The sequence below is a fragment of the Mycobacterium sp. genome (genome assembly GCF_035274705.1).
GTDB lineage: Bacteria > Actinomycetota > Actinomycetes > Mycobacteriales > Mycobacteriaceae > Mycobacterium.
On record NZ_DATENY010000098.1, the window covers coordinates 1 to 45,467 of the forward strand.

A 45,467-nucleotide genomic window follows, 5' to 3' on the forward strand; every position below is an offset into this window, starting at 1 on the left:
TCGGCAGCGACACCGTCGCCGATGGGCCACCGATACCGAATCCCAGCGGCGTGACCGGCGCCGGGCAGACATTCAAGAACCGGGAGGGTACCCAGTTCGTCATCGACACAGTTGCGGTCTTCGACAATCCTGCCGCGGCCGCCGACACCATCCCGCACATGAAAGACGCTATCGCGCAGAAAATCTCGGGTTCGCCGCAGCCGGTCGACATCGGTACGGGCGGGTTTATGGTCGCCGGCCCGTCGACCGATAACACAAAGGCACTGACCGAAATTGTGTTCACGCAGGGCCGAGCAATGGTCGATCTCGAGTTCGCCAGCGCCCCCAACGATCCTGTTCCGCCGGAAATTGCGACGGGAATCGCCAGCAAGCAGGACACTGCCGTCAAGAACGGCTTGCCCGGCTAGCGAAGGAGCCCCGATGCGGGCCGAAGCAGGACGAGGCCATCGCGGCCGGATTGCCTGACTGAGTGTTATCTGGCGGTCAGACGGTCCGGTGAGGTCAGGCCGTACTGGTGTCAATGTCCATGTTGACCACGCCTGCGGCGATGAGAATGCCGTAGGTGACGATCGCGGCGATGCCCAAGATCGCGCTCCACATCGCCCACTTCCGTGCGCTATCCGATGCTGCTTGCGCGCCGGCGTAATTGCCTTGAGCCCACAGACCAGAAACTTGAGACGCTTTCACGATCGACACAATGCCGAGTGGAAGGCAGCAGAACAGTGTCGTCAGGATCGCGAAAACCAGGTGAGTACTCGGTTGCTTTCCGGGACGCGGTTGTTGAGCCATTAGTGTCTTTCTTTGAGGCTGGTTCGCTGGGTGAAGTGCTGGTTGCCGTACCTCAGAAACTTCCGCGGAGAGGCGACACGGACGAAATTTCGTCTACGCCGTGTGAACCCCTGCGGAATTCCGGCGCGCTTTGATCGCGTGGCGCGAGCCACGTTTGCCGACGGCTTCGAATATGTTGGTGTGGTGGGCAATTTATCGCAATTTGCGGCACAAATTGCCTCATGACGCTGCGCCGCAGGGAATCCGCAATGCGGAAACCTTGCATCGCGTTATAGAACGGCGGCCGGACTCAACCTAGTCGCCTGACATGACCTGCGTGACGGTCAGTTGTGTATTGGTTCGCCCATCATCCCGTGGGGCACAAATCCTTGATGGCAAAGTTCACGGCCGCGTCGGCTTGAGCGTGGCTGAGATTAGCGGCGGCGGACAAGCATATCCATCTGTATGGCCGTCAGCAATCGACGCTTGCTCGTCGCCCAGAATTCCGGCTGCATGGTTTCGTTGCAGGCGTTGCTTTTTGCGTTTTCTTCTCCCTCAATTTCCAGACCGTGTTCCTGGAAGAGCTTTTGCCCCAACGCCGTCCGAAATGTGTGGCTTCGCACTGGGCGTAATATGACACCGAGCAGGAAGTAATATGACACCGCGCTCGTCCAGGCAGGCTCGTCGATTCGCCGTTCTTTTGCTGCTCAGAGTGCCTCTTCCGCCGTAAGCTCATGGCGATGCTGGAGAACTCTGAGATCCGGTTCCTTCCCCTTGGCACCCGTCGCGTGGCGTACGAGATGCGTGGGGATGGTCCACCGCTCGTCGCTCCGGCGTGGTGGGTGAGCCACCTCGAACTTGACTGGCAGAGCGAAGGCTTTCGGCGGTTCTGGCAAGGCGTCGCGGATGGGTACACCCTGATCCGCTACGACCGGCTCGGCGTCGGCATGTCGGACCGCACGGTGCGACAGTCGGATCTGACCATCGACGGGGAAGTCGCGACACTGCGTGCGCTCCTCGACGAGCTTGAGCTCGAGCGTGTGTCGCTCCTCGGCGGCTCGTGTGGGGGCTGCACAGCAATTGCATTTGCCGCAGCATTTCCGGAGCGCGTGGAGCGCCTGGTGCTGTACGGGACGTACCCCGATGGCGCGGCGATTACGGCTCCGGGTGTGGGGGATGCGTTTCTCGCAGCGGTGCGCGCGCATTGGGGAATTGGCTCGCGCCTGCTCAGCAACATCTTCCTCAGCGGTGCCGGCTCTGCGGAGCACGAGCGCTTTGCGCGGTTCCAGCGGGAGGCGACGACCGCCGAGACCGCTGCCGCGTTGCTGGGTCTCGTCTATCGCCTTGACGTACGCGCAGACCTTCCCCTCGTCCGCCGACCGGCGCTGGTCGTGCATCGTCGCGACGACCGCGCCGTGCCGTACCAGCTCGGGCGTGAGGTCGCAGCCGCGATTCCCGGCGCGACATTTATCCCGCTGAAGGGGAGCGCGCACTTCCCTTGGCACGGTGATGTCGATTCCGTCATCCGCGCGTGTCGCCAAGCGCTTGCACCGGGGCAGTCGTCGCTGCAAGACGGAAGCGAGCCGGAGCGGGTTCTGCTGTCCGGTCGTGAGAGGGAGATCCTTGCCTGCGTCGCACGGGGACTGAGCGATCGCGAGATCGCCGAGCAGCTTGTGCTGAGCTCGCATACCGTCCATCGCCACGTCGCGAACATCCGCCGCAAGCTGGGTCGCACCTCGCGGGCGGCCGCCGTCGCGGAGGCCGCGCGTCTCGGACTCCTGTGAGGTAGCCGGAAGGGGCCATCTGCGAAAGATGGCCGTTCCGAGCGATGCGCGCACGATGCGGCCGCCCGTACGTTCGCGGCATGACAGACACAGCCAGCGCCGAACTCCAAATGAGCCCGCCGTCTGCGGCGTGGCTGCGGATTATGGCCGTGGTCTACGACCCGTTTTGCTGGCTGGGCGAGATCGCGGGGATGAAGAGCCGGCGACGCGCGCTCCTGAGCAACGCCCGCGGGCGGGTTGTCGAGATCGGCGCCGGGACTGGGCTGAACGTTGCGCTATATCCCGACGGGCTCGACGGGCTCGTGCTCACCGAGCCCGTTGCGGCGATGCGCCGAAGACTCGCGCGGCGCCTGCAGCGGCATGAGCGCGTCGCGCGGATTGTCGACGCGCCCGCCGATTGTCTACCGCTGGCCGATTCGTCAGTGGACACCGTCGTCTCGACGCTCGTCCTGTGCACCGTCGATGACCCCGAAGGTGCGCTCCGCGAGATCGCGCGTGTGCTCCGCCCGGATGGGCAGTTGCTGTTCATCGAACACGTGCGCGCGAGCTCGCGGTTCCTTGCGGCGTGCCAGGACAAGCTAGACGGACCGTGGCGCCGCTTCGCAGGCGGCTGCCGCTGTAACCGCGCGACCGTGGAGCTGATGCGCGCCTGCGGCTTCGATGTCGCAGCCGACGACATGGTGTGGCGCGGGATGCCGGCGATCGTCCATCCGCTCATTGTCGGGCGGGCGACTCGGTGATCTGGACGGTCGTCGATTCAGGTCGTGCCCGGCTGTCAATCGCCGAGCGCCGCAACAGCCATGTCGTAGATCGGTTTTGGCGCCTTCGACGGTGAGCCTGCGTCGAATGGCGGCTGAGGATCGTATTCGATAGCAAGCTGAATGGTCTCGGCTACTTCGGGTCCGGCGATCTTCGCGGCCAGGGTCAGTGCAAGGTCTATGCCGGCGGAGACACCGGCGCCGGTCACGATTCGCCCGGCGGTGACCACGCGCTGTTCGGTGGGTTGGGCGCCGTAGGAGGCGAGTTCGTCGTAGGCACTCCAATGGGTGGTGGCGGGAAGTCCGTTAAGCAGCCCCGCGGCGCCGAGCAGTAGTGCGCCGGTGCATACCGAGGTTGTCCACGCGGTGTGCGGGTGGGCCTGGCGGATCCAGTCCACGATCGGATGCCCGTCTGCGGCGTACTGGCCCGCGACCGGACCGCCGGGCACAAGCAGCACATCCGGACGCGGCACGTCGGCGAATGTGCTGTCAACGCGCAGGTGCACAAGGTCGTTATGGTCGTCGAGCACGCCCGTGTGCTCGGCGCAGATCACCACCTCTGCGTCGGGCAGATAGGTGAGTACCTCATAGGGGCCGATTGCGTCCAGGGCGGTGAATCCTTGGAAAAGGCCGATGGCGATGATCATGAGGTGGTCCCTTTGCGTCGGCGTTGCGTTCGCACCAGAGCCATTGGGCGCCAAGGCAAACCGTGGCTTCCGTCAGATGCTCGGTGCCCAACTCGAGTAGCGTCTTGTCGAATTCTTGTTCGCCCAGTAGCGAGAAGCCGAGCCAGTCTGCCCGATCCCACTGCGCGAGCTTAGCCTTCGATGGGTGCCAGCAACCCCTGTTCCCGCTGCCCAGCGAAAAGTTCCATGCAGTAGTCCCGGTATGCGACGGTACGGCGCGTGAGCGCCACGCAGCGTCACAGTCAGTAGTGCTACGTCCGGGACGTGGCGAGTGGCCTCTAATTCCTCACTGAACCAATCCGAAGGCGTCTAAGCTGCTTCACAAGGGGAAGCCATGACCGTACCGCTGCTGCCGGGCTGGTATCCCGACCCTTCGGGTGCGCCGGGAAAACGCTATTTCGATGGTCGCGATTGGACCGTGTATCTAGCCGATCCGCGCGGCACTACGCACGCTCCGATTGCTCCGTGGCCGTCCCGGCGCAGGATTCCGACATGGTGCTGGATAGCGGTCGTCGTAGTGCTGATGGTGATCGTCGCGGTTATCGGGAATCGCTTGGCCAGCAGTGGAAACCAACAGGTTGCTTCGCCCTCCACAACGTCCCCGGCATTGGCTGCGCCATCTTCGACGCAGCCTCCATCGGTGGGGCCGCCGCACTCGAAGCTGGTTCGTATATCGCTGCCCCGTGGGTCGACACCAACCGGTGCCAACACTGTTCGTGGACTCGAGATGTGGCACGTTCCCCTGCGGGTTCCCGAAACGGTGGCGAACCTGCGCCCTCAGCTACCCATCAATGCTCCCTACGATCGACTCGCTTGGTGCGCCGAGAGCATCGTCCTAGGTGCCGACATCACTCGTTGGTCCTGGGGCACCGCCCAAGACCTTCTCCGGATCGAGGTAGGACCCTTTTACCCGACAATCGGAGTTCGTGGCTCGGGCAGCCAGGTCACCATCACCCGGCAGCCGGATCTCCATGGCGTCGGATGCCGCTGACCGCTACTGCCAAACCGTGTCGCAGTCATCGCCCGAGATCCCATTGCCCGAAATCGGCCGCGAGCACTTCGTCCACATCCACGTGAACGCCTCCCAGCGCCACACCCGGTTCTGAAGGGCCGACGACCACAGACTGATACAGCACGGCTGCGGGTTCGCGCTCGCCATGAGACCACGCTTTTGTCTGCCATGCCCACGAGTGTCCTGCCGTGGTTGAGCGCCCGATCACCCCGTCTGCCAGAGCCCATCCGCACACCCGGGAACTACCGTATACGCCGGTGCGGCCCACACCCAGCACCGAGTTGATACCTCGAAACCACGCGACCGCAAGGCTTTTCCACGTGTTGAGGTCGATATCCTCATCGACACTGAAGAAGATCGGCGCCGAATCTGGACCGCCGGCCGCGGCATGCAACCGCAGAGCTGTCTGAGCGTCCGTCACGCCGCCGTCGTAGCCACGGGTGTAGTCCGACGGCGTCGGCCAACCCGGTTTGCCGTACTGATAACAGCTGACGATCTGAAGACCCGCCGCGCGTAGCGCGTCCGCATACTCGCGGGTCACGGGCTTGAAGTCGAAAGTTGCACCCGGCCGCAACTCGGATACGTAGACCAGTGCGCCGGCATAGCCTGCTGCCGCGATCTGATCCGCCGGCACCAGACGTTCCGCGAAATCGATCAGCTGAACGCCGGCGGCGGACGCGTTCGGCGCGGAAAAACCAACCGCCCCGAGGCCCGCTAGAGCCGGAGCGGATAGCGCATACCTCAGGACGTCGCGTCGTGAAACAGCGTTGCGTTGGCGCCTGTCACGCCGGGCCGATGACATGGCAGACAGTGTCACACCTCAACAACGTCCCGGGGGGAAGCGGGTGAAGCGCGTCAAACGGTGGCGGAGCCTGGGCCGGCGATTGTGGGGGCGGTGCGGCAGGAGCAGGCGCCTGCGGCGGTGGCGCGGCGGGTGCAGGCGGTGCGGCAGGAACAGGTGCTTGCGGTGGCGTCGGTGCGGCAGGGCGGGAGTCTGCCAACACGCGACCCGCGGCGAAAGTCGCCGCCTGGTCGATCATCCCGGTGTCCGCGTACTGCATGTGCGCGTTGAAATCCCTTCCGCCCGAACAAACGAAGTCGTCGGGAACACACAAGTCCATGGTCTTGGCCGCATACGCCGGGCCGACGACGATCTGGGGCTGATTGATCGCTCCCATGAACCGGGCGTTTGGTTTGCCGAACAGGGCCACTGCGGCGACGTGGTTGGCGACGTCGGGCGGCATCGGGTTCGGTACGCCCTCAGGTGCTCCGTCCGGTATGACATTCGCGGTGACAAAGCCCATCACGGCTGCGCCTTGAGAAAATCCCCCGAGCACCATCTTGGTGTTGGGACAGCTCGCCGCCGTTGCTTCGATGTGCGTGCTCGCGTCCCGTACGCCGGTCAGAGCCGTGGGGAAGTCGATCGTGGCGGGGTAGTCCACGGGATATACCCCGATCGATTTTGCGCCGAGCCTTGCGCGCACGGAGTCCACGAACGCCTGTCCTGTTGGACCCACGCCGGGGTCCTCAGTGGTGCCGCGTGCGAACACCACCTCGACGTCGGGGCACGGCTGCGCGGACGCGGGCGGAACGGCTGCGCTCAGCGCCGCCAAACTTGCTCCAGCACTGACGAAAACAGCGATATGGCGTCCCCTCACCGCGCAATGCTGACATAAGCGCGCGACAAGGGCGATTCGAAAATCAAACAGCCGATGAACGCCGCGTGACCGGAAAGCGTGCTACCACCTTGCACGCGCGGGCCGCGCGCGCACGACCTGCGGCCACCAAAACCACGGGCCGAGCAGTGCCGCGATCGACGGCGTCATGAATGCCCGAATCACCAGTGTGTCGAACAAGAGCCCCATCCCGATCGTCGTGCCCATTTGGGCGACCACGACCATGGCGCTGACCGACATCGACATCATGGTGAACGCGAACACCAGGCCTGCCGCGGTGACGACGGATCCGCTGCCGCCCATGGCGCGGATGATCCCGGTGTTGATCCCGGCCGGTATCTCTTCCTTCATCCGCGCCACCAACAGCAGGTTGTAGTCCGCGCCGACTGCCAACAGGATGATGACCGCCATCGCCATCACCATGAACTGCAGGTCCAAGCCCACCAGGTGCTGCCAGAACAGGACCGACAACCCGAAGGATGCGCCGAGCGACAGAACCACGGTGCCGACGATGACGCCCGCGGCGACGACACTGCGCGTGATGAGCAGCATGATGATGAAGATCAGTGTCAGCGCTGCGATGCCGGCGATCAGTAAGTCGTATTTGTTGCCTTCCTGCATGTCCTTGAAGGTGGAGGCAGTGCCGCCGATGTAAACCCTTGATCCCTCCAATGGCGTGCCTTTGATGGCTTCAAAAGCGGCGGTCTTGATGGCGTCGATGCGCTCAATGCCATCCGCGCTGAGCGGATCCTCTTCGTGGGAAATGATGAACCGGACCGCGTGGCCGTCGGGGGAGATGAAGTTGTCCATGCCGCGCTTGAAGTCCTTGTTGTCGAAGATCTCCGGAGGCAAGTAGAAGGTGTCATCGTTGTGGGAATCGTTGAATGCATCACCCATGGCGGACCGGTTGTCGTCCATCGCGGCCTGCTGATCCTGCTGGCTCGCCTGGCTCGAGTGCATGGAGAGCATCATCGTCTGCATCTTCTTCATCGTCTCGATCTGCGGCGGCATCACGGCTATCAGCTGCGGCATCAGGGAGTCGAGACGTTCCAGGTCCGGAAGCAGCGCCTGGATGTCATCGGTCATGGTGTCGATGCCGTCGAGCGTGTCGAAGACCGACCGCATCGACCAGCAGACCGGGATGTCGTAGCAGTGCGGCTCCCAGTAGAGGTAATTTCGGAGCGGGCGGAAGAAATCGTCGAAATCGGCGATGTGATCGCGTAATTCGTTGATGTCGATGGTCATGTCTCGCGTCTTGGCCACCATCGAATGTGTGACGGCGCTCATCTCTCCCATCAACGAGTTCATCTTTGTCATCGTGTCGATGGTCTTCTGCATGTCGTTGGCCTGCACCAACATATTGTCCATGGTTTGTTGCGAGTACGAGCGGTTCATCTCCTGAAAGGTGCCGCTCATACTGAGCTGAGCCGGAATCGTGCTGAACTTCAGGGGTTTACCCTCGGGACGCGTAATCGACTGCACCCTCCCGATGCCGGGCACCCTCGTCACGGCCTTGGCGATCCGATCGATTACAAGGAAGTCCGCCGAATTGCGAAGGTCTTTATCCGTTTCGACGAGCAGCATTTCCGGGTTCATCCGGGCGACCGGGAAATGTCGTTCTGCGGCCGCGAATCCCTCGTTCGCCGGCAGGTCCGCGGGTAGGTACTTGCGGTCGTTGTAGCTCGGCTGGTAGCCCGGCAGGGTAAGCAGGCCGATCAAGGCGAGAAGGATCGTCACGACCAGGATCAATCCCGGCCATCGGACGACGGCCGCACCCAGTCGTCGCCAAAAACGAATCCGCATGGCGCGCTTGGGCTCTAGCAATCCGAAGCGGCTCGCGACCGTGATGATCGCGGGCCCCAGGGTCAGCGCCACAATCACCGCGACGACCATTCCGACCGCGAGCGGGATGCCCAGCGTCTGGAAGTACGGCAGCCGGGTGAACGAAAGGCAGAATGTCGCGCCGGCGATCGTCATGCCCGAGCCCAGCACGACGTGGGCCGTGCCGTGGAACATCGTGTAGTAGGCCGACTCGCGGTCCTCGCCGACAGTGCGGGCCTCTTGGTAGCGCCCGATCAGGAAGATCGCGTAGTCGGTCGTTGCGGCGATCGCGAGGGTTACCAGGAGCTGTGTCGCGAACGTCGACAACCCGATCAGGTCGTGGTAGCCGAGGAAGGCCACCACACCACGGGTCACCGACAAGCTCAACACCAGGATCGTCAGGACGAGCAGGACTGTGACGATCGACCGATAGAAGAACAGCAGCATCGTGATGATGACGGCGACCGTCACGAGCTCGATGATTCTGATGCTGGCGTTGCCGGCGTTCTGTTGGTCCGCCTGCATTGCCGGCCCGCCGGTCACGTAGACCTTGACTCCCGGCGGCGGAGACAATCCCGCAATGAGTTTCTGCACCGCGGTGACTGACTCATTGCCGAGAGCTTCGCCCATATTTCCGGCGAGATACACCTGTACGTAGGTGGCCTTCCCGTCTTCGCTCTGCGCTCCGGCGCTCGTCAGCGGGTCACCCCAGAAGTCCTGAATGTGCTGGACGTGCTTGGTGTCGGCCCTGAGCTTTTTGACCATGTCGTCGTAGAACCGGTGCGCGTCCGCGCCGAGCGGCGCGTCGCCCTCCAAGACGATCATGGCTGAGCTGTCGGAGTCGAACTCCTTGAAGACCTTGCCGACGCGCATCATCGCCGCCACCGACGGCGCCTCTTTGGGCGACATCGACACGGCCTGCATCTCGCCAACTTTTTCGAGCGTCGGCACGGTCACGCTCAGCACCGCGATGAGCGCTATCCAGCCGACGATGATCGGGACCGCCAACCGGCGGATCCACCTGGCCAGGCCGGTTCTCCGTTGCTGCTCGGCGGGTGTGACGGGGTCGATAGTCGGGGCGCTCACGAGCTCCTCATCGGTGTATTTGGCTCAGTCATACCAGAATCGGGCCGCACAGTGGGCCGCTCGTTATGCCAGCATCGGGTCGATCGCGGCGCGCGGGACCAGTATCTGGGTGGCCCCGGCGGCCTCGGGCAGCAGCTGGCCCTGGCTGAAGAAGAAGATCACCCCGTCGTTGGTGATCGCGAACTCCTGGTAGTTCATCGGGTCGAGGCCGGCAGTCGGCGCTATCGACACCTGCTGGTTGGTCTGCTTCTGCACGTCGCCCTGCACGATCGGGAAGACAGCTTTCAACGGATCTGCGGTTGGCTGCCACAGCGTGTCGTAGGTGATCGGCTTGCGATAGGTCTGGTCCCAGTTGAACGCCTTGTACGACGTTTGCGGATGCGCGGCGCCGATGTTCTGGTAGGTCTTGAGCACCACGGCCTGCGTGCCACGCGGCGGTATCGCCGATCCGTAATTCGTCGACGTGATGTCGAGCTCATAGGGCAGTTCGCGGGGCGCGGGCGACTTGGCCACGTTCAGGAATGCATCGCGCGTCTGGGTGATGTACTCCGAAACCGACTTCTGGTCGGGGTAGTCGGTCGGGAAGCTGATATTGAGGTTGTACCCGGTGTCGGCCTGCTGAATCTGGCATACCGAGCCCATCTGGACGCCCTTGAGGTCGGCGCAGTAATTCTTGGGCGCGGCCGCAGCCACTCCGGAAGAGCCGAACAGAACGACAGCGGTGATCGCGACGGCCACCTTGAGGTTTGGCATGGCGGTTTTCCTCTCAGAGCAAACTGCGGCGCCACCGCCGCGACCGAAGAGATTACCTGTCGTGAAACCCGTCGCTGTGAGACAACCCGTGCAAAACCACTCCATCACGGACAGAACGGTGGGATCGGGCAGAAATTGAGGGCGGGCGCGGGAGGAGGTCTCGGTGGTGGATTTTCTCCGTCCCAAATCAAGCTGGAAACATTGCCCATTCCCGGCCAGACAAAGTAGTAGGTGTGGCAGACATTCCAGTCCCAGTTCAACGGGTCAGTAATGTGATTGCCGGTCGTGGGCACCGGCTCCTCACCCGGGCACCAGTGATGTGGTGGGCCCCAATCGCTGTCGTCTGCGAGGAACGGGCCAAGTTGAAGCGGGGCAGGACCGGGGTGGGCCTGGCCCGTGCCCGCTCCCACCCACAAACAGCCAGGCACCAACATTGTTGTAGCTAACCCAACGATTACTCGTCTCATGAATTTGACGGTAAGGCCGACCAAAAGGTGTGTTCTGGAAAACGCAACAATTCGATCGCGGGGCATGTTGGCGCTTTCGTCGCGGTCGAATCATGAAATGTGAGATCCACGCGGCGCAAACACCGCCGTAAAAATTGATCCACAAGCTGCGGCCCGCAACGTTTGGGGAGGGCGAGCTATGGATGTGTTCGCAGCGATCAGGGGCGTCGTGGTACCGGTCGCCGTCGCATGCTGGCCATCCACACCGGGATCGCTGCTGTGCCTTGATGATCCGTGGAACAAGCAACTTCATCGCCCAGATAATTACGCGTCGTGGCGTATCGATTTATCCGTGAAACGGCATCAACAGCGCGGCGCAGGTGTCAGACTTCCCCTGCCATGAAGCGGCCAGAGAGGAAGTACACATGGTGAGCGCCGATCGCGCCGATTCCCGAACCTTCGTCGTGACCGGCGCGGCATCTGGTATCGGACTGGCCACCGCCCAGCGCCTGCTTGCCGAAGGAGGCACCGTCGTCGGCGCCGACCTCGCCTGCGCACCCGACCTCGGCTCGCGGTTCACTTTCGTGGCAGCCGATATCACCGACGAAGCCGCGGTCGGCGAAGTGATGGCCGCCGTGCCCGACCGCCTCGACGGACTCGTCCACGCCGCAGGCGTTGCCGGTGGCGGCCCGGTCCATCTGCTCGACCGTGCCGAATGGGATCGCGTGATCGGGATCAACCTCACCGGCACCTTCCTGGTGGCCAAGGCGGCCCTGGCCAGGATGATCGAGCAGCCAAGAGTCGCTGGTGAGCGTGGCTCGATCGTGACCGTGGCCAGCATCGAAGGCCTGGAAGGGACGGCCGGCGGCAGCTCATACAACGCAGCCAAGGGTGGCGTCGTGCTGCTCACCAAGAACATCGCGCTCGACTACGGCCCGAGCGGCATCCGCGCGAACGCCGTCTGCCCCGGCTTCATCGCGACACCAATGCTCGACAGCGTGTTCGGCCTCCCTGGCATGGAGACACCGATGGCCTCGATCACCGAGGAGCATGCCCTGCAACGGCTGGGCCGACCCGAAGAGATCGCGGCCATGGCGGCCTTCCTCGTCTCGCCCGAGGCGTCCTTCGTCAGCGGGCAAGCCATCGCCGTCGACGGCGGCTACACCGCAGGCCGCGATCACGGCGTGGTCCAGCTCTTCGGCTTCCCCAAGTGACATCGAAACCCGCAGTAGGAGAACGCCCATGACGTCCACAGTCGAAGCGAGCGGTCAGGTCGTCGCGCTGGCCCGCGGCATGCGCGATCTCGTCCAACAGGAGGCCGCTGAAGCCGAGCGGATGCGCACCCTGAACGACGCAATCGTCGATGAGATGTGGGCCAGCGGTCTGATGTCGGCCTTCAATCCCGTCCCGGCCGGGGGTGTTGAACCGTCGTTCACCGACATGATCGAGACATGGATCGAAATGGCTTGGCAGGATGGCTCTTTCGGCTGGGTCGGGATCGCAAACCTGCCGTCATCGTTCGCAGCCGCGGCATATCTGTCCGACGAGGGCTTCGCGGAAGTCTTCACCGCACACGACAACCGCGTGACGATGGGAGGCCAGTTCTTCCCCAACGGGCAGGGGACCGTCGTGGACGGCGGTTACCGGTTGAGCGGGTCGTGGAATTTCGGCTCTGGCATCGGTCATTCGCAATACGTCGCTGCCGGGTTCCTGCCGATCGACAACGGCGAGATGCGCTGGATCAGCGAAGGCATCCCCGATATGCAGGTGGCAATCGTTGCACGCGAGGACATCTCGTTCAACGACGGCTGGTATGTCCAAGGGCTCAAAGGAACCGGATCCTACGACTACAGCGCGGACGACGTATTCGTTCCGCACACCCGAACCTTTCCGCTCTTCGTCCGCGAGCCGCGGCGCGGCACGTCACCAGCCACCCGCATGGGGCTGATGCCCGTGACTGCGGCAGGTCACGCATCGTGGGCACTCGGCGTCGCCAAGAGCATGCTCGACGACGTCCAGGAGCTCGCCGCGACAAAGTTCCGGATGAGCGACATGGCGTCGTTGGCCAGCCGCCCGACATTCCAGAAAGGCCTCGCCCACCACGTCGCCGCCTGGCGCGCCGCACGTCTTCTCGTGCTCGACGCATTCACCACCGCCGAGTCTGCTGTCGCCGCGGGCGACGACCTAACCGCAACTTTGCGCGCCGATATGCGCGCCGCCGCCGTCTACGCGACCGACGTGGCCCGCAGTTGCGCCGAATGGGCCCACTTGGTCGCAGGCACGAGCTCGATCCGCGAGGGCACGCGCCTCGAACGCGCGTTCCGCGACATGTACACCGGAACGCAGCACGCCTTCATCAGTGAGAAGGTGGCCATCGACGCGGCACAGATCTGGCTCGGCATCGTCGAGGACCAGGTCGGGCTCTAATCCCTTACGGCCCGAGCGCGCTGCCCTTGCGCCATTGATCCCACGGCATCGTCCAGTCGCCGTTCTGCCAGAGCTGCAGCGGTTTGCCGCCGGTGTTGCGCACCTCCACAACATCGCCCGGCACAGAGAAGTTGAAGAACCACTGGGCGTTGTCGGAATTGAGGTTCAGGCATCCGTGCGAGGTGTCGGTGTTGCCCTGCGCCCATACCGTTGCGTTGAGCTGATGCAGATAGATGCCGTCCTTGCTGATGCGAGTGGCGTAGGGGATGGTCTCGCGATAGCCCAGCCGCGAGTTGATCGGCAATCCGAACGTCGAGGAGTCCATGATCACCGGATTGGCCTTGTCCATCACGGTGTAGATGCCCGGTGGCGTCCAGAACGACAACGTCGTGCCGCCGATTGTCTCGGTGCCGCCCATGCCCATCGACGTCGGCATCGTGCGGACCAGCTTGCCGTTGTCGTACACGCTGACCTGCTTGGTGTTGTCATCGGCGATCGACACGTGCGCATCCCCGATGCGGAACGAGACGTGCTGGTCGTCCTCGCCGTACATGCCACCGCCCAGCGCGGCGCCGTAGATGTTCGCGTCGACGGTCACCGTCGTGCCCGGCGCGTAATACCGTTCCGGACGCCAGTGGGCCGTCTGGTCGTCCACCCAGTACCACGACCCGGCGACGCGCGGGTTGGTCGTGACAACGAGCCGGCGTTCGACGGCCGCGCGGTCTTCGATGGGCTCGTCGAAGCGAGCCACGATCACGGTGCCCACGCCATAGGTCGCACCTTCGACCAGCGACGCACCCGCGGTGGTGGTGAGTTCGACCGCAGCCTGGTCGCCGGGGGTCAGGGTTGAAAACGTCGACGTCTGCGCCGCGGGCATGCCGCCCAGGCCGCGACTGCGAATGGTCAGTGTGTAGGTGCGTCCGTAGCCCAGCGGCACCGCCGGTTTCCACACTTGGCGATCGGGCGTCAGGATGCCCGCGATCGCCTTGCCGTCTTCGTTGACCATCTGTACGTCGGTGAGCGTTCCGACGGATGCGCGCACCAGCACGCGCGCAGAGGGGGAGACGTCTTGGGCTGCCGGTGGCGGCGTGACGGTGACGAATGCCGGCAATGGTGGGGCTGAAGTCTCCGGGGCGGCAGTGGTCGATACTGCAGCTGCCTTGCGGTCGCAGCAGCGTGCGCTGGCGGCGCTTCCTGCCGCTGGCAATAACGCAGTGACGATGAGGAGTACGGCCAGGCATAACGCGCGCTTGCGGCCACGATCAATGCTCAACGACGATCCCGAAACCCCTCAAAAGAAACGTAGGAGCACTCATCCTAGGGTGTTGGCGCCAACCCGTGACGACGGCACGGTTACGAAACCGATGCGTTCCGATATCCGTTGCGTCCCAGCGCCCTTGCTCTATTTCAGCCTGGCGCAAGGTGTGTTGCCGTGCTGCTGACAGTCGCGTCTGCGGGCACCGGCGGGCCTGACGAGCGGATCACCGCAGCCGCGGCGTATTGCGCAGCCTGGTCGACCATGCCATTCGCCACATAGTCGCCGTGCGCGGCGATGTTGCCGCCGTCGTTGGAACAGATCGGGTCCTCAGGAATGCATTGGTCGATCGTCTTGGACGCATAGATCGGGCCGATCGCGATCGGCGGCGCATCGATCCTGTTCAAGAACCTGCTCGACGGTTTCCCCAGCAGAGCGACCGCGGCGACGTGATCCGCAACGTCCGGCGGCATTGGACCGGTGATGCCAGGCGGCACCGCATACCCGGCGGGAATCGTTGCCGCGGTGACGTAACCGATCACTGCTGCGCCCTGCGAATATCCGCCGAGCACCATCTTCGTTTTCGGGCAGATCGCAGCCATCTGCCGGACATGATCGGCGGCGTCGATCACCCCTTGAGCGGCCGTCGGGAAATCCGTACTGGCCGGGTAGTCGACCGCATAGGTTCTCACGAACTTCGGGCCGAGCTGCGCCTGCAGCGAGTCGATGAACGCCTGCCCGATGCCGCCTACGCCAGGTGTCTCGGTCGTGCCACGTGCGAACACCGCCTCCACGTCGGGGCAGGCCTCGGCCGACGCCGATCCAAGCCCGGCAGTTGAACCCAACACCACGGAAGTAGTCGCCATCACAGCCGCGAAAAAACAGGCGATTCGGCGCGCGTCCAGGTGCTCGCTGACCATTGATGCCCCTCGTCGATCGAACGGTTAGCCAATCTGAATACTAATTGGACGAAATGCGCCGCGCTCGGCGAGCCCCGGGTCGGACTGGATAGCAGCCACCCGCAGCAAACGCCAATCACTTTGCGGCAGTGACGAATTCGACGACACGGCTAGAGGTCCAACCACCGCGGCGTTAATTTTCCACCTAATGTGGGAACCCGAGACAAGCCGCTCGTCGCGCCGGAGGGTGGCCGCGGGCACGTGTCGGGGATGGATTGGAAAGGACTGCAGATGGCCTCGCCCAAAGGCGGCTCGCGTCTGGGCACCCGGTTCGGCCCTTACGAGCTGCAGTCGCTGATCGGCGTGGGCGGAATGGGGGAGGTGTACCGGGCGTACGACACGGTGCGAGAACGAGCCGTCGCGCTCAAGCTGTTGCGTCCTGAGATGGCAGCCGATCACAGCTTTCAGGAGCGCTTCCGCCGCGAGTCCCGCGTCGCGGCTCGACTACAAGAACCCCACGTCATCCCGGTGCACGATTTCGGCGACATCGACGGTGTTCTCTACATCGACATGCGCCTTGTCGAAGGCGCCAGCTTGAAGGACGTGTTGCGCAGCACCGGACCGATCGAGCCGGCGCGGGCCACGTCGATCATCACGCAGATCGCCGCCGCGCTCGACGCCGCACACGCCGACGGCCTGGTTCACCGCGATATCAAGCCGGAGAATGTACTGCTCACTCCCGATGACTTCGCCTACCTCGTCGACTTCGGGATCGTGCACGCCGGCGGCGACGCCAGCGTGACCTCGACGGGCATGCTGATCGGATCGTGCGCCTACATGGCCGCGGAACGGTTCAGCGGCGGCCCCGTCGGGCCGGGTTCGGACGTTTACTCGCTGGCCTGCCTGCTCTACGAAAGCCTCACCGGGCGGCCACCATTCGAAGCCGCGGACTTGAGGCAATTGATGAGCGCGCACATGTTCTCGCCCCCGCCGCGGCCGAGCATCATGCGCCGGGGAATCAGCCGCGCATTCGACGACGTCATCGCCCGTGGCATGGCCAAACAACCCGCCGAGAGGTACACCTCCGCCGGCGAACTAGCCAAGGCGGCCACCGTGGCCCTCGCCATCCCCGCGCCGCCGTCCGCCCCCGCGGCCACTCCCAGCCAGCCGCAAGACACCCGGCAGTTCTCCGCAGTGTTTCCCAACCCTGCCGCGACGGGTTACACGCCGTACCCGCCGCCGGCTCGACCTCCCGAATCGCCCGCGCGCCGCCCGCGATTCGGCCGCGGACAAGTCATCCTCGCTGCGGCGGTGATCGTCTTGTTCGGCGTTGCCGCAGTCCTCGCAGCGACGTTGGCCACGATGAACCAGAACGACGGCACGTCGCCGCAGACGACCGTGGCGCTGCCGCCGCCCGCTCCGAGCAGCACGACCGACGAAACGACGACGTCAACGACTACCGATGCGCCGTCGACGACGTCGACCACGCCGACAAGCACACCGAGTTCGACCGGTTCGGCGCCGCCGGGCGTGACCGGCGCCGACGCGCAAGGCTTCATCGCCCATTCGGCCCGCTGCGACTCAGGAAGCACACCCGCCGCAATGGTTCGCACTGCCCAGTCACTTGCCGTGGTCTGTCAGACGTCGCCGGGTAGCTTCTACTACCGCGGAGAGCGACTGAGCGACGGCGCGAACCTCCAACTTGCCAACGCGGCGCGCTCTGGCGGGGGATTCGACGCGACCAACCCCGCCGACGGCACGCGTTACGAAGTGCGCCCTGATCGGCTGACCATCATCAGCCACGGCCATATCGACTCGAACGAATCCGTGCTGGAGTACGCGTCGAGTTAGTGCCGAGCGGACCCGGTCAGCGGTCCGCCGTTCGCGTCCTGGAGCAGACAGATCACAGTGCTCGGCATCGGGTTGTTCGACGTTCGATCCTGCTCGGAGTCGATGAGGTACGTCGTCGTGTAAGGGCTGGTGGACCGCCCGGTGTACTGAGCCAATCCGGTGCCGCATTGCTGATTCGCGACATCGTCGAGTGCCGCGTTGACCTCTACCGCCGCCCGCAGATAGACCTCCGCCGCGTGGGCTGAACCGCAGTCGACGACGGCGACGGTCACCACGCTCGGATCACTCGGCGGTGGGTCAGCCAGGCACTCACCGACTTGCAGGTCCACCCACTTCTCGACTCGCGGTCCTTGCGTAGGCGGCGGTGCGGCGACGGTCGTCGTGGTCGTCACGGTTGTTGTCGTCGACGTGGTCGTGGTCGATGTCGTGCCTGAGTTACTGGTACAGCTGACCAGCGCTGCGGTCGCGGCTAGCGAAACGGACAGGCGCCTGAACACGGGAGGAGTCTAAGCACGCGGATTTCGCGTGAAGTCGCACTTGGAAATGCACACTTTGTGCATGAGAAGCGTCACGGGTTCGACGGCGGTGATAGTCCTCGCCGGCGCCGCCGTCGGCTTCGCAAGCCCGACTCACGCGGACAACTTCAGCGGCACGTTCATCCCCAACGGCCCCGGGCTCAGTTCAACGTGGACGGTCACGTCGTGCGGTCCTGACTGTGCGCACATTGTCGATAGCAGCGGTTGGAGCGCCGATGCCCGACCATGGGGCGACGTGTGGAGATTCGTCGTCAACCTTCCCGACGGAACGAAGTGCAACAACGACGGCACATCGCCGGGAACTGTGGTCTTCAAGGTCGATGCGCCACGGCAGGAAGGCACCTTCATCAACATGGCTCCCGCCTTGTGTCCTGACGCGCCGGGTTATGCGAGCCCGGAAGCGCCCGGCTATGCCCATCCGGTCTATTTCACGCTGACGCGTATCTGACGGCGCTCAGAAGCCGATGCCGATTCCGATGCCGCCCCAGGAGTCGTCGTCGCGGTTTGGACACGAGACGTCCACGTAGACCGTCGTGAACATGCCCTCGTTGCCCGGCGAATTGTCCGGGTTGTGGATCGCAAGGACCTTGCACTCCGTCAGATCGACGTTGCTCACGCCGCTCACCCAGTTGATCTGCACGTCGTAGCCCTGGGCTTCCAGGTCGGCGATGGTCGCTGCTGCTGACTCGGCGCCCGCCACCGGCCAGACCGGTTCGGCCGCTACGGGAGGCGCGACGGCGATCGACACCGCGGCGGCAACCAGGCCGACCGCGAACGTCCCCCGCGTGAATGACATGACAGCCCTCCGGGCGGCTGCACGTTTGTACTCGCCGTTCTCGATTCTCCTCCTTCGGCTGTAACAGATCCGCCGAACCAACGATGAACTTGCTGGATGTTCGTGCCGCTGAGGGGACTGCACCAGCATCCGCAAATGCCGCGGCAGCTGCTGGTCCAGGCCCAGCGTTGGGGGAGATGGCTGCGCATGGCAAAAGGAGTCGATGCACGTGCGTGCACCGGTTGATATCCGCTATGGACGAAGTCTCGTCGCCGGGCTGACATTTGGAGTGGTCATCTCCCTGACAGCCCTCACCGGAGGGGTTGCCCCCGCCTACGCCAAACCGCACACCGATCCGGTCGTGCCGACGACCACGGTCCCCGCGCCTGAGCCGGAAGTTGTCGCTCCGGAGCAGACGACGGCGGCCGAGGTGCCATCGCAGGCGCCGCCAAAGGCGCCGGTGCAGACGCCGCCGAGTGTCGAGGCAACTCAAACCCAAACTCAGACGCAGGCGCCGCAGCCGCCGCCGTCACCGGCGCAGACCAGCACCGCGGCGATCGTCGCGCCGTCCACTGTGGCGACACCCACGACCGCGGTGAATCCGCCGTCGACGAGCACCGAGCCGCCGGCGCCGCGTGTGGTGGCACCGTCGACGAGTGAGCCGCCCGCCGCGTCGTCAACCGCTGCGCCCGCGTCGTCAACCGCGGCGCCCGCGTCGGCACCGGCACAGAGCGCGGCAAGCCTGGCGCCCACCACGGCCACCCAGAGCGACTCGGCGACCGTATCTGCCAGCGCCGTGGCCCCGTCGGCGGCGTTGGTGCCGCCGAGTTCGGTGCTCAGCGAGTCACCGACGTCCAGTGGCAGCCCGACAGCGTCGACGAGCCCCCGCACGTCCGGCGTCGCGCCGTCGTCGTCGAACCTCTCGCAGGCCGCTGCGGTGATCGAGACTCCGCAAACGCTGCAGGCGCCCAAGGAGGACCTCGAAGTCGCCAAGAACGCGAAACCCGTTGAGGCCAAGCCAGAGCCGGCGCCGAAGGACGACATCGCGGCGTTCGCGAGTTCGATCAACCTGAACGTCGGTGGTCGAGATGGCATCAGCGGGGGCGCAAACGCCGACGTCCGTCTCGGTAACGATCGTGTGTGGGATCACCCCGTCCGGCAGTGGAGCCCGGACTGGGTTCAGTACGACGACTACTACCGCCCGATAATCCTCAACCCCTATCACGCCCCGGTGCGGGTCATCTACGTGTACGAAAACGCGCCCCGCATCGTGTGGATCCCGCCGCTGGCGCGAATTGTGTTGGAGGTGGCGCAGTTCGCCGCATACAGCTTCACGGCTGCGGTCTTCGATGCGGTCAACACCGCTGTCGACGTTGTCGAGACGGCGGCCGCCGTCGCGGTCGGCACTTTTTTCGGCGGCGGTTTCTTCCCCGGTGTCGGATTGCCGTTGCCGCCGCCCCCGCCGCCGGTGTGGCGTTATGACAATGTCCCGGTACAGGTTCGGTACTCGACGGGTGCCTACGAGCCGTTCCGTGTCCGGCGCATCGTCGACGTCGGTGACGACACCCGTTACGGGGAGCGCAAGGTGTTGCTCGACGGTGCCACGCCGGCATGGGGTGTGTGGACGCAAACCCCGTCCGGTGAACGGCAATTCGAGATTCACCGCACACAGCAGTTCCCCGGCCTTGACGATCCGCGAGAGGCGCCGCTGCCGGGCGACTATCAGATGAGGTTGGTCTCGGACGACTCGTCGTCGGGCCTGGATCGCCGCGACATCTTCCTCATCGTGGCGGCCGCAGTGATCGTGGCGCTGGGCTTCGGCGCGATCGGGATGAGCATCTATCTCGGACGGCGGCGGCCACAGCACTAAGGACGGCCCATGCACGCCGAAACTGCGGACAGATCACGATCTCGCGCACATCGACGATCTGTCCGCAGTTTCGAGGCGAATGCCTAGCCGTCAGTCGGCGCCTTTGCCGTTGTCGACGCGGTAGACCGCACCGTGGATGGCTGCCGCGTCGTCACTTGCGAGGAACGCGATCGCCTTGGCCACATCGACGGTTTCCATGAATCCGCGTGGCGATGCGATGCGAAGGATCAGATCCCAGTCTGCGTTGTCAGGCGCCTGGAACTCTGTCGACTGCGCCGTCGGCATACCACCGGGGCACACCGCATTGACGCGCAAGTTCGCCTTGGTGAACTCGATGGCCAATGCACGCGTCAGCCCGATGAGCCCATGCTTCGCCGCGCAGTAGCCGGCGGAGTACACCTCACCCTCCACGCCGGCGATGGATGAGACGTTGACGATGTTTCCGCCGGCCTCCAGCAGATGCGGAATTGCCGCCCGGCACAAGTAGAACGGCCCGTTCAGGTTCACCGCGAGGTCTTGGTCCCACTCCGCGTCGGTTATCGTCGGCGTGTGCCGCATCTGGTGGAATCCGGCGATGTTGGCAAGGACGTCGAGGCGGCCGAAAGTGGCGACGCAGTCCGCGACGGCCTGCGCGCACGCCGCGGGATCGGAGATGTCCACCGACGCGTACCTACCGCCCGGCACGTCCGCGAACACCTCGGCCATCCGGTCGGCGTCACGCGCTATCCCGAACACCGACGCGCCCCGATCGGCGAACAGTTTCGCGGTCGCGGCGCCGAGCCCTGCCGACGCACCCGTGACCAACGCGACCTTGCCATCCAGTTGTGTCATGGCATGACCATCTCACGGCCTGGCGACGCGTCAGACAGCGGTGCGTGGCCGTGCAGGAGGGACCGCCGCCAACAGGGCGCGCGTGTAGGCGTGCTCCGGTGCGGCGAACAGTTCTCTCGCACTGCGATACTCGACGGCCTCACCGTCGCGCATGACGAGAACGTCGTGGCTCACCTGCTCGACCACCGCGAGATCGTGCGCGATGAACAGATACGTCAGCCGCATGTCGCGCTGTAAGCGGGCGAGCAACTCGAGCACGCGAGCCTGCACCGAAACATCGAGCGATGCGGTCGACTCATCGAGGATGACTAGATCAGGCTCGGTGGCCAGCGCACGCGCGATGCTCACCCGCTGCCGTTGACCGCCTGAAAGTTCATGCGGGTATCGAGACGCGAATGACGTTGGCAATCCGACGAGTTCGAGCAGCTCCGCGACGCGCGTCTGCCGTTCGCGCGTGCTCTTGGCGAGGCGATGCACGAATAGCGGCTCGCCGATCGCGCTACCCACCTGGATGCGTGTGTCCAGTGACGAGAACGGATCCTGCATCACGAGGCTGATCCGCCGGCGCAGCGCCTTCTCCGAGCGGCCGCGCACACCGAATATGTCAACATCGTCCAGCGACGCGCGCCCGGCATCCGGCTCCACCAAACCGGTGAGCGCACCGGCCACCGTCGACTTACCTGAACCCGATTCGCCGACCAGCCCCAGCGTCGTGCCGCGCCGGATCTCGAACGAGAGGTCCTTGACCGCATGGATGGTCGACCGGCCGACGGGCGTCGTCACCGGAAACTTCACGTCGAGACCGTCGACGCGCAGCAGGACCGCGGCGTCCTCGGGCGCCGGAACCGGACCCGAACCACCGACGAGCGGCCGCGCTTCCAGTAGTTCACGGGTGTAGTCGTGTTGCGGACGGTCGAACACATCGAGGATCAGGGCCTGCTCCACGGCCTCACCGTCGCGCAGGACTGTGACATCGTCGGCGACCTGGCCGATGACACCGAGATCGTGGCTGATCCACACCACCGCGGTGCCGAAATCGCGTTGCAGGTCGCGGACGAGGTCGATGATCTGCGCCTGCGTGGTCACGTCCAGCGACGTGGTGGGCTCGTCGGCGATGAGCAGTTCGGGGTCGCACGCCAGGGCGATCGCGACCATGACGCGCTGTCGTTGGCCTCCCGAGAGCTGATGGGGATAGGAGTGCAGCCGGTTCTGCGGTTCGGGTAGGCCGACCGCCTCGAGCAGTTCGAGCGCACGCCCGGTCGCCGCTCGGCGCGTCATCTTTCGGTGTGCCTCAAGCGATTCGGTGATCTGACGCTCCAGCGTCAGCAGCGGGTTCAGCGATGTTCCGGGATCTTGGAACACGAATCCGATCCGGCCGCCGTGCACGGTACGCAGTGTGCGTGCTGACGCCCCGACGAGTTCGGTCGGCGCCGCGTCCTGTGCGATCGTGCTGGAACCTGTGACGACGGCGCCCGGCGCGTCCAGAAGCCCGGTGGCGGCGAGCACTGTCATCGACTTGCCGGACCCGGACTCGCCGACGATGCCCAGTGTCTGCTCGAGGGACACGTCGAACGAGACGCCACGCACGATCTCGCGGCTGCCGATGCGCACATGCAAATCGCGAACGCTCAGAACGGGTTTGAGGACAGTTTTGGTCATCGCTGCATCCGCGCTTCGCTCATCGTGCGCTGTTTGGGATCGAGCACGTCACGCAGCCCGTCTCCGAGGAGATTGGAGGCAAGCACCGCGACGACGATCGCGGCGCCAGGGAACACCGCCATCCACCACGCCATGGTCACGAATCCCTGCGAGTCGAAAATCATCCGGCCCAACGACGGCTCGGGAGGTTGAATGCCCAGGCCCAGGAAAGAGAGTGCGGCTTCGGACAGGATCGCGAACGCCAGCGACAGCGACGTCTGCACGATCAGCGGACCGGCGATATTCGGCAAAACGTGACGAGTGAGAATGTAGAAGTCGCCGGTACCCATCGTGCGCGACACCGTGACGTACGGTTCCACGCGCACGCTGAGCGTGCTGGCGCGGGCGACCCGCGCGAAGATCGGGGTGTAAACGATGCCGATCGCCAGAATCGTTGTCGTCACACCGGGTCCGAGGATGGCGACGACCGCCAACGCCAGCAGCAGCACGGGGAACGCGAACATCACGTCGACAATGCGCATGAACACGGTGTCCAGCCAGCCCCCGCGATAGCCCGCGACGATGCCGACAGTCACGCCGACCACGACGGCGAACGCCACGCTGACGACCGCCACCCGCATCGACGCCTGTATCGCCACCAGCACGCGTGAGAAGACGTCGCGGCCGAGTTCGTCTGTGCCGAACCAATGCTCGCCGCTGGGCGGGCGAAGGGCGTTCGGTACGTCGATGTCGTTGATGCCGAAGGGCGCGATCCACTGGGCCGTCACGGCGACGACGGCGATGACGGCGAGGACGATCGCGCTGCCCACCGTGACCGGATTGGCGAGCAGTAACCGCCACGAGGACACCCGCGTCGTCTCGGTCGATGTGTCCGCGGTCATGACAGCCTGATTCTGGGGTCGACGACCGCGTACAGCGCATCCACGATCAAGTTGATGAGCAGAAACAGCACCGCGATGAGCAGCACCGCACCCTGGATGACCGGGTAGTCCCTTGCCGCGACGGCGTTGTAGACCAGACGCCCGAGACCCGGCCAGGCGAACACCACCTCGACGACGATGACACCGCCCAGGATCGTGGCGAGCTGGATGCCTGTGATGGTCAGCACGGGGATCAATGCGTTGCGCAGGGTGTGCCGTAACGTTACGACGCTGGGCGACAAGCCTTTCGACCGCGCGGTACGCACGTAGCCCGCGGAGGCGACCTCCAGCGCCGCGGATCGGACGTAGCGCGTCATGATGGCCGCCGCGACGAGTCCGACGGTGAGGCCGGGCAGCACGATATGACGCAGCCAGCCCCCGGGATCGTCGAACAGCGGGCGGTATCCCGATGTCGGAAGCCAGCCGAGCGTCGACGCGAAAAGCGCGATCAGCAGGATGCCCATCCAGAAGTCGGGGATCGACACCCCGAATTGGCTTGTGATGCGCACGATCACGTCGCTGATCCGGCCCTCGTGCAGCGCCGACCATACACCGGCCGGAAGCGCGATCAGCAGGGCGATCGCAATGCCGACCACGGCCAGTGAGACCGTCGCCGGCAGGCGTTCCAGAAGGGTGACTGTGACGGGATCGCCGTTGCGGAAGCTCACGCCCAGGTCGCCGGTGAGCGCCGAACCGATATAGGTGAAGAACTGCTCGACAATCGGCTTGTCCAAACCACTCGCCGAACGCAACGCGTCGTAAGCCTCTGGGGTGTAACGGGTTCCGAGCGCGATGCGCACGGGGTCGCCGGGCACCAGATGCACGAGGGCGAACACGAGCACGAGCACGCCGAACAGGACAATCAGCGAGTACAGCAGGCGGCGTGCCAGAAACCGAGTGATCGGATGAGTGATGAAGCGCTTCACTGTGTTTCGCCTTGCGTCAGGCTTGCCGAACGAAAGCGGATGGCCCCGTCGCGGCGGGCGTCGTACCCGGACAGGTTGGTGTTCCACGCCTGGATGACCGAAGGGTTGTACAGGTAGATGTAGCTGCACTCGTCGGCAATGGTGGTCGATGCCTTGGCGTAGTCGTCGGCGCGTGCGGCCCGGTTGGTCTCCACGCGGCCGGCGTCGAGCAACCGGTCGACTTCGGGGTTCGAGTATTCCTGGGCGTTGCTCGTTCCGTTCGTGTGGTGCTGGGCGTAGTAGAAGTCGTCAGGGTCGATGTTTCCGAGCCAGCCCATCATGAGCATGTCGAAGTGGCCGCTGTTCTGCTCGTCGAGCCACGTGGCGAAGTCGACCGTGCGGATGTTCACCGTGATCCCCAGCGGCGCAAGGTTGTCCGCGATGATCTGCGCGGCCGTGACGGTCTCGGGGTACTCGTTCGTCACGAGCATGTCAAGGGCGCGCGGGGATGCACCGGCCTCGCCCAGGAGGCTCTTCGCCTTGTCGATGTCACGGCGGTACGTGTTGAAGGGCGTGTACCAAGGATTGCCCTTTGGGATTGCAAGCTGGTTGGCGGCAGCGGTGCCGTAGCTGGTGGCCTGCACGATCGCGGCCCGGTCGATGGCGTAGGCGATCGCCTGCCGTACCCGTACGTCGTTCCATGGCGGGCGGGCCTGATTGAGCGCCAAATACCAGTAGTCGTTGCTCGGTGTCACTGCGAGTCGTATCGAGTTGTCGCCGGTGAGTTGTGAGACCCGTTGTGGAGGAATCGAATCCGTCCAGTCGATTTCGCCTGCCTGCAAGGCCGACAAGGCCGTCGACGGCTCGGAGATGAAACGGAAGGTGATGCCGGCGACTTTCGGTGGCCCGCCCCAATACGCGGGGTTGGCCTTCAGCGCGATCGAATCACCGCTCTTCTGGCCCTCGAACGAAAACGGTCCGGTACCGATCGGATGCGTGGCGATCTGGCCGCTTTCCACGTTGCGCCGCTGGACGATCGCTACGCCCTTGAAGCCGCCCAGATTGGTCAGCAGGTTTGGCGTGGGTTGCTTGACCCGGATGGCGACGGTGGATGGATTCGGTGCGCTGATATCGCTGACTGCGCTGAATTTGTCGGAGTTCGCGAGTTTGTCGTCGATGATGCGCCGGTAGGAGTACACGACATCATCGGCGGTGAACGGGCTGCCGTCGTGGAAGGTGACACCCTTGCGCAGGTGGAAGGTCCACGCGAGCTGATCGGGGCTGACGTCCCACGACTCGGCCAGCGCCGGCCGCATCTCAAGGTTCTCGTCGGGCTCGACCAAGGTGTCGAAGACGTTCTCGAGCACCTCGAAGGAGAAGTAGGCAGTGGTCTTGTGGGGGTCGAGTTGGTCGGGCTCACCGGCGATGGCCGCGATGAGATTGCCCGACGTGGCGCCGCCGAGGTCGACCCTTTCGCCGGTCGAGCACGCAGTCAGGGCGCAGACGACGGCGGCGATGGCACCGACGACGGTCATCACCGCCGATCTCGTCATCAGATCACCCCGAATCGCCTGCCCTCGGCTCTCTACCCGCTCGGGGCGGTGAGCGAAACGCGGCGCCCGCCAAAGTAGTGACTTCGCTGATAGAACACTGAGATAATCCGGGGCACCGCGCACGGACCGAAGGGACGCACATCGTGACGATCATCCGCCGGCTCGCCACTGTCGCTGTCTTTGTTTGTGCTGCTCTCGGGTTTGCGGCGCCGTCGCAGGCGGATCAGGTCATGCAGGGCATCTACAACTACACCTCGCAGGACGGCACGAGCGGCACCTACGACATCTGGCCGTCGTGCGTTCCTGTCGTCGGCGACCTGCGCGAGCCGCTGAACTTGCCGGTCGCCTGCCGGTTACACGTGTCCCCGTCGCTCGGCCTCACCGGCGGTGATGCTTATTTGACCGGAGGGGTGTGGCAGATCAACACCAACAGGCGGGAGGGCATTCAGTGCCCGGATGGCAGCTGGGCGCCCACCACGGAGACGGTCAAGATCGACGACCTGACGATGACCGGGACTCGCACCGTCTTCCACAACGACGTTTGTGGCCTCCCGCCCGGCAAAATCACCACGCCGTTCACGCTGTCGTTCAAGGAGCCGTTGCCGATTCCGGTCGAGCAGTATCCGCTCTACTGCGAGCCGGCCGGCCTGCGCATCTGCCAGTAGATGTAACGCAACGCAACCGGAGGTCGGGAGATCTGGCTGCCTGTTCTCTAGACGGTGATTCCGCCGTCGACGTCCCAGTTGACGCCGGTGATGTAAGAGGCCTCCGGCCCGGCAAGATAGCTGACCGCGCTGGCGATTTCGCGCGGATGGCCGTAGCGCCCGAGCGGCATCATCTGCCGCAGTGAATCTGCGAATTCGCCTTCGTCAGGGTTCATGTCGGTTGCGATCGGCCCGGGCTGGACATTGTTGACCGTGATACCGCGAGGCCCGAGTTCGCGCGCCAGCGCACGGGTCAGCCCCGCCACGGCGCCCTTCGTCATCGCGTACACCGAGAGCCCCGGAAGGGGAACCCAGTCCCCGTTGACGCTGCCGATGTTGATGATCCGGCCGCCCTCGCCGAGATGCGGGATGGCTCGCTGGCTGGCAACGAAAACCCCGCGCACGTTGATCGCCACGAGACGCTCGAACTCCTCCAACGGGAACGACTCGGCATCGCCGAAATAGGCGACGCCGGCGTTGTTGACCAAGACGTCCAATCCACCCAGCTGCGCAACGGTTTCGTCCACGGATGCGGCTACCTGGTCCGGGTCAGCGCTGTCGGCCCGTATCGCCACCGCTGTGCCGCCGTCGGCGGTCACTTCGGCCACCAGCTTCTCGGCGTCCGCTGCCGACGCCCCGTACGTGAATGCGACCGCGGCGCCGTCCGACGCCAGCCGCCGCACGATCTCCGCGCCGATACCGCGCGACCCGCCGGTCACCAATGCTCGCCGTCCCGCAAGTGTTGTCATGCGCCCTTAAATGCATATAGCGCCGAGTTCATTCCCTGAGTTACGTCGACTGTGGTTAGGGTCGGCGATTGATGACTACGCAAACTCGGCTCGAGCGTTTCGAGCGGCGGACAGAGTGGCCGCTTGCGACGGTCGCGCTCTTTTTCCTAGGCCTGTATTCGATTCAGGTGCTGGCTCAACCTCAGGGGCACGCCGCCCACGCGGTCGGTCTCGCAATGTGGGTGACGTATCTGGTCTTCGTCGCCGACTATCTGGCACGGCTGTACCTCGCCGAACCCCGCGGCAAGTGGTTCGTCCGCCACCTTTTCGACCTCGCGATCGTCGTGCTGCCGTTCCTGCGTCCGCTGCGGCTGCTGAGCCTCGCCGTCGTCATCGAGTCCCTGCAGCGCGCGGTCGGGCACACGATCCGCGGCCGGGTCATCATCTACACGATCTGCGGCGCCGTCGTCATCGTGTACGCCGCGGCACTGGCGATCCTGCAGGCCGAGCGCGGTCACCCCGGCGCGTACATCAAGAACTTCGGCGACGCTTTGTGGTGGGCGGTCACCACCGTGACCACCGTCGGATACGGCGACCTGACTCCCGTCACAACCACGGGCCGTCTGGTGGCTGTCGCGTTGATGATCGCCGGAATCAGTCTGTTGGGTGTGGTCACCGCGACGCTGGCATCGTGGATCATCGAGCGCGTCGGCGAAGAGGATGCCGCCAACCAGGCCGCCACCGTTGCGCACATCGAGGAGCTGCGCGCCGAAATCCGACGACTCGCCAAGTCGGTCACCGACGATCGCGAGCCCGCCTATGGTGAAGCCCGTGACTGATTCTGGCGCGAAACGAATTGTCGTCTGGGGCACGGGTTTCGTCGGCCGGATGGTGATCGCCGAGATCGTCAAGCACCCGCGATTCGACCTCGTCGGCGTCGGTGTGAGCAACGCCGAGAAGGTGGGCCGCGACGTCGGCGAGATCTGCGGCATCGGCGCGAAGCTCGGTTTGGCGGCCACCGATGACGTCGACGCGCTCATCGCCCTGCGGCCCGACGCGCTCGTGCACTTCGGCCCGACCGCCGCACACGCCGACGACAACATCGCGCTGATCACCCGCTTCTTGCGGGCCGGAATCGACGTGTGCTCAACCGCGATGACGCCATGGGTGTGGCCCACCATGCACCTCAACCCGCCGAACTGGATCGAACCCATCACCGAGGCTTGCGAGCTCGGCGAGTCGTCGTGCTTCACCACCGGTATCGACCCGGGGTTCGCCAACGACTTGTTTCCGATGACGCTGATGGGCCTGTGCTCGGAGGTCCGCAAGGTGCGGGCATCCGAACTGCTGGACTACACCAACTATGAAGGTGACTACGAAGTCGAGATGGGCATCGGCAAGCCGCCCGAATATCGCCCGCTCCTGGAAACCCCCGATATCCTGGTGTTCGCTTGGGGCGCAACAGTTCCCATGATCGCCCATGCTGCGGGCATCATGCTCGACGAGATCACCACCACTTGGGACAAGTGGGTGACTCCAAACGAGCGCAAGACCGCCAAGGGCATCATCGCGCCGGGCAATGTCGCGGCCGTTCGGTTCACGATCAACGGCATCTACCACGGTGAGACCCGCATCCAGCTCGAGCACGTCAACCGGATCGGCAACGATGCCGCGCCCGACTGGCCCTCAGGCAACGAAAACGACGTCTATCGCGTTGACATCGAGGGCACGCCGAGCATTTTTCAGGAGACGGCGTTCCGGTTCACTGACGGCTCCGGGCGCGACGCGGCCGCCGCCGGCTGCCTCGCCACCGGCATGCGCGCCCTCAACGCCGTTCCGGCTGTCAACGACCTTTCGCCAGGCTGGGTGACCGCTTTGGATTTACCACTGATTCCCGGTGCGGGGACTATTCGCTGAGTAACACCAACCCCGTCAGACAAGATTGATAACCGGATAGGGTTCATATCGAGACGGAGTGACATGTCTGACGGGGTAGGGCTGTCGGTTGGTGCGACCAACCTGGCGGCCGTCGTAGTTGGCCGGACCGCGGTGACGCGGTCCCCGGTATTGACGCTGTATCCACACCGGCCGCCCGAGGTCGGCGTTCCCAGTGAGAACCCCAACCTGACCGAGCGCGGCCTGATCATCACCGACTTCGTCGACCGCGTCGGCGACCCGGTCGGCATCGTCGCCTCCGACGGCTCCACCCATCACGCTGATGCGCTGCTGGCCGACGCATTGCGGGCGATGTTCTACGCGGTCGGCCGCGGCCGGCCGCCAGCGGAGCCCGTCGCCGTGACCCATCCCGCGCACTGGCGCCAGGCGTCCGTCGATTCCCTTCGGCACGCGTTGGCCGCGATCCCGGAGTTCGGCCACCCCACGCCGGCGCCGCTTGTCTCCGACGCCACCGCGGCATTGGTCGCATTGCAGGACAACCCCGGGGTGCCCACCCGCGGCGTCATAGCGCTCTGCGACTTCGGCGGCACCGGCACCAGCATCACGCTGGTCGACGCCGCCAACGGCTTCCAACCGATCGGCCAGACCGTCCGCCATGCCGACCTGTCCGGTGACCTGATCGACCAGGCGCTGCTGACCCACGTCATCAACGACCTGTCCGCGGCAGGCACCATCGACCTGTCCAGCACCTCTGCGATCGGCTCGCTGAGCAAGCTGCGCGGCCAGTGCCGCGGCGCGAAGGAACGGTTGTCGACCAGTGCTGTCACGTCGCTGGTCGCCGAGTTTCCCGGACATCGCAGCGACGTCAGGCTCACCCGCAACGAGCTCGACGAGATGATGCGGCAGCCGCTCGCCGACTTCGTCGGCGTGGTTTCAGAAACCGTGGACCGCAGCGGAATTCAGGCCGCCGACCTCGTCGCCGTGGCGTCGGTGGGTGGGGGTGCGCGCATACCGATCATCACCACAACGCTGTCCGAGCACTTCCGCGTACCGGTCATCACGACCGCGCAGCCGGAGCTGACCGCCGCGATCGGCGGCGGACTGCGGGCAGTACGCGGCACGGTCGACGAGGGCATGACGTCAATGGCCGCCGCGCCCGGTGCAGTGGCCGCTGCGGGCCTTGCCACAGCGACGGCACCCGAGGTGGATCCGCAGGCGGGGCCCTCCTCGAGCACCTTCCGTGCGTTGGCGTGGTCCGACGCCGACGACGTTCCGGAGGTGGCTCCGACCGACCCCTACGACTACACGGCGGCCGCCGACACTGACGGTGCCCGCCCACAGATGCAGTTCGGCCATGAACCGTACGACGACGAGCCGGCCCCGCTGCCGTGGTACCGGCGCCCGGCCGCGCTCGCCGGAGTCGGCCTTGTCGCGCTGTTGGCGGCGCTTGCCGCGGCGGTGCTGTTCGTGCTGCGCGACGACAGCACCCCGACGCCGGCGGCGACCACGACTCCCGTCACGACCACCACGCCGGCGCCCACGACGACGGCTGCCGCGCCGCCTCCCACCGAGCAGGCCCCGCTGCCGCAGACGCAGGCACCCCAGACCCGCACGGTCACGCGGCAGGCGCCGCCACCGGTGACCGCCACTGAGGCGCCGCCTCCACCGCCGACGTCTGAAGCTGCGCCGCCACCGCCGACGACCGAGGCGCCGCCGACGACCGAGGCGCCGCCGCCGACGACGCAGCCGCCGTGGAGCCCGACCGCGCCGTACCCGACGATCCCGGGTCTGCCGTGGGTTCCGGCACCGCAGCCACCCCCGCAGCCCTAGGCTCGCGAAATGACGCAGACGGACGGCTTGCTCTTCGATCCGAACACGTATGACCCGCAGCAGTTCGACGCGCAGACGCGTCGGCTACTGCGCTCGACGATCGACTGGTTTGAGAGTCAGGGCAAGAAACGTCTACTCGACAACGACCTGGCGGCGCAGTGGCCCGCGGATTTCGTCGATTTCGTCAAGCGGGAAAAGCTGTTCGCCACATTCCTCACGCCCTCGGAGTTCGGCGGCGCTGACACGCGCTGGGACGCCGCCCGCAATGCCGCGCTGTCCGAAATCCTCGGCTTCTACGGCCTGACCTACTGGTACACCGAGCAGGTCACCATCTTGGGCCTCGGGCCGATCTGGCAGAGCGACAACGCCGACGCCAAGCGCAAGGCCGCCCGCGACCTCGAAGCGGGCGAGGTGATGGCGTTCGGGCTGTCAGAACGCGAACACGGCGCCGATGTCTACAACACCGACATGGTGCTCACACCCGCGAGCGACGAGGACCGCGCCAACGGCATCCTCTACCGGGCGTCGGGGGAGAAGTACTACATCGGCAACGGCAACGTCGCGAGCATGGTGTCGGTGTTCGGCCGGCGCGGCGACATCGACGGCGACTTAGACGGAGATCAAGCATACGTGTTCTTCGCCGCCGACAGCGGCCACGAGAACTACCACCTGATCGACAACGTCGTGCACATGCAGATCTACGTGAGCACCTTCCGGCTGGAAAACTATCCGGTGCGCGCCGAGGACATTCTGCACACCGGTGTGGAAGCCTTTGCGGCGGCACTGAATACGGTGAACGTCGGAAAGTTCAACCTGTGCACGTGTTCGATCGGCATGGCCGAGCACGCCTTCTACGAGGCGATCACCCACGCGCAGAACCGCATTCTGTACGGCAACCCGGTCACCGACTTCCCGCATGTGCGAGCGACTTTCGTTGACTCCTATGCGCGTTTGGTCGCGATGAAGCTGTTCAGCCAGCGCACGGTCGACTACTTCCGCAGCGCCAGCCTCGACGACCGGCGCTACCTACTGTTCAACCCGGTGACCAAGGCCAAGGTCACGATGGAGGGCGAAACCATTGTGCGGGCGCTGCACGACGTGGTCGCCGCCAAGGGATACGAGAAGAACACGATGTTCCGTGAGGTCGCCCAACTGATCGGCGCGCTGCCCCGGTTGGAGGGCACCGTGCACGTGAACGTCGGCCTGGTGCTGAAGTTCATGCCGAATTACATGCTCAACCCTCGCGAGTATCCCGAGATCCCGACTCGTAACGACGCCACGGACGACACCTTCTTCTGGAGCCAGGGACCCACTCGCGGCGCCGGCAAGGTGCAATTCGTCGACTGGACAACGGGTTACGAGAAGCACTCGAGCATCCCCAACGTCGCGCGGTTCTATGAGCAGGCGCAAGCATTCAAGACGTTGCTGATGACCGCGGCTCCGGATGCCGAGCAGCAGAGGGATCTCGACTTCCTGCTCAACGTCGGGCACCTGTTCTCGCTGATCGTGTACGGACAGCTGATCCTCGAGCAGGCCGCATTGACCGGGCTGGACGACGACGTCGTCGATCAGATCTTCGACTTCCAGATCCGCGACTTCAGCACGTATGCCGTTGCGCTGCACGGTAAACCGAGCTCGACGCAGGCGCAGCAGGACTGGGCCGTTGGCGCGATCCGCAAACCGGTAGCCGACGCCGAACGGTTCAATCGCGTCTGGGAACGGGTGAAGACTTACGACGGCGCCTACGAGATGCGGCCCTAGCGGCGCCTCACGCCGGTAACGGTCGACCGCGGCAGGCGCCCGGCTTTCGAATGCCCGGTGAGTCGGTTCCCGTCGACCAAGACGTCGAAATCGAGGTTAAGCCGCATCGGTTTGGTCACCGACTGCTTCCACGTAATACGCTGTCCTGCAACGGTGATGTCGCGCAGAGCCACCGTCTCGCCGCGGCCCGTCGCGCTCCCGGCGAGCGTGCCGCCGTCTCCGGTGAAGGTGTACAGGATCTGCAGCGATCCGATCGGGGTCTTGATGGTCACGTCCCAGTCGCCGATCACGTCCATACCGTGCCCCGTCGCTCGTACTCGAACAGTTCCTCGACGGCCAGCGCAACGCGCGGTCCATAGGCTCGGTCCAGCAGATGCAGGGCGAGGTCGAGGCCTGACGTGACGCCGCCCGCGGTTACAAGGTCGCCGTCGTCGACCACGCGCGCCCGCACCACGTTGACCCCCGTGGCTTCCAGCACGTCGATACCCAGCACATGCGTCACCGCGTTGCGGCCCTCCAGCAGCCCCGCCATCGCCAGCGCGAGCGAACCGCCGCACACGGTCGCCACCGTGACATCGGGGTTAGCCATCGCCTGGCGCATCAACGGCGCCGCGTCGGTCTCGCCGAACCGGGCCAGCAGCACTGGAATGGTGTCGACCTCGTCGGGGTCGCCCTCGATGGGTCCGCTGGCGCCCGGAACGATCACGATGCCAGGCTTCGACGGATCGAGTTTGGCCGTCGCGTTCAGCGCCAGACCGAGGGTGCCACTGACCACCGGACGCGGACCCTCGGCGGATACCAGCTCGACCGTCAAGTCGCAGCCAACTGTCTCGCCGCCCGCCGCGAGCACCTCGAACGGCGCAATCACGTCAAGGGGGTCGAACCCGTCGAACAACACAATCTGTGCATGCACATCGTGATGGTCGCGACGGGCGTCGCGAAAGACCAGTGGTCAAGAAGCCATGTCCCGCCGAGATGTTGCCAACGACCCTTACGCGTCGAGGACGTCGAGCACGTCGTCGGAGACGATTGCGGGATCGATCGCGGCGGCTGTGCGCAAGGTGGTGACCAACGCGGCGGCGGCCAGTTCGACGAGTGATTCGGCATCGACGTCGCGGTGCGCGATGCGATCGATCATCATCTCGTCCAGGTAGCCGACCCAGCCGTGCATCGCGGTGCGCAATATCGCCGGGATCGGCTCGGTGAACCCGAGCGCCAACAGGATTCGTTGGGCACCCACCCAGCGCAACCGCTCGACGGCGGCTTGATGTTCCGTATCGGCCCCCAGTGCCCCGCGCATCAACGCAACGAAACTGTCGGAATACGAGTCGATGTATGCGATGTGGTTGCGTAGCGCATGTCGCAGCTGGTCGAGCAACGACGCGTCGCTCGGAGCCGGCGCGAGATGTAGCTGTGCGATCTCTTCGGCGATTTCGTTCATCACCGCGAGGTACAGGCCACGCTTGTTCTCGAAATGATGCGCGATCAGCCCGTAAGCCACACCCGCGTTTCTTGCAATCTCAGAGGTGGTGACTTGGTCGTACGGTCGTGACGCGAATAACCGGCGTGCCGCATCGATGATCCGCTGGCGACGGTCGGCCGACATCTCCTCAATCCAACCCGTCGCCCACAAGCGCAGCCCGTGTGTTGACGCGGCGACCGCCGACACGAGCGATCAGGCGCCCGACAACAGGTAACTCCAGTGGCACAAGCGAATAAGACGGATAGACGACCCGCGTCGCACCGCGCTGCAAAGCGCGCACAACCGCGGCCGCCGTCGATTCCGGTGACACCGGCGGCATTGACTTCGGTGGCGTCGACTTCCACGGCAGACTGTCGATATCGCGCAGCGGCGTCTCGGTCGAGCCGGGAACGACCTCGAGAACCCGAATCGGGGTCTCTGCCAGCTCCAGCCGAAGTGACCGAGTGGCTTGGGCCAGTGCGGCTTTCGATGCCGAGTAATAGCCAAGCAGCGGTAGCGGCACCGCCTGCACGGTCGAAGTGACGTTGACGATGGTTCCCGAGCCGTTGGCGAGCATGCGAGGCAACACGGCAGCGTTAAGTGCCAGCGGGGACCACACATTCACCTCAAACAGCGCTCGGGCCATCGCCGAATCGCCGATGTGTGACTGCGGCCCGGCGACGCTTGCGCCTGCGTTGTTGATCACCACGTCGACGGTGCCGTCAAGGAGCGTCACAGCGTGCTCGCCCAACGACTCGGCGGCGCCTCGTTCGGAAAGGTCGGTATCGACGATCGCGGGTCGTCGATGACCAGCCGCCGCGATTTCCTCGGCGAGGCGCTCGAGCAATATTCGGCGGCGCGCGGCCAATACTAGTTCTGCGCCTTTGTGGGCCAATGCGAGCGCCAACGCCCTGCCGATTCCGCTCGAAGCGCCAGTCAGCACTACCCGGCTGCCCCGCAAGTCCATCCCGCGTTTTCGCATATTGCAATCAGCATCGCGCACTGATTGATAATCAGTCAATATTGAAGCTTGGGTTCGTGGCTAGATAGCATTGGTCGACTAAGATATTGCCATCGGCTTGTTACTGTCAGACCGTGCACACCGTCGCGGTCCTCGCCCTCCCGGATACGATCGCGTTCGACTTGAGCACCGCCGTTGAGGTGTTCGGCCGTGTGGAGCTGCCATCCGGTGAGCGGGGATACCGGGTGCTGGTGTGTGGAACCGAACCCGTCGTCAGTGCGGGTCCGATGCGCATCGCCACCGACCACGGCGTCGCTGAGCTCGACGGCGCGGACACGATCATCGTTCCCGGCCGCAATGACGTCAGCGTTGGTACCGCCGAAGAAGTGCTACACGCGCTGCAGTCAGCGTTCGCCGCCGGCACTCGGATCGCGTCGATCTGCTCGGGTGCCTTCACACTCGCCGAGGCTGGACTGCTCGACGGAAAACGCGCGACGACTCACTGGGTCGCAGCCGACTTGTTCCGCGTCGCGTTCCCAGCCGTCAATCTCGATCCCGATGTTCTCTACGTCGACGAGGGACAGGTGCTGACATCGGCCGGCGCATCGGCGGGGATGGACTTGTGCCTGCACATGGTCGCCCGTGACTACGGCGCCGCGGTCGCCGCCGATGCGGCGCGGCTTGCGGTCGCGCCGCTGCACCGAAGCGGCGGACAGGCACAGTTCATCTTGCGAAATTGCCTACCGGCCAACCACATTGCCGCGCGTACGGAACTCGACGACGTGCTGGCTTGGATCGAGCAGCAGGCCCATCGCGACTTGACACTGCGTGACATCGCCCGCCATGCCGCGATGAGCGTGCGCACCCTGAACCGCCGCTTCCAGGCCGAGACCGGACAGACCCCCATGCAGTGGGTGACAGGCGTGCGGGTGCGTCATGCCCAGCAGCTTCTGGAAGGCACGGCCTACGGCGTCGAACGGATCGGCCGTGAGGTCGGATTCAGTTCGCCGGCCAACTTCCGCGAGCAGTTCCGCCGGCTCACTGGTGTCGCGCCTGCCCACTACCGCAACACCTTTCGCGATCGGATGGCCGGCTGAAGTCAGTGTGCCGTCGGCCGCTTCCACAGCACCACATGCGCCAGCGGTATCTGCATCTGCTCGGGTTCGGCCGCCATCCGCGCGGCAACGCCGGCCTCTAGCCGGTTCATGAATTCGACACACCGAGGATCGGCCCGGCCACCGACGAGTGCGGTCGCCATCGTCGGAAACACCGATGCCCTGGCGAATGCCGCCCACAGCGCGCCGAAAGCCTTTGCGTCGTGGTCGACTTGGTACTGCGCCCAGAACCGGTCCTGTGCGTCGAACACCTCGAGGTGCTCGATCTCCAGGCGCTCGAACCGGCCCTTGGGCGCGAACGGCAACAGAAAATCAGCGGCCTGACGAGAGACGGTCGGGATGCACATGCGGTGCACCTCGTCTTGGGTGATCAGCCCTTGGTCGACCAGTTCGGCCAGCCCGGCGAGCATGCTCCTGAACAGCGGGCGGTAGCCGTAATCGCCGTCGTCACCGATGGCCATCGTCATCACCACAAGACGGCCGCCGGGGCACAGTTCGCGGCCGCGGAACGCGACGAATTCGTGCCAGTCGTGAGCAGCCTGCTTGGCGTATGCGGCACGCACGCCTTCGTCGGCGCTGTAAGCAATGTGCACATGGTCCGGGATCGGCGCAGGCACGCGGCTCAGCCACTGGATCGCCCAGGAACTCCAGCCGAGATGGACACTGTCGGACGGCAGAATCTGCGAGTAGAAGGAGCGACCGACCGCCGACGCGAACGTCGCGGCGTCCTTGCTCAGGTAGGCGTCCGGGTCGTCGGCCAGTGTCTGAAACATCGCCGTGAAGTCGTTGTCCGGCACGTCGGTGTGGGCGACCAAGATCGAATGCTCCGGGCGGGTGCGCTTGCGTAGCACGGCGATTGCCGCGCCGACAGGCAGCAGCGAATTGTGTCCGTTCGACGCACCGTAGTCGGCGATGACGATCGGCTGAGGCGGCGACGGGAGCGGCACCTGGGAAGCGGCCTGCTCGAAAAGCTGGATCGCCGGGCGCAATCCCGCCGCCTGGAGTCGCGAAGTCGCCGTGTACGTCCCGCTCTCCATCGGTTGTGGCCGCACGACGATGCTGGATTCAGGCAACGTCACCTCCACAACCGCGCTTGCAAACAAATCGTCACCTACGACGGTAGTCTTCGCTCCGCTCCCATGACAGACTTCGCCCATGAGTCGGCAACGGACCGCGGCGCGCGTTCTGGTCGGGGTGTCGATCCTGACCCTGGTGGTATCGATCGTCGGTTTCATCGTGACGCTGATCCTCAACGCCTTCGTCCTCGACGAGTACGACGCCTACGGCGAGGTACCCATCCCCGGGTCCAGCAGTCTGCATCTGCCCGCCGGGGAGGTGACCGTCAGCTTCCACACGCAAGTAATCGGCAGCCCCAGCGGCGGGGGACTGCCGGTGCCTGAGCTCAAGATGCGGCTCTTACCGCCGGACGGGGTGGCGGATCCAGTGGTGACCGAGAACTTCGGCAGCACAACGACTGTCAACAGCGACGCCCACGTCCGCGTGTGGGTGGTGCAGATCCCCGCTGAGGGCACCTATGGTGTCAAGACCGACGGTCAGGTCAACGGCTACATCAACCCGTCGCTCGCGTTCGGCCACAGCAGTTCCTACGGATGGCTGGTCTGGGTCTTCGTCGCGCTGTTCGTATTCGGGGTGATCGACCTTGTCGCCTCGATGCTGTGGTCGGCGCGGTCCAGTAAGAAGGCCCGGCCTCTCGCACCGCAGGAACTGGTGTCGCTCGACCAGCCGACATGGAGTGCGGGATCCGCCGCCAGCTATACACCCACGGACCAAGGGGCCAGGCTCGAACAGCTCAGGACCTTGGCAGCCCTGCGGGATTCGGGCGCACTGACCGACGCGGAATTCAAAGCGGAGAAGCGCCGTATCCTCGGCGATTAGTGGCCGCGGGCGACCCATTCGTCGTAGTGGACGATTTCGTCGCCGATCGTCGTGGCGTCGCCGTGGCCGGTGTAGACGACGGTTTCGCCCGGCAGCTTGCCGAGCCGCCCCGAGATCGATTCGAGGATGGTGGGGAAGTCCGAAAACGACCGACCCGTCGCGCCAGGTCCGCCCTGGAACAGGGTGTCGCCGGAAAATACGGCGGCCAGCTCGGGCACGTACCAGCACACCGACCCCGGTGAATGACCGGGCGTGTGCAGGGCCCGCAGTTCGAGGCCGCCGACGGTCAGTACGTCACCGTCGTTGACGGGACGAAAATCCTTGTCGGGATGTGTCATTCGCCACAGCGCATCGTCGCCCGGATGCAGTAGCACCGGCGCGTCGAGCGCATCGCCGAGTTCGGGGGCGACGGTCACGTGGTCGTTGTGCCCGTGGGTGCACACGACCGCCTTCACATGGCGCCCGCGGACCGCCATCACGATCGGGCCGGCGTCGTGCGCCGCGTCGAACACCACGACCTCCGAGTCGTCGCCGACGACCCAGATGTTGTTGTCGACTTCCCAACTGCCGCCGTCGAGTTCGAAGGTGCCGTGGGTCACCACCCGGGAGATGCCGCGCTGAATCGGTCCGCCGTTCATTTCAGGACCACGACCGAGCGCAGCACCTCGCCGGCGTGCATCTTGTGGAACGCCTCTTCGATGTCGTCGAGCCCGATGCGTTCGGACACGAACTTCTCCAGCGGCAGCCGGCCCTGCAGGTACAGGCTGATCAGGGTCGGGAAGTCGCGCTCAGGGAGGCAGTCGCCGTACCAGGACGACTTCAGCGAGCCGCCGCGGGAGAAGAAGTCGATCAGGGGCATTTCCAGCGTCATGTCAGGAGTCGGAACACCCACCAGCACAACGGTTCCCGCGAGGTCGCGGGCATAGAATGCCTGCTTCCAGGTCTCGGGCCGGCCGACCGCGTCGATCACCACGTCGGCGCCGTTTCCGTCCGTCAGGTCCTGGATGGTCTTCACCGGATCGAGTTCGCGCGCGTTGATGGTGTGCGTGGCGCCGAAATCACGCGCCCAGTCCAGCTTCTTGTTGTCGGTGTCCACGGCGATGATTCGCTTGGCCCCGGCCAGCCACGCGCCTGCGATGGCAGCATCTCCGACTCCGCCGCAGCCGATCACCGCCACAGTGTCATCGCGGGTGACCGCGCCGGTGTTGACCGCCGCACCAAGGCCGGCCATCACCCCGCAGCCCAGCAGGCCGGCCACCGCGGGATCGGCGGCCGGGTCGACCTTGGTGCACTGGCCCTCGTGCACCAGCGTCTTGTCGGCGAACGCGCCGATGCCCAGTGCGGGGGTCAGCTCCGTGCCGTCGGTCAACGTCATCGGTTGCTCGGCATTGAACGTCGAGAAGCAGTACCACGGGCGGCCACGCTTACACGCCCGGCACTGACCGCACACGGCCCGCCAGTTCAGGATCACGAAATCGCCCGGTTCGACGTTCGTCACGCCCGGGCCCACCGATTCGACGGTGCCGGCCGCCTCGTGGCCGAGCAGGAACGGAAACTCGTCGTTGATTCCGCCGTCGCGGTAGGTCAGGTCCGTGTGGCAGACGCCACAGGCGATGACGTCGACGACGACCTCGCCCGGACCCGGATCGGGGATGACGACATCGACCACCTCGACCGGCTCACCCTTTTTCCGTGAAATCACACCGCGCACCGTTTGACTCATGGGTTGAACCCTAAAGCGTGCCGGCGTCCGCGATATGTCGAGCCTGCGCACAGATCGCGTTCTGGACCGAAACCTGAGCTGCCCGCCGCCGCGGAGCTGTTTCGGCGGGTACCTCGCGCGGGTGGCAGGCTGGGGGAGTGATGCCTCTGTCCGATGTCGGCGGCCAAGCGCCTCCGGCCCTCTATCTGTCGCACGGCGCGCCGCCACTCGTCGATGACGAACTCTGGGTGTCCCAGCTCGCGGCGTGGGCCCGCGAACTGCCGACGCCGACGGCGATCCTCGTCGTCTCGGCCCATTGGGAGGCGGCGCCGCTGACGATCGGGTCGACAACCACAAAAACGCCACTGACCTACGACTTCTGGGGATTTCCGCAGCACTATTACGACGTCACGTACGACGCGCCCGGTGCGGCGGATCTGGCTACCCGAGTCGAGGCGCTGATGCCCGATGACGAACCCGTGAGCCACGACCCGGACCGCAGGCTGGACCACGGCGCTTACGTTCCCCTGACGGTCATGTATCCCGACGCCACCATCCCGGTGCTGCAGATCTCGATGCCCACGCTGGACCCGCAGCGGCTGCTGCATCTCGGTCAGCGGCTGCGTCCGCTACGCGACGACGGCGTGCTGATCATCGGCTCCGGATTCACCACACATGGACTGCCGTTTCTCGAGGATCCGTCGCCGGACGCCGCCGCACCTGACTGGTCGAAGGAGTTCGACGCGTGGGCCGGCGAGCGATTCGCCGCCGGCGACGTCGACGCGCTCATCGACTTTCGAAAGAAGGCGCCCGGCATGCCGTACGCGCACCCGACGATCGAGCACTTCTCGCCGTTGTTCGTCGCGCTCGGCGCGTCGAGCGACCCGGGCCAATCGCCAAGGCAGGTCATCGACGGGTATTGGATGGGACTGGCGAAACGCTCGATTGAACTGGTCTGACCGCACTACCGTTGAGGTTGGCATGACGACGCTTGACCCCAACACCGACACCACCGAGGAATTCGCTGAGCGCATGGTCGGCGCGATCGACGGCGCCAGCCTGGCCATCCTGCTGTCGATCGGACACCAGACCAAGCTGTTCGACACGCTGGCGGAACTCCCGCCGGCCACCAGCGCGCAGATCGCGGACGCCGCCGGGCTCAACGAACGCTATGTGCGCGAGTGGCTGGGCGGCGTGGTTACCTGCCGCGTTGTCGATTACGACCCTGCCTCGCAGAAGTATTCGCTGCCGCGCCATCGCGCCGCGGTGTTGACCCGTGCCGCCGGGCCCGACAACCTGTCCCGTGTCGCGCAGTTCATACCGCTGCTCGGCGAGGTCGAGCAGAAGATCATCGGCTGCTTCTATGAGGGCGGCGGATTGCCCTACAGCGCTTATCCCCGGTTCCACAAGCTGATGGCCGAGGAGAGCGGCGAGGTGTTCGACGCGGCGCTCGTCGACGCCATCCTGCCGATGGCCGACGGTCTGCCCGAACGACTCCGAGAGGGTGCCGACGTCGCCGACATCGGTTGTGGCAGTGGGCACGCCATCAATGTGATGGCACGGGCGTTCCCGGCCAGCCGGTTCACCGGTATCGATTTCTCCGACGAGGGTTTGGCCGTGGGCACCGCGGAGGCTCGCCGTCTGGGCCTCGAGAACGCCACCTTCATGAAGGCGGACGTCGCCGCGCTGGACGCGGCTGAAGCCTACGACGTCGTGACGGTTTTCGATGCGATCCACGACCAGGCGCAGCCGGCGCAGGTGTTGGACAACATCTATCGCGCGTTGCGGCCGGGCGGGGTGCTGCTGATGGTCGACGTCAAGGCGTCGAGTGATGTCGAGGACAACATCGGCGTGCCGCTGGCGCCATACCTCTACACCGTCTCGACGATGCACTGCATGAGCGTGTCGCTCGGGCTGGACGGCGCGGGACTGGGCACTTGCTGGGGGCGGCAGCTCGCCACGTCGATGCTCGCCGACGCCGGATTCGCCGACGTCGAGGTCCACGAGATCGAATCCGACCCGATCAACCTCTACTACGTCGCCCGCAAGTAAGCTCGCGCGCGATGAGCGCGCTGGATGCGGTAGCCGACTGGCCGGTGACGTCCGTGTCGGCCGCGGTGGTCGGGCCGTCGAGCGTTCTGGCATCCCATGGCGACACGAGGCGGCGCTTCGCGCTCGCGTCGGTGACCAAACCGCTCGTCGCCCGCGCGGCGCAGATCGCCATCGAAGAAGGCGTCGTCGAACTCGATACACCTGCCGGTCCGCCGGGCGCCACGGTGAGGCATTTGCTCGCCCATGCGTCGGGGTTGTCGATGCGGTCGGACGAGTCGATCAAGGAGCCCGGCAAGCGCCGGGTCTACTCGAACTACGGATTCCAGGTGCTCGCCGAGACCCTCGAGCAGAGCTCGGGCATCGACTTCGGCCGATACCTGGCCGAGGCGGTGTTCGAACCGCTCGGAATGGCGGACACGACGCTGGAGGGCGGCGCCGAGGCGGCGGGATTCGGGGCGACGTCGACGGTGGCGGACCTCGCGGTATTTGCCCAAGACCTCCTGCGCCCGGCGACGGTATCGGAGCAGATGCACGCCGAGGCGATCGACGTGCAGTTTCCTGGTCTGGACGGCGTATTACCGGGCTTCGGGATGCAGCGGCCCAACGACTGGGGGCTCGGCTTCGAGATCCGCGACGGCAAATCGCCGCACTGGACCGGCTCGGCGAACTCGGGCCTCACATACGGGCATTTCGGCCAGTCAGGGACGTTTTTGTGGGTGGATCCGGACGCCGACGTGGCGCTCGTCGTGCTCACCGACCGCAACTTTGCCGACTGGACCTATCCGCTGTGGCCGGCGCTGTCTGACGAAGTCCTGAGAGAATTTGCGGGGAACTAGCGCAACAGGGGTCTCACAAGGCACAATAGACACGCACGACACATACACATCTGTAAATAATTCGGCGCCTACCAGGTCGTTGGGGAAGACGTCCCTCGTGGAGCCGAAGGAGCAGCAGATGCGTGCAGCGAACCAATTCGCCGACGCGACGACGGGCGTGGTCTACATCCACGCCTCACCCGCGGCGGTGTGCCCGCATGTCGAGTGGGCGTTGTCGTCGACCCTTCAAGCGAGGGCGAACCTGAAGTGGACCCCGCAGCCGGCCATGCCCGGACAGCTCCGGGCGATCACCAACTGGGTCGGGCCCGTCGGCACCGGGGCGCAGCTGGCCAACGCGCTGCGGTCGTGGTCGGTGCTGCGGTTCGAGGTGACCGAGGATCCCAGCGAGGGCGTGGACGGGCACCGCTGGTGCCATACCCCGCAGCTCGGGTTGTGGAGCGGTCCGATGAGCGCCAACGGCGACGTGATGGTCGGCGAGATGCGGCTGCGCACGCTGATGGCGTCGGGCGCCGACACGCTGGCCGCCGAACTGGACTCGGTGCTCGGCACCGCATGGGACGAGGCGCTGGAGCCCTACCGCGACGGCGGCGACTCGGCCGAGGTGAGCTGGCTCAACCGCGGCGTGGGCTGACGTTTTCACTCGCGAGCAGACGCAAAACTGCCTATTTCGGCGGCAAATTGGGCAGTTTTATGTCTGCTCGCGCTAGGAACGGGGCGTAAGGACCTTCAACGCCGCGGGTACCGCCGACACGTCGACAGGAAGCGGACAGACGTACTCGCCGTCGGCGTAGGCGTTGATGCCGGGGGAGCCCACGCTGACCGATCTCGCACGCGCCGTACTGACCCGATCGAGTTCCGTGTGTGTGCCCTTGAAAACCGTAGGGAACAAGCGAATCAGCCGGGTTCGCGACGTCGCGTGCACCATCGTGATGTCGAGTTGGCCGTCGGCGTGATCGGCCTCAGGACAGATCAGCATTCCGCCGCCGTAGCTTCTCGTGTTGCCGAACGCGACCAGGGTCAGATCGGCGACGATCGTCTGGCCGTCGTCGAACGCCAGCCGGAACGGCAACGGCCGAAGCCGTGACAACTCGGCGACGATCGCGAGGTTGTAGCGCATCCGGCCGTGCGGCCATCGCATGCGATTGGTGCGGTCGCTCACAAGCGAATCGAAACCCGCGGCCATCACCGTGCCGAACCATCTCTGCGTGCCCGCATGGTTGTCGATGCGGCCGAGGTCGACGGTTTCCGTCCAGCCGTCCGCGACCACGTCGGCGGCCGCTTCCGCATTTTTGGGAATCCGATATTCGCGCGCATGGTCATTGCCGGTGCCCGCCGGGATGATGCCCAGCGGAATGTCGCCGAGCGCCAACGACTGCAGCGCAAGCGAAATGACACCATCGCCGCCACACACCACCAGGGCATCGGTGCCCCGCTCGACGGCTTCGTCAACCAATCGACGCGCATGGTCGGCGTCGGTGCCGACGATTTCGCAGACGTCGACCCCACGTTCTTGGAACCGCGCAATCGCCCGCTCGGCCGCATGCGGCGCATTGCCATGCCCCGACATCGGATTGGTCAGCATCGTGACCCTGGCGACCTCGGTCAAGGAATTAGCTTGCCCGGGTTTAGGATTCCCGCCGGGTCGAGCGTGGCCTTGACGGCCCGTAACACCGCGACTCCGAGGTCGCCGACCTCGTCACTCATCCACGGCCGGTGGTCGGCGCCAACGGCGTGGTGGTGGGTGATCGTGCCGCCGGTGCGCATCATCGCATCGGACGCGGCGGCCTTCGCCTTGCGCCACTGTTCGATCGGATTGCCGCGCTGCCCCGCCACGACCGTGAAGTACAGCGACGCTCCGGTGGGATACACATGCGAAATGTGGCACAGCACAAGCGCCGGCGTGCCCGATTCGGCGAGTGAGGCCGTCAAAGCCTCCGTGACCGCTGCCTTGAGTGCGGACACGTTCGACCAGTTCGTCGCGGTCTCCAGCGTTTCACACAGTGCGCCTGCGGACAGCAGCGAATCGCGTAGATACGGCGCGCTGAACCGGCCATGCTCCCACGCGCGGGCCGGCGCTTCACCCAGCGACGTGCCGCCGTTGGCTTGAAGCACCGCACGGGTCTCGGCGTGCCTGCTTTCGACGTGCGCCTCGGTTCCCTCGAACACCGTGATCGCCAGACAGCCGCCCGTGATCTTCTGTTCGCCGATGCTTTCGGTGGTCGCGAGGTTGACGCCGGTCTCGGCCTCGTCGGA

The 45,467-nt window shown here is 65.2% G+C and carries 47 protein-coding genes; 20 read left to right on the forward strand and 27 right to left on the reverse strand.

What is annotated here, in order from left to right; all coding sequences use genetic code 11:
* Positions 1-407: hypothetical protein (locus VJV41_RS20655; RefSeq protein ID WP_325336887.1), on the forward strand; the 407-nt coding region annotated here is incomplete at its 5' end.
* 94 nt (positions 408-501) lie between these two features.
* Here VJV41_RS20655 and VJV41_RS20660 read toward each other — a convergent pair.
* Both VJV41_RS20660 and VJV41_RS20665 read right to left on the reverse strand, forming a co-directional pair.
* Complete coding sequence (locus tag VJV41_RS20660; protein WP_325336888.1) at positions 502-789, reverse strand: CD225/dispanin family protein; 288 nt, start codon at positions 787-789, stop codon at positions 502-504.
* Between the two features lie 413 nt (positions 790-1,202).
* The gene (locus VJV41_RS20665) at positions 1,203-1,391 is read right to left on the reverse strand and encodes a hypothetical protein (protein WP_325336889.1); all 189 of its coding nucleotides are present in this window, start codon (positions 1,389-1,391) and stop codon (positions 1,203-1,205) included.
* Positions 1,392-1,508: 117 nt separating this feature from the next.
* On the opposite strand from VJV41_RS20665, the gene VJV41_RS20670 reads away from it, so the two are divergent.
* Positions 1,509-2,552 (forward strand): alpha/beta fold hydrolase, encoded by a 1,044-nt coding sequence (locus VJV41_RS20670; protein ID WP_325336890.1) that lies wholly within the window; start codon positions 1,509-1,511, stop codon positions 2,550-2,552.
* Positions 2,553-2,632: 80 nt separating this feature from the next.
* On the forward strand, positions 2,633-3,292 hold the full coding sequence (locus VJV41_RS20675; protein ID WP_325336891.1) for a class I SAM-dependent methyltransferase: 660 nt from the start codon (positions 2,633-2,635) through the stop codon (positions 3,290-3,292).
* Positions 3,293-3,327: 35 nt separating this feature from the next.
* On the opposite strand, the gene VJV41_RS20680 is transcribed toward VJV41_RS20675, so the two are convergent.
* Positions 3,328-3,957, reverse strand: coding sequence for a DJ-1/PfpI family protein (locus tag VJV41_RS20680; protein ID WP_325336892.1), 630 nt, complete (start codon positions 3,955-3,957; stop codon positions 3,328-3,330).
* Positions 3,958-4,330: 373 nt separating this feature from the next.
* On the opposite strand from VJV41_RS20680, the gene VJV41_RS20685 reads away from it, so the two are divergent.
* On the forward strand, positions 4,331-4,987 hold the full coding sequence (locus VJV41_RS20685) for a DUF2510 domain-containing protein (protein ID WP_325336893.1): 657 nt from the start codon (positions 4,331-4,333) through the stop codon (positions 4,985-4,987).
* Between the two features lie 25 nt (positions 4,988-5,012).
* On the opposite strand, the gene VJV41_RS20690 is transcribed toward VJV41_RS20685, so the two are convergent.
* From VJV41_RS20690 to VJV41_RS20705, 4 genes are all read right to left on the reverse strand, one after another.
* The gene (locus tag VJV41_RS20690; RefSeq protein WP_325336894.1) at positions 5,013-5,810 is read right to left on the reverse strand and encodes a DUF1906 domain-containing protein; all 798 of its coding nucleotides are present in this window, start codon (positions 5,808-5,810) and stop codon (positions 5,013-5,015) included.
* Entirely contained in the window at positions 5,791-6,666 is an 876-nt protein-coding gene (locus VJV41_RS20695; protein WP_325336895.1) for a cutinase family protein, read from the reverse strand. Before VJV41_RS20695 ends, VJV41_RS20690 begins: the two co-directional genes overlap by 20 nt.
* Positions 6,667-6,747: 81 nt before the next feature.
* On the reverse strand, positions 6,748-9,591 hold the full coding sequence (locus tag VJV41_RS20700) for an MMPL family transporter (protein WP_325336896.1): 2,844 nt from the start codon (positions 9,589-9,591) through the stop codon (positions 6,748-6,750).
* Positions 9,592-9,654: 63 nt separating this feature from the next.
* Positions 9,655-10,344 (reverse strand): esterase, encoded by a 690-nt coding sequence (locus tag VJV41_RS20705; protein WP_325336897.1) that lies wholly within the window; start codon positions 10,342-10,344, stop codon positions 9,655-9,657.
* A gap of 871 nt (positions 10,345-11,215) precedes the next feature.
* Here VJV41_RS20705 and VJV41_RS20710 point away from each other — a divergent pair.
* On the forward strand, positions 11,216-12,004 hold the full coding sequence (locus VJV41_RS20710; RefSeq protein WP_325336898.1) for an SDR family NAD(P)-dependent oxidoreductase: 789 nt from the start codon (positions 11,216-11,218) through the stop codon (positions 12,002-12,004).
* Between the two features lie 28 nt (positions 12,005-12,032).
* Complete coding sequence (locus VJV41_RS20715) at positions 12,033-13,217, forward strand: acyl-CoA dehydrogenase family protein (RefSeq protein ID WP_325336899.1); 1,185 nt, start codon at positions 12,033-12,035, stop codon at positions 13,215-13,217.
* A gap of 4 nt (positions 13,218-13,221) precedes the next feature.
* On the opposite strand, the gene VJV41_RS20720 is transcribed toward VJV41_RS20715, so the two are convergent.
* Together VJV41_RS20720 and VJV41_RS20725 are read right to left on the reverse strand one after the other, a co-directional pair.
* Entirely contained in the window at positions 13,222-14,490 is a 1,269-nt protein-coding gene (locus tag VJV41_RS20720) for a L,D-transpeptidase (protein WP_325336900.1), read from the reverse strand.
* A gap of 134 nt (positions 14,491-14,624) precedes the next feature.
* The gene (locus tag VJV41_RS20725) at positions 14,625-15,338 is read right to left on the reverse strand and encodes a cutinase family protein (RefSeq protein ID WP_325336932.1); all 714 of its coding nucleotides are present in this window, start codon (positions 15,336-15,338) and stop codon (positions 14,625-14,627) included.
* A 324-nt stretch (positions 15,339-15,662) separates the two neighbouring features.
* Here VJV41_RS20725 and VJV41_RS20730 point away from each other — a divergent pair, with 324 nt between their 5' ends.
* Positions 15,663-17,222: a serine/threonine-protein kinase gene (locus tag VJV41_RS20730; RefSeq protein ID WP_325336901.1), complete on the forward strand. Its 1,560-nt coding sequence runs from the start codon at positions 15,663-15,665 to the stop codon at positions 17,220-17,222.
* On the opposite strand, the gene VJV41_RS20735 is transcribed toward VJV41_RS20730, so the two are convergent.
* A complete protein-coding gene (locus VJV41_RS20735; protein ID WP_325336902.1) occupies positions 17,219-17,719 on the reverse strand; it encodes a hypothetical protein in 501 nt (166 codons plus the stop codon). The two genes, VJV41_RS20730 and VJV41_RS20735, sit on opposite strands and share 4 nt — an antisense overlap.
* A 61-nt stretch (positions 17,720-17,780) precedes the next feature.
* Here VJV41_RS20735 and VJV41_RS20740 point away from each other — a divergent pair, with 61 nt between their 5' ends.
* On the forward strand, positions 17,781-18,206 hold the full coding sequence (locus VJV41_RS20740; protein WP_325336903.1) for a hypothetical protein: 426 nt from the start codon (positions 17,781-17,783) through the stop codon (positions 18,204-18,206).
* A 6-nt stretch (positions 18,207-18,212) separates the two neighbouring features.
* Here the strand turns inward: VJV41_RS20740 and VJV41_RS20745 are convergent, their stop codons facing one another.
* Positions 18,213-18,554, reverse strand: a complete 342-nt coding sequence (locus VJV41_RS20745; RefSeq protein ID WP_325336904.1) for a hypothetical protein — start codon at positions 18,552-18,554, stop codon at positions 18,213-18,215.
* A gap of 480 nt (positions 18,555-19,034) precedes the next feature.
* Positions 19,035-19,424: a hypothetical protein gene (locus tag VJV41_RS20750; protein WP_325336905.1), complete on the reverse strand. Its 390-nt coding sequence runs from the start codon at positions 19,422-19,424 to the stop codon at positions 19,035-19,037.
* Between the two features lie 46 nt (positions 19,425-19,470).
* Here VJV41_RS20750 and VJV41_RS20755 point away from each other — a divergent pair, with 46 nt between their 5' ends.
* Complete coding sequence (locus tag VJV41_RS20755; protein WP_325336906.1) at positions 19,471-20,403, forward strand: hypothetical protein; 933 nt, start codon at positions 19,471-19,473, stop codon at positions 20,401-20,403.
* A gap of 90 nt (positions 20,404-20,493) precedes the next feature.
* Here the strand turns inward: VJV41_RS20755 and VJV41_RS20760 are convergent, their stop codons facing one another.
* The 5 genes from VJV41_RS20760 to VJV41_RS20780 are packed head-to-tail and all read right to left on the reverse strand — an operon-like array spanning position 20,494 to position 26,271.
* Complete coding sequence (locus tag VJV41_RS20760) at positions 20,494-21,234, reverse strand: SDR family NAD(P)-dependent oxidoreductase (protein WP_325336907.1); 741 nt, start codon at positions 21,232-21,234, stop codon at positions 20,494-20,496.
* Between the two features lie 30 nt (positions 21,235-21,264).
* Positions 21,265-22,893, reverse strand: a complete 1,629-nt coding sequence (locus tag VJV41_RS20765) for an ABC transporter ATP-binding protein (protein WP_325336908.1) — start codon at positions 22,891-22,893, stop codon at positions 21,265-21,267.
* On the reverse strand, positions 22,890-23,774 hold the full coding sequence (locus tag VJV41_RS20770; RefSeq protein WP_325336909.1) for an ABC transporter permease: 885 nt from the start codon (positions 23,772-23,774) through the stop codon (positions 22,890-22,892). The genes VJV41_RS20765 and VJV41_RS20770 overlap by 4 nt, the downstream gene beginning before the upstream one ends.
* Complete coding sequence (locus VJV41_RS20775) at positions 23,771-24,739, reverse strand: ABC transporter permease (RefSeq protein ID WP_325336910.1); 969 nt, start codon at positions 24,737-24,739, stop codon at positions 23,771-23,773. Before VJV41_RS20775 ends, VJV41_RS20770 begins: the two co-directional genes overlap by 4 nt.
* Positions 24,736-26,271 carry an ABC transporter substrate-binding protein gene (locus VJV41_RS20780; protein ID WP_325336911.1) on the reverse strand — a complete coding sequence of 512 codons (1,536 nt, stop codon included), beginning with the start codon at positions 26,269-26,271 and terminating at the stop codon, positions 24,736-24,738. The genes VJV41_RS20775 and VJV41_RS20780 overlap by 4 nt, the downstream gene beginning before the upstream one ends.
* A gap of 143 nt (positions 26,272-26,414) precedes the next feature.
* Between VJV41_RS20780 and VJV41_RS20785 the strand changes: the two genes are divergently transcribed.
* The gene (locus VJV41_RS20785; protein ID WP_325336912.1) at positions 26,415-26,936 is read left to right on the forward strand and encodes a hypothetical protein; all 522 of its coding nucleotides are present in this window, start codon (positions 26,415-26,417) and stop codon (positions 26,934-26,936) included.
* Between the two features lie 47 nt (positions 26,937-26,983).
* Here VJV41_RS20785 and VJV41_RS20790 read toward each other — a convergent pair whose 3' ends face one another.
* On the reverse strand, positions 26,984-27,724 hold the full coding sequence (locus VJV41_RS20790) for a 3-oxoacyl-ACP reductase family protein (protein ID WP_325336913.1): 741 nt from the start codon (positions 27,722-27,724) through the stop codon (positions 26,984-26,986).
* 71 nt (positions 27,725-27,795) lie between these two features.
* Here VJV41_RS20790 and VJV41_RS20795 point away from each other — a divergent pair, with 71 nt between their 5' ends.
* The 4 genes from VJV41_RS20795 to VJV41_RS20810 all read left to right on the forward strand — a co-directional run bounded on the left by VJV41_RS20795 (position 27,796) and on the right by VJV41_RS20810 (position 33,190).
* Complete coding sequence (locus VJV41_RS20795) at positions 27,796-28,542, forward strand: potassium channel family protein (protein ID WP_325336914.1); 747 nt, start codon at positions 27,796-27,798, stop codon at positions 28,540-28,542.
* On the forward strand, positions 28,523-29,620 hold the full coding sequence (locus VJV41_RS20800) for a dihydrodipicolinate reductase (protein ID WP_414685013.1): 1,098 nt from the start codon (positions 28,523-28,525) through the stop codon (positions 29,618-29,620). Before VJV41_RS20795 ends, VJV41_RS20800 begins: the two co-directional genes overlap by 20 nt.
* Positions 29,621-29,683: 63 nt before the next feature.
* Positions 29,684-31,429 (forward strand): Hsp70 family protein, encoded by a 1,746-nt coding sequence (locus VJV41_RS20805; RefSeq protein ID WP_325336916.1) that lies wholly within the window; start codon positions 29,684-29,686, stop codon positions 31,427-31,429.
* Positions 31,430-31,438: 9 nt separating this feature from the next.
* The gene (locus tag VJV41_RS20810; RefSeq protein ID WP_325336917.1) at positions 31,439-33,190 is read left to right on the forward strand and encodes an acyl-CoA dehydrogenase family protein; all 1,752 of its coding nucleotides are present in this window, start codon (positions 31,439-31,441) and stop codon (positions 33,188-33,190) included.
* Here the strand turns inward: VJV41_RS20810 and VJV41_RS20815 are convergent.
* The 4 genes from VJV41_RS20815 to VJV41_RS20830 form a co-directional block, all read right to left on the reverse strand.
* Positions 33,187-33,486, reverse strand: a complete 300-nt coding sequence (locus VJV41_RS20815) for a hypothetical protein (protein ID WP_325336918.1) — start codon at positions 33,484-33,486, stop codon at positions 33,187-33,189. The two genes, VJV41_RS20810 and VJV41_RS20815, sit on opposite strands and share 4 nt — an antisense overlap.
* Positions 33,477-34,103 carry a DJ-1/PfpI family protein gene (locus VJV41_RS20820; protein WP_325336919.1) on the reverse strand — a complete coding sequence of 209 codons (627 nt, stop codon included), beginning with the start codon at positions 34,101-34,103 and terminating at the stop codon, positions 33,477-33,479. The genes VJV41_RS20815 and VJV41_RS20820 overlap by 10 nt, the downstream gene beginning before the upstream one ends.
* Positions 34,104-34,181: 78 nt before the next feature.
* A complete protein-coding gene (locus VJV41_RS20825; RefSeq protein WP_325336920.1) occupies positions 34,182-34,796 on the reverse strand; it encodes a helix-turn-helix domain-containing protein in 615 nt (204 codons plus the stop codon).
* Positions 34,797-34,800: 4 nt separating this feature from the next.
* The gene (locus VJV41_RS20830; RefSeq protein ID WP_325336921.1) at positions 34,801-35,634 is read right to left on the reverse strand and encodes an SDR family NAD(P)-dependent oxidoreductase; all 834 of its coding nucleotides are present in this window, start codon (positions 35,632-35,634) and stop codon (positions 34,801-34,803) included.
* A 113-nt stretch (positions 35,635-35,747) separates the two neighbouring features.
* On the opposite strand from VJV41_RS20830, the gene VJV41_RS20835 reads away from it, so the two are divergent.
* Positions 35,748-36,710, forward strand: coding sequence for a GlxA family transcriptional regulator (locus tag VJV41_RS20835; protein ID WP_325336922.1), 963 nt, complete (start codon positions 35,748-35,750; stop codon positions 36,708-36,710).
* A gap of 2 nt (positions 36,711-36,712) precedes the next feature.
* Here the strand turns inward: VJV41_RS20835 and VJV41_RS20840 are convergent, their stop codons facing one another.
* The gene (locus tag VJV41_RS20840; RefSeq protein ID WP_325336933.1) at positions 36,713-37,801 is read right to left on the reverse strand and encodes an SAM-dependent methyltransferase; all 1,089 of its coding nucleotides are present in this window, start codon (positions 37,799-37,801) and stop codon (positions 36,713-36,715) included.
* An 82-nt stretch (positions 37,802-37,883) separates the two neighbouring features.
* Between VJV41_RS20840 and VJV41_RS20845 the strand changes: the two genes are divergently transcribed.
* A complete protein-coding gene (locus tag VJV41_RS20845; RefSeq protein WP_325336923.1) occupies positions 37,884-38,624 on the forward strand; it encodes an SHOCT domain-containing protein in 741 nt (246 codons plus the stop codon).
* Here VJV41_RS20845 and VJV41_RS20850 read toward each other — a convergent pair.
* Both VJV41_RS20850 and VJV41_RS20855 read right to left on the reverse strand, forming a co-directional pair.
* A complete protein-coding gene (locus tag VJV41_RS20850; protein ID WP_325336924.1) occupies positions 38,621-39,262 on the reverse strand; it encodes an MBL fold metallo-hydrolase in 642 nt (213 codons plus the stop codon). The genes VJV41_RS20845 and VJV41_RS20850 overlap by 4 nt on opposite strands.
* Positions 39,259-40,347 (reverse strand): S-(hydroxymethyl)mycothiol dehydrogenase, encoded by a 1,089-nt coding sequence (locus tag VJV41_RS20855; protein ID WP_325336925.1) that lies wholly within the window; start codon positions 40,345-40,347, stop codon positions 39,259-39,261. Before VJV41_RS20855 ends, VJV41_RS20850 begins: the two co-directional genes overlap by 4 nt.
* Positions 40,348-40,487: 140 nt before the next feature.
* Here VJV41_RS20855 and VJV41_RS20860 point away from each other — a divergent pair, with 140 nt between their 5' ends.
* The 4 genes from VJV41_RS20860 to VJV41_RS20875 all read left to right on the forward strand — a co-directional run bounded on the left by VJV41_RS20860 (position 40,488) and on the right by VJV41_RS20875 (position 43,845).
* Positions 40,488-41,285, forward strand: a complete 798-nt coding sequence (locus VJV41_RS20860) for a class III extradiol ring-cleavage dioxygenase (RefSeq protein ID WP_325336926.1) — start codon at positions 40,488-40,490, stop codon at positions 41,283-41,285.
* 22 nt (positions 41,286-41,307) lie between these two features.
* Positions 41,308-42,378 carry a class I SAM-dependent methyltransferase gene (locus VJV41_RS20865; RefSeq protein ID WP_325336927.1) on the forward strand — a complete coding sequence of 357 codons (1,071 nt, stop codon included), beginning with the start codon at positions 41,308-41,310 and terminating at the stop codon, positions 42,376-42,378.
* 11 nt (positions 42,379-42,389) lie between these two features.
* Positions 42,390-43,214 (forward strand): serine hydrolase domain-containing protein, encoded by an 825-nt coding sequence (locus VJV41_RS20870; RefSeq protein ID WP_325336928.1) that lies wholly within the window; start codon positions 42,390-42,392, stop codon positions 43,212-43,214.
* A 118-nt stretch (positions 43,215-43,332) separates the two neighbouring features.
* On the forward strand, positions 43,333-43,845 hold the full coding sequence (locus tag VJV41_RS20875) for a DUF3145 domain-containing protein (RefSeq protein WP_325336929.1): 513 nt from the start codon (positions 43,333-43,335) through the stop codon (positions 43,843-43,845).
* A 72-nt stretch (positions 43,846-43,917) separates the two neighbouring features.
* Here the strand turns inward: VJV41_RS20875 and VJV41_RS20880 are convergent, their stop codons facing one another.
* Positions 43,918-44,820 carry a diacylglycerol kinase gene (locus tag VJV41_RS20880; RefSeq protein ID WP_325336930.1) on the reverse strand — a complete coding sequence of 301 codons (903 nt, stop codon included), beginning with the start codon at positions 44,818-44,820 and terminating at the stop codon, positions 43,918-43,920.
* Positions 44,817-45,467, reverse strand: a 651-nt coding sequence (locus VJV41_RS20885) for an FAD-linked oxidase C-terminal domain-containing protein (RefSeq protein WP_325336931.1), incomplete at its 5' end; no start/stop codon positions are given. The genes VJV41_RS20880 and VJV41_RS20885, both read right to left, overlap by 4 nt.

Coding starts and splice junctions, on each gene's coding strand:
- VJV41_RS20660 (WP_325336888.1), bottom strand. CDS start 789: ATGGCTCAACAACCGCGTCCCGGAAAGCAACCGAGTACTCACCTGGTT.
- VJV41_RS20670 (WP_325336890.1), top strand. CDS start 1,509: ATGCTGGAGAACTCTGAGATCCGGTTCCTTCCCCTTGGCACCCGTCGC.
- VJV41_RS20675 (WP_325336891.1), top strand. CDS start 2,633: ATGACAGACACAGCCAGCGCCGAACTCCAAATGAGCCCGCCGTCTGCG.
- VJV41_RS20680 (WP_325336892.1), bottom strand. CDS start 3,957: ATGATCATCGCCATCGGCCTTTTCCAAGGATTCACCGCCCTGGACGCA.
- VJV41_RS20685 (WP_325336893.1), top strand. CDS start 4,331: ATGACCGTACCGCTGCTGCCGGGCTGGTATCCCGACCCTTCGGGTGCG.
- VJV41_RS20690 (WP_325336894.1), bottom strand. CDS start 5,810: ATGTCATCGGCCCGGCGTGACAGGCGCCAACGCAACGCTGTTTCACGA.
- VJV41_RS20705 (WP_325336897.1), bottom strand. CDS start 10,344: ATGCCAAACCTCAAGGTGGCCGTCGCGATCACCGCTGTCGTTCTGTTC.
- VJV41_RS20710 (WP_325336898.1), top strand. CDS start 11,216: ATGGTGAGCGCCGATCGCGCCGATTCCCGAACCTTCGTCGTGACCGGC.
- VJV41_RS20715 (WP_325336899.1), top strand. CDS start 12,033: ATGACGTCCACAGTCGAAGCGAGCGGTCAGGTCGTCGCGCTGGCCCGC.
- VJV41_RS20725 (WP_325336932.1), bottom strand. CDS start 15,338: ATGGCGACTACTTCCGTGGTGTTGGGTTCAACTGCCGGGCTTGGATCG.
- VJV41_RS20730 (WP_325336901.1), top strand. CDS start 15,663: ATGGCCTCGCCCAAAGGCGGCTCGCGTCTGGGCACCCGGTTCGGCCCT.
- VJV41_RS20740 (WP_325336903.1), top strand. CDS start 17,781: ATGAGAAGCGTCACGGGTTCGACGGCGGTGATAGTCCTCGCCGGCGCC.
- VJV41_RS20745 (WP_325336904.1), bottom strand. CDS start 18,554: ATGTCATTCACGCGGGGGACGTTCGCGGTCGGCCTGGTTGCCGCCGCG.
- VJV41_RS20760 (WP_325336907.1), bottom strand. CDS start 21,234: ATGACACAACTGGATGGCAAGGTCGCGTTGGTCACGGGTGCGTCGGCA.
- VJV41_RS20765 (WP_325336908.1), bottom strand. CDS start 22,893: ATGACCAAAACTGTCCTCAAACCCGTTCTGAGCGTTCGCGATTTGCAT.
- VJV41_RS20770 (WP_325336909.1), bottom strand. CDS start 23,774: ATGACCGCGGACACATCGACCGAGACGACGCGGGTGTCCTCGTGGCGG.
- VJV41_RS20780 (WP_325336911.1), bottom strand. CDS start 26,271: ATGACGAGATCGGCGGTGATGACCGTCGTCGGTGCCATCGCCGCCGTC.
- VJV41_RS20790 (WP_325336913.1), bottom strand. CDS start 27,724: ATGACAACACTTGCGGGACGGCGAGCATTGGTGACCGGCGGGTCGCGC.
- VJV41_RS20795 (WP_325336914.1), top strand. CDS start 27,796: ATGACTACGCAAACTCGGCTCGAGCGTTTCGAGCGGCGGACAGAGTGG.
- VJV41_RS20800 (WP_414685013.1), top strand. CDS start 28,523: ATGGTGAAGCCCGTGACTGATTCTGGCGCGAAACGAATTGTCGTCTGG.
- VJV41_RS20805 (WP_325336916.1), top strand. CDS start 29,684: ATGTCTGACGGGGTAGGGCTGTCGGTTGGTGCGACCAACCTGGCGGCC.
- VJV41_RS20810 (WP_325336917.1), top strand. CDS start 31,439: ATGACGCAGACGGACGGCTTGCTCTTCGATCCGAACACGTATGACCCG.
- VJV41_RS20815 (WP_325336918.1), bottom strand. CDS start 33,486: ATGGACGTGATCGGCGACTGGGACGTGACCATCAAGACCCCGATCGGA.
- VJV41_RS20825 (WP_325336920.1), bottom strand. CDS start 34,796: ATGTCGGCCGACCGTCGCCAGCGGATCATCGATGCGGCACGCCGGTTA.
- VJV41_RS20830 (WP_325336921.1), bottom strand. CDS start 35,634: ATGCGAAAACGCGGGATGGACTTGCGGGGCAGCCGGGTAGTGCTGACT.
- VJV41_RS20845 (WP_325336923.1), top strand. CDS start 37,884: ATGAGTCGGCAACGGACCGCGGCGCGCGTTCTGGTCGGGGTGTCGATC.
- VJV41_RS20850 (WP_325336924.1), bottom strand. CDS start 39,262: ATGAACGGCGGACCGATTCAGCGCGGCATCTCCCGGGTGGTGACCCAC.
- VJV41_RS20855 (WP_325336925.1), bottom strand. CDS start 40,347: ATGAGTCAAACGGTGCGCGGTGTGATTTCACGGAAAAAGGGTGAGCCG.
- VJV41_RS20860 (WP_325336926.1), top strand. CDS start 40,488: ATGCCTCTGTCCGATGTCGGCGGCCAAGCGCCTCCGGCCCTCTATCTG.
- VJV41_RS20865 (WP_325336927.1), top strand. CDS start 41,308: ATGACGACGCTTGACCCCAACACCGACACCACCGAGGAATTCGCTGAG.
- VJV41_RS20870 (WP_325336928.1), top strand. CDS start 42,390: ATGAGCGCGCTGGATGCGGTAGCCGACTGGCCGGTGACGTCCGTGTCG.
- VJV41_RS20875 (WP_325336929.1), top strand. CDS start 43,333: ATGCGTGCAGCGAACCAATTCGCCGACGCGACGACGGGCGTGGTCTAC.